Below are 56,940 nucleotides of genomic sequence, written 5' to 3'. Positions count from 1 at the left end.
AGCTTCCTCGATATGAGTTCGATTAATCTCTCCGAGAGAATTAACCATCATGTTGTGCTTATTCATTATTTTAATTGTTTAATTGTTTTTTACCTAAAATGCCCGAAGCTTTTGGCTGTCGGGCTGGGTTTCCTTTAATTATCTTGGAGGATTATCCATCGGAGGCTCACCAGGATTAACAGGATGGCAAACTGGATATTTCCCGCAATAACAAATCCCTGTGTTGTGAGGATAAGTGTTCGCACCACCTGGATATCCGCCAATTCCTCCATCCCCGGGATCTTCAACAGCCAAAACATTTGGCTTAGCCGGCGCTTTCAGATCCTTCTGGATCTCTGTTTTAGCTTTAACTTTTTCATCCAGTTTTACTTCTTCTTTTTTGCAGCTCGCACCTAGTGCAACCACAAAGACCATAAGGCCTATTAATAATTGTCTCATACTGCCTTAAGCCTCCACCCATTTACGGATGTAGGCAAGACTATTTTTTGAATAATTTTCTTTAGATTTTATAGCTGATCGAATCCTTAGTTCATAGGATTGAAATCACGAATTGACTTCTTACTGTTAAAGTCGCGAATTAGCTCGTCTACTTTGATTCCGAATGTATCAGCCATCTTAATCAAGATATCATAAGGGGCGTAAGCTCGGCCGGATTCGTAGGCAGCGATATTCTTTTGGTTAGATCCTATTTTTTCAGCTAATGCAGCCTGAGAGATTCTTTCGTTCTCTCTGAACCATTTCAGATTGGTGCTGAATGGTGATTTTGGTTTTAAACCGATTTCGACATTGGTTTTCATATTAATGGATTTAAATTGTTTTATTCTTTTGGAATACTATTTTGAGTTTTTTGCTCCGACATATCTTCAAAAATTACTGTAGATCTTATTTCATGCTTATGCTCAATTGGATTGTCTGCATCGCCGCTATGTTGTACCCTCTCTTTATACTTAGCTCCCTTAGCACCTTTAAGCAGGAAAATCAAAAGCGTATCGGAATATTCCCTTACCGTTCCAACTTTTACACCGCCCTGGTAGATCGGTTTAAGTGTTCCTTTGAAAGCTCGGCGCCTGGCTTCATCTTCTATGGCTTCAATCCCGATCTCGGCAGCCTCATCCCACGCTTTTGCGAACCCCGGCTCTTCTGATCGCCACCTGTACATGGTTTTACGATCAAGCTTAGACTTACGAGCTGCCTCGGTAATATTACCATATAAAGCAACATTTTCGAGGAAATCCGCCTGCTTTTGTTCATGGGTCCGGTTATCAGCTTTTTTAAGTCGTGGCATAGTCTTGTAAACTAAGTAAACAAATGTATGCAAAAATAATTAATTAAAAATTTTTATTGCAGATTTTATTAAATCAATTGTTTCGGAGGTGATGAGCTGATCAGGTGTTCGCCTGATGAGTGTCCAACCTTGCAAGGAAGCGGCGTTATACTTCTCCATATCGTTTTGATATCCCTTGCCTCGTGTGTGCCTTCCTCCTGTCCAAATTCCACCCTCACATTCTATTGCAATTTTTTTTTCCTCATTGGCATAATCAAATCTCCATTTTCGCTTTTTGTCAAATCGATACTCCATTACGATTTCGAAATTGAGCTGCAGCTTTACGAAATGGCAAAAGGCATCTTTCTGATCAGAATGGATTTTGGCAGGTCCCCGTTGTGACTTTTTTGTCTTTACGTCTGCAAGTCCAAGGGCGGAAGCTTGAGCAGGCGTGTAGAATACACCATCCTTTTCAATCCATCCCCGTTCGGTGATTGACTTGATCAGCTCTTTTGCTTGTTGTGGTTTCATTATTTCCTGCGATCTGGTGCATCCTTTCCGAATTTGATAATATTGAACATTTCGCGCATTCTGGACCTGATCCTGTAGCCGTAATCATCATCAATTTCTTTACTGTTGAGATTAGTTGTGATATGAAAGTCTCCAATCTTACGGCCGTCATAGATTTTGTAAATAATGTCCTGCATTACGTTTACCTGGTTGCCGAAGTTTCTTTTTGATTCTTCGGTGCCGAGATCATCAAAACATCTACCGGCATGAGATATTCCAAAATTCTTTTCTGGATAAACCTGTTGAAGTTGTGAATACTCGAACAGGGCATCAGATCCGTTTTTGCTGTAACTATCGGCAATGTTTCGGCAGTTTGTCACGGTAAACGGCCTAAATGTATTAACCTGGAACATTCTCATGAGCGAGGTCTTTCCACAACCAATTGGGCCGAAAAGAAGTAATCCCTTATTAAGCGAAAAATCATCTTGCATTTCGAACGATTGATCACCTGAAAAATAAAGGCATAATGTGTCAAATATTTCCTCGTTATGCTCATCAATAATAAAATCCGGGTTATTCATCAAAACCATTTTTTTTAATTCATCAAAATTCCATTTAGGATAAACAGGTTTTTGCAATAGTCGCTTGCTGTATTCTTCTGTTTTTAACCGGGCTTCTTTTGCACGCTTGGCATCGTGTATTGCTTTTGCCAGTTCCTCTTCGGTCAATTCAATGTGATCATAATTGGCCGAAATCTTTATCTCCGTTTTGATCGCCTTTGCTATTTCCTCCACTATTTTTGTTTCCATTTCCGTTATTTTTTTGATTGTTAAATTCTTCTTTTTTGTTTATCCATCCGGAAGCTGCGGACTTCCATTTTTGCATTTTGTTTTTGCCGACGTACCAGTTTTTGGAGGTATAGAAATCGACGAATTTTTTCGCTTCTTTTTGGCATTCGGTTTCGGTCCAAAAAGTCTCATTAATTTTTGATGAAAAGTATTCTTCTACCTCAGATTGTGAGGGCGGTGAAAATCTTTGATTTTTACTCTCTCTCTCTTCTTTACTATACTCTACTTTACTTTCTTTTTCTTTACTCTTCTTTACTTTAGGTATAACTAGCGCTTTTTTCTCGGTTTCTTGCGTCAATCTAGCGCTAGATTGACCGTTTTTGCCAGATATTTCACTCAATACATCGCTGTATTGAAAAATTAGATTGACTCTATTTCTGTAAGCATCCTTAACAGATTCTGTAAAATCTTCGCTCCAAATAACCTGATATTCTTCGTATAAATGCTTATCGAAAACTTCAAGTTTAACCAGATCTGAAATTATATTTTTAGCAATTTCATCACTTACTTTTAAAGCAGAAACCAGGTACATAAAAGTCATTTCATTAGCTATTTTTATGTAGTGGTTTTTAGCTTTCCCGAGCTCTTCCATTAATCTGTAGTAAGCACAGTAGCCATCATTTCCGTACTTAGTTTCTATCACATGCAGAGCTGCAGAATGATTGCATTTGTGCGGAAAATAGTCAACATCTTTTCTTTGTTCTCTAGCCATGCTATTCCTCCATTTTCATATTAATAGTTATTTTAATTTGGTTTTCTTTGGGTATTACGCCCAGGTAATGCTTTAATATATGACCTTCTACAGCGAGTGCGCTAACGTTGAACTTTTGGCCAATCTCTTTATAAGACTGGCCGTTCGCATACATCCGGCACATCTCTGATAATTCATAAGGTGTGAACCTGAATGAATGGTGAAGTGATCTATACCCGTTTTTCATCATGCTGTTTTCCTAGATTCTTTGTACTGTATCATAGATTGAATATTATCCTTCATTTGAAAAGTAATCCATTCAGGAGGCACCGCATTTCCAATTAATTGTATGGCATGCTTCTGTGAAAGTTTTAGTTCCGGATGGCTAAAGTAATCACGCGGAAATGTGCTACATTCAGCTAATTCCTCGGCTTTTAGAAACCTTACTTTAATGTCGAAATTATCCAGGATCGTAACTAGCTGATGTTTTAACTTACTCATGATGGTTGATATTGGTTGATCCAATGATTGATTATTTGTGCCCGGATTTCCATTGCTATTAAAGTAAGTTGTCAAAAATTGCATTTTTTCAACTCTTACCAATTGATGTACATCCCTGCAAGGAATGGTATTAATTGGTTCATCAAGACTATTGGATTGAATACTGCCTCCATAATACTGAACTACAAATGTATCCTCAACCTCGACTAACTGCTTGCTTTGCCTTGTTGTTTGAACTCCTAGCGGCTCATCAATGGACTGAATTTTATCGGAGTAACAATGATCCATGATGAACTGTAATTTTTCCAATGTTACCAGCTGTTTAATTTGCCAGGTTAGTTGAGTTTTCAACGGGCTATCTATGTTTTGGTACCCATCAGTATGGCAATGGTCCTGTAGAAACTGAGCGCCGTCAACAGTAACTAATTGATGCCTGTTGCTGGTGTCCACAGTTCTTAAAGGTTCGTCAAGACTATATGAACGCTCTGATTTTAAACCAGCATGATACTTACATAAGAACTGATATAATTCCGGATTTTGCTTTTTTATTCCGCCGGCAATACGCTTTTGACTGTTCGATACCAATGGTTTTCTCAAATGTTTCGGCAGTTTTTTATTGAACTTGCGTCCGAAAATACTCACGCCAGTATCTTCTAAATCAATAAACTCACGACAAGCTTTCCATTTCTTTTTTCCGTCCGTGCCATGCTCATTATGCGTACTTTCCGGAAAATTTATTTCGATACCTGGACGATAGAAAAAAGCAAAGTATCTCTTACGTCTAGTGGGTAATCCATCATCTGCAGCATTACGGATTGACTCTTTATATTCGTAGCCCAAATCCATGATAGCTTTTTTCCATCTTTCAAACTCAACACCCTCAGTGCCTTTTATTACTTTTCCATCTTCATCCAATACGGCCCACTTCTTGAAAGCCGGTACATTCTCAATGTGAATAACCAAAGGATTTAAGTGCGGTAAGTATCTGAAAAACTCCCATCCCATAGCGTAAGAGGCTTTATCCTTTATTTCATCAGTGTTAGCCTCAGTATGCGCATCACATTCTAATGAAGCCTGTACCAAGTGAACCGGCTCCATTTCTTTTTCATCTTGCATGTACACATCCGACCAATAAACAGTAGTTCCTTTGTTATGGAATGACGAGGTTTTTATGGCTATTGCATCATGGTTGAGTAGCCAAACTATTTTTATCCATTCCTTGAATGGTTCAAGCCCTTTAGATATTCCACCGCCTCCAGCAAAGAAAATTCCAGCTTTTAATTTTTCATTTTCGGCATCTACAAAACTTCCAAAATTAATATTGTATTGATTTTTGTTGATTCTCATCAGTACACCCCCGTTTCAAATAATGATCCCTGTTCACTTTGTTGTGATATAAATAATGATTGTTGTCTTTGGTACCGGGACAATCTATCTTGTGTTGCCATGAAATATTCTTTATCCAGCTCACAAGCAGTGAGATCATAACCATAATCATGGCATGCTATAGCGATAGATCCAGAACCTAAATGAGTGTCTAGAATTTTAAATCCGGGTTTTGCATAATTGGTAAGCAGCCATTTATGCAGCTCAATAGGTCTTTGATTTGGATGAATACATTTAATTCCAGTCTCCAAACCTTTCCTAGCTCCTGACCATTGAATTTGCACACGCCTCATTGGTATCTTAAAAGAAGTCCATGCCAGTTCACATTCTGACGTATTCATTTTCGAAACGTCTGATCCTTTATCCCAGACAATCCAGCTATTCGTTACCGGCAGGAGTTTTACAAAATAATTCCCGCCAAAAATTATTTGGTTTTTCGATACACGAAAAAGTTCACGAAAGAATTTAGGCTTTGGAGGCCTCTTATTCCATTCTTTTTTCCCATAATGGTATGTGTGCTTTTGTTTCATCCAAAAACTTCCAATGCCATAGGGTGGATCTACTATTGCAAGATCAAAATGCTTATCCGGATAACGAGCCATAAGACTCATATTATCTTCATTCGTTATGTTGATCATTTTTTTACTGATGAATTATTACTTGTTTGGATCTGACATGGAAGCGTCCAGTATGTTCACTTTCCAGAACCACTAAAGGACCGTTAGCATTAGCAATGACTTTACATACATCTCCTGCTTTTGCATAGATCAAAGGCAGTCCGTTTTTAACTACTACATTACTCACAATATCTTCCAATAATATAGCCTCGCCCTTAGATGGAATTTTTATAGCCTGTTTAATTGGTTGTAAATTTTCCTTTTTTACTGGCTTGGCCTCGTTTTTGGCTTTGTGCGTTGGCGGATTGTAATCCGGCAATTGGCTGAATAAATCCATGTTACTTATTTAAAATATTGATTAACGATTGGACTGTTGTAGTTTCGAACTCATCAACTGCACCACTTACAGTATTGGCGATTTCTCGTTTTTTCTGAATGAGATCGTATATATCTTCATCGATAGTATCTTCACCCAGGAAATAAGTACACATCACATTGTTTTTTTGGCCAATACGAAAACATCTATCTTCGGCCTGATCCATAATCGCTGAGTGCCAACCTTGCTCAATGAAAGCTACGTTTGAAGCGGCCGTAAGCGTTACACCTACACCTGCAGCTTTCAGGTTGCAAACAATTAGCATCATTCCCGGATCAGTTTGGAAGCGGTCAATAGCTGCCTGCTTCTGTGTCGTATCATCTTGGCCGGTAATTCGTACTGAGTGGGGAAATTCCTTTTGAACTGCTTCAATGATTTCTGTAAGGCTCGCAAACACGACCAATTTTTGTCCGCTTGCAAGCGTATCATGAATGAAATCGAATACATCCTTCAGCTTTCCACGGGCTGATATATTTTTAAGCACACCGATTTGCATTAGTATCTCAGCGTTCATGCTTTTTTCAATTTCGTGCGTGGTAGCATTTCGGTATTTAGCCAGGTAACTTGCTACGTTCGACTTGGCGTGATCGTATTCCTTGCGAGCTTCTTTTGATAATTGGCAAATTACTTTTTGTCGCATTTTGTCCGGCAGATCCTGAATGATATTCTTATCGGTTTTATTACGGCGATAGAAGCAATGTTTATTCAGATTGTAATTTAGCTCTTGTAAGTTCGATGCCTCACGGGGACCACTGCAGTAATGCTTCATAAAGAATTGATAACCGCCAAGTGTTTTCATGTGGTTCATGATGCCAAGCAATGCAACCAGATCCTGCGGCTTGTTAATCACCGGGGTTCCGGTTAAAAGCAAGATGTTTTCTTTGTCAGTGGTTAATCCCTTTACAATTTTGGTTGTTAAAGTGGCTAAGCTTTTTAACCTATGTGCCTCATCCGCAACAATCGATTTAAAGAAAGATTTATATTTCTCTTTAAAATGGATATGGTTAATTCTTAATGGTTTCTTTCTTCCCGTTTCTTCATTGATACCTGGGTCATCGATATGGTCTACAAAGTATTTTTTAAGGCTTTCATAATTTACTATAAACACCTGGGCCATACCTGCACGGTAATACTCCATAAAAGTATTTTTAATGCTATCAACCAATACCAAAGCTTTTGCACCGGAAACAGTAGCGAATTCACGCTGCCAGTTAATTTTTACCGATGATGGGCATATAACCAACGCCGGGTAAACAACTTCACCCATCTGGTGTAATCCGGCCAAAGCGGCAATAGCTTGGGAAGTTTTACCCATTCCCATATCATCACCACTAATTACCCGGCGTTTTTCCATCATGTACGCTACACCTCCTTCCTGAAAGTGAAACAACGGCCGTTTTAGGGTGATTGGTTGTTTAAGCTCAGGAAGATCCGGTATAATAAACTGTTTAGTGTTTACAACTTCCGCCTGACGGTCGAAATCGAGGCCGAACTTTTTCGCGAAGTCAGTAACCAGATCTTTATGAGATAAGGGCACTTTCCAGTATTTATTATTCCAATCCCATGAACGGTTAGGTAATGCTTTAACGGCGGCCAATACTTTAGGAATAGGCTTAAATTGCAAGGCAAAATGATCCGGCATTGTTTTTACTTCTCCTATATACATTTTGCCTCCATTTCTCTTAGCAGACTATTTGCTTTTCTGAATTTTCCTTTGTAGGATGCTACAGCTTTTTTTAACGTTTCGATTTCCTTAGCCCGGTCGCTAGCAAGTTGATTAAGGAATTTATTTTGGCGTTCCAATTCAATCCTATCTTTTGCCATTAACTCCATTGAATCGGCAATCCTAAGCAAGCATCCTACCTGAACCTCTTCATGTGTTACAAACTGATCGGCATTCTTTTTTACCGATATAGATTTTCGACTCTTCTCCCTGAGATCAACAATATGCACGCTCATCTGCAGCTCCTTTCTTTTTACTCACGATTTTTTTCGACATAATGGTTTTTATATTGGATGGTTAGTTAAAGAAGTCGGGGTATTTCACGTTCCCCCGACTATTGATAAAAGTGTTCTATGAGCCACGAATTCATTTTAAAAGAACGATTGCAGTAGTGATCTGACTTAGTATACCATGCCGGATTCGAACCGACACACACCGATTTTATTCGGTTGCTCTACCAATTGGAGCTAATGGCATTACCTGTGAATTGCCGGAAAGCTAACCGGCTACCATGTCGCTTTTTTAATCTAATTCATTCGCATCGGCCTGATCGAACATATCAAGTTGATTAGATGGTGCTATCTTACCATCTAAATACCTTAAAGCTTCATCACACAAATGCATTACCGCATGAGAAAACTCATCTTTCCATTGGTAATTACCATCGAATGAAATCGGGGCAGTTTCAATCTTCAATGTTCCGAATTGAGTGGAGCTCGTACCTTTCATGGAGCATGTTGCGCTTGAACTATCGTAATTAATCTTCACACCTTCCAGTTTGAAAAGCATTAAGAAATCAACATCATCATCAAGTGCCGGAAGATCTGCTTCACGACCGCCTAATTGATTAGCAAGGATTGCATAGTGAGCCCGCAGGATTTCCATGGCATGTAATAAATCTGGATGAGGCAACGACTTTACGTCAGATTTATCATCAGAATGGATCTCGATATCTTCGCGCTCATCTTCTGTGATATCTTCGCGCTCGTCAGGAATAGATATTGTTTTTTCGAACCTAACATCTACGCCTCCATGGCTTTTCAGCATTACACTTGTAATCCTGCGTGTGATGGCGACTTGTACGCCTGTGTCTACTGTTAATGTATTCATGTAAAAAATTATTAAGGTAAAAGATCATCTTCAAAATCAACATCGTTGACATTTCCCGAATTCAACTGAAGTATTTTATCATTAAAAGTTTTGATGTTCCATCTTTCGATTGGCTGGGTTTGAAGCATTTCAGCTTTAGCCTTAACTACTTCCTCTGTAACAGGGTTTATTGCGTAAATAGCTGCAGCCCCATAAAACTTTGTAAAAGGTCCGTTCTTGCTTGTTTCGGGAACGTCCACTCTTAGCATATTGGTTCCGGCAATATTTTGTTCAGTGCATTTGCCAGCAATTTGTGAGTGGCCGAATAGCTCTACTATACACCACAGGTTTAATTTTTCGTTTTCTGTATTCATTTTTATTTATGGGTTAAGTATATCAGGGCTATGATTATGATAGCCGCCAATACTGATTCAATTACTTCTTTAGTGTTATCGTCCATGTTTAAAAGTTTACAAATTCAGGATCTGATTCATAGTCAGCGCCTTTTGGAAGCTGATTCAATCTGTTTAAAGATTGCTGGTCGGGTGTAGGAATTATTAAAGGAGCATCTATTTTTTGCGAAGTAAATTGTCCTACGATATTCCTGGATATATAACTCCCAACACTTTCCGCATTGATTAATCCAATCGCCGCATCATTAGTGATTTCTTTATAGAAATAGCATGAACCACTTTTGAATTGCACAAATAATTCTTTCGTGTCCTTATTCACGCCATAAAATGACACATTACTTGATGGCTTAGATTCGATGGTGAAACCATCAAGTAAAATACTTACGCAGTATTGTTTTTCGTTTAGTGTTACTGTTTTCATTGTTTATGGTTTATAATTATTGGGGCATGTGCCCATTAAACGGTTAACTTGGTTCTCTGCCTTAGCATCTTCGTATTGATCTTCTGTCAGATTTTTAGTAAGCTCTTCTTCAAAAGCTTTAACACTCTTTTTAAGTGCAATGAAAATCGGTTCGTCGGCCAGTTCATCATTAACATATTCCCGGCAAAAAGACAGAATAGACAATGCATCATAAGGCGAAAGCTCTATTTTTACTTTTTCCATCGCTTACTTAATTGGTGCGATTATTAAAATGATTATGGCTACTGCGATTGCCAAATAAATTGCTTTGGCGTAATCTGATGTTAATAGTTTTTTCATTATGCTGTTGGTTTAATGTCCATTATGTTCGTCTTGTGGGCAGTCGTACAATTCATAACCAAGACGATCGATAAGCCTTTTTGCACGATCAGATACTTCTTTATCTATTTTGTCACCGCCCTCATTTAGGTAGATACTTAGTGCTACGGTAATCAGGCTAACATCTTTGTAATGAAGCTCTGTATTAATCTTTTCATTTATATTAAATCCCATTATGCTGTTAGTTTAAGACCGTCAAAAAGCATCCAGTATTTGAAAGCCAGTTCTTGGTATTGGGCTTTACCCAATTCATATAACTGCCTGGCTTCGGTGTTTAATGGAGCTTTCCGATCAAGGAAAATTTTAAAAACTTGTTTATTTACTTTGCTGATCCCGATTAACACATCCTTGTCAATTCCCTCTAAATCCATATACCAGGCACGGGATCTGAAATAATCGAAAAGGTGACATGCAGCATAGAACTGTTTTAAGGTTTGGGCGGTGGTACTTTTGATATCGCCGCCCATCTTAAAACCTCTTGCTAACAGGTCCCACTTGCAACGAACGCCAGCGCTCAACTGAAACTGAAAACCGTTATACTCGATATCGAAATTGTAGTTCATCGTTATGGCTTGATAATCCGAAGCATCATTAAGCATTTTGCAAAACGGATCTTTTAAAAAGGCTTTTTTCATTGCAGCTGCGGTATCAAACTCTTCCTGGGTAAACTGGTAATCGCAATACTGAACACGTAGCCTGTAGAAGTCTACCTTTTCGATTTCAGTTATCATGTTATCAAGCAAAGTACCGTTGGCGTAAGCCCTTTCTTTATTCCCGATTTCTTCTCGGGGATAAAGCAGGTTTTTAAGTGCTGACAGATCAGAGTTTGAAATTTCAGGACGTCCGAAGTATGGATCTTGTGGCATGATTATTTAGTTACGACTGCTTTTAAATCCTCGATATATTGTACGTAAGGGTTATCAATGAACAGCGATCCACCTTTAATGCTGGCCTTTTTCTCAGCAAAAGCTTTTAGCTGCTTCATCGTTTTCTTTTCTATATCAGCAGAAGACAAACCTTTTCCCTCATGCTCGAACCAGAATAAGAAGATAGCACCCCAACCCTGAGCATCAGAAACCTCTATCCCATAAGATTCTTTAACTTTTGATTGGGTATCTGCTAATTGAGCAAGCTCTGCCTCTTTATTAAAAGCTGCAGCGGCTTCTTCCATTTTCTTTTGATCTTCGATACGCTTCTCATCTGCAGCTTTCTGAGTGGCGAGATCTGCTGCCAATTGATCATCTTCACGTTGTTGGCGTTCAGCTGCTTCTTTTTCCAAGCGTTCTTTTTCGGCGGCACTCGATTTGGCAATAGCTTTTAATTCGTTTATGCGAGATGGAATTTTATCTAACGCGTCTGATTTCGCTACCTCCATGTTTTCGGTAAAGTTGGCCGATAGTTCGTTGTATAGCGCATCACGTTCCTCGGTGATTAATGCGTCCAATTCCTCTTTTGATAAATGAACAGCGAAGAGAGTTGGAACCAGTTCATTAAACTTATCTACCGGATAATTTACCTTTACATTGTTGATGGTAGTTTTGATATCATCAACGTTTTCAAGCGTAAGGGCGTTAAATTTATCTGATACAAATTTTTTAAAACTGAATAACTTTGTATTGTATATATCCCGGATCTGTTTAGATATTTCGGCGCGCATAGCAATAACTTCCTTTTCTTTTTGCTGTTTAGCCAATATCTCGGCTTCTTTCTGTCTTTGGATAGCTGCTTTCTCTTTTGCCCACTGATTACGTAATTCCTGAGCTTTAGAAAAGTAAGATGTAGGCTTAGCCGGATCGATTTCGGCCTCCATTCCAGTAAATACTTTCGCCATTTTAGTCATAAGCTGAGTGATAGGCGATCTTCTACTGTTCATCAATGCCAATGCGTCTTTTGCTTTCACCTGCCAGTCGTTAATTTCTTTATCGAGTTCATCACTCATGCCAGATGCAGCGGTATCAATTAGCATTTGGCCTTTGGCAAGGCATCTTTCAAGTAAGCTTTGATTTTTAGCTAAAACATCACTGGCAGTAGCCATGATGTTAGTAATCTCTTCGACTTTGATCAGTTCTTGTGTTGGTTGATTTAATGTTTCTGTTGACATGGTTTTTATATTTAATTGTTAAAATTGGAATGGTTAAGGCAGCCGGTCGCGTAGACTAAATAAAACCGCTTTATCCGGCCGCCTGGGTTTATAATTGGGTTAATTAAAAAGTTGGCTCTTCTGGGTCGTTTGATTGGTTTATTGTTACAGTTAAAGGGGCGCTTTCCGACTTTGCCTCATTCAATGCCGCATCAAAGTCATCTTGTTCCTGTTCTGGCAATTCTTCATGTGAAACATCCTCGGTAAATTCAGATGTATCGAAGCCCTGACGGATTGCGGATTCTACAGACGGGACGAAGTTTTCAGGTAGGGTTTGATTTGTAATCACCCTAGGGAAAAGCTTAAAGGCATGCTTAAGGATTTTGCCTTCAAAGAATTTTTTATCAATCTGGCCTCCCTCTGGCTTAACAAGGCGTGCACTCTGGCCAGAACCTTGCCACTCATAACCATACAGTACATTGGTTTTGCCTTTGTTCTTTTTGGTAGACGCCTTTTCCCATGAGGAAACATCTTGCATATCGAATGTTTTGAATTCTCTGGTTCCATCTGGATACTCTAGCAGAATAAAACCGCCAACTATTCTTGATTCAGGAGTTCTTTTGCCTTTGGTCCATTCAACCATGGTTCTGCCATCTTTTACCGATTCGGTATAGGTATCGCAGTCATAAACCACAATTGGACTTCCGGCATGCTTAACCTGCCCCGTTTCTACCCTGATCTTTTTCTCTCCATAAGGTGACGGTTGAGCTATAGCCTCTTTAATCCATACTGGGTTGTCTTTGGTTCCGATATTCCTGTTGCCAGGTATCAGATAAACATCTGGCTGACTGCCGCCTTCAAAACTCAACTTCCAGCCACCGACCTGCATAAGAGCCACAAAAAGCGACATCGGTGTACAGGCTGCCAGCTCTTCGCTTTCGTTGACCCTCTTGGTAAAGTTGTCAATCTCACGCTCATAGTAGGCTACCGCATGATCGTTGCTTGTTCTATAAACAGCCATGAACTTATTTACAAAGTGCTGGCCGATGTTTTTGTCTTGTAGGACTTCTAAAGGAGTTAACCCCTTAATGTAATCTGTTGTTACTGCGATTTGATTTGACATGGTTTTTATATTTATGATTATTTAAAAATTATTGCTCCTATGATTGCCCCGGCGAACATGATCGCGTAAACAACCCTATCGATGATTACCCAATTCACGCTAAAAAATGCAAACCGGTAATTATTGCAGCAAGCAAGGCCGCTACAGTGAGATTTCTAACCAAAGCCGACTTCTCTTCTTTTATTTCCTCCTTGTGTTGTTTAGTTAAATGGTTAAGGAGAAGTCTATCATAAACCTCTTGCTTATGATTTTGCGATATCGTATTTCCAATCTTTTCCATTTTTTGATTAATTAAGGTTCCAATTAAAAGATTCATATTCAGCTTTAGCTTGTTCAGCTTCTTGCCTTTGTTGCTCACTGTAGTAAGCTTGTTGATCAGCTTCATACTGATCTTTTAATTCCTTTTCTAAAAGCTCATCTTTCAGAAAATTTTCAAAATCAGCGTTTTTATTAGCTTCTTTTTGATAATAGTTTTGTACTTTTGACATGGTTTTTATATTTACTTGATATAAGTGGATGTAAATTATAAGCCTCGGCCTTCGACATCCGAGGCTTTTTTGGTTTTTATATTTCAAGTTTTTCGCGCATCCGCTTCACAAAACCTTCTTCAGTCAGACCGTAGGACTCCAAGGCCTTTTTGTACTTAATCCATTGAATCCGGATATCTTTTATATATGCCAGTTCGAGCGGATTAGCCTTTACTTCCTTTGGTTTAGGTGCGCTATTGATATAAGCTATCTTCATGAGATAATCTATTTATGACACCACACACGGAATTTTCCCTTGATCTCATTTCCTAAATCATCGATGGCTTTACCAGTTTGAAACTCCTTGCCATTCGCTTCTTTATGAAAATGCTGGCTGATTGCAGCCTTTACAGAATTCGCAAATTCATTATCTATCAAAGCACTTTCACCAGCTTCCATAACTCCCAGTTCTGCTTTCCAATTATGTTTTATTGGTGCGGGGATTCCTTTTTCAATTTGGATTGTTGACATATTTAATGTTACTTTGGTTATTATTATTATTCAAATGTAAAACATTTATGAAACAAATGCAAAATATATTTTCACATTTTTTATTAACATTTATTTCACATTTATAAATACCAATGAAACCTTATACGGAACGCTTCTTAGAAATTGCAAATTATTTAGTTGAAAGAAAGGTAGTTAACTCATTCAATGCACTGGCATTGGACCTCGGAATGAAATCTTCTCAAATGAGCGGAATTAAAAATGGAAACCTAGATTTTCCAATGAAATATTTAGATGTATTGGAAGAAAAATACAATGTAAATAAAGAATATGTGCAAGGTTTATCAAAAGAGATGTGGAATATTTATAAAGGAAATGTAAAAAAACATGAAACAAATGCAAAACATTTAGCCGAAATACACTACCCAATTGAAGGCCAAGAAGAAAACCCTTATATAGAATTACCAAACGGCCAATACTTAATGGTGATTCCGCTCGTACAGGAATATGCCTATGCGGGGTATTTGGCTGGATATAAAGATCCAGAATACATTGAACAATTACCTAAGCACACATTAATCGTTCACAAAAAGCACTCAGGCCGATACTTATCAATCGAAGCATTTGGCGATAGCATGGATGATGGATCTAAAGAAAGTATTGAAGATGGTGACATCATAACCGGCCGGGACTTACCCATGCACCATTGGACTAACAGATTCCATATTAATCAGTATAAGTACTGGATCATAGTGCACAAAACAGATGGCATATTAGTAAAAAGAATTTTGAAGCATGACTTCGAAAATGGTATTATTCTTTGCCAATCTTTAAATCCTGATAAAGACCGGTACCCAGATTTCGAAATTAATCTTAATGATGTTAAGCAAATGTTGAACGTAGTTAATATTTCTAAACCGGTAAGATAATGATACAGCATAACCAGGAAACAAAAAACGCTATTAAGGCTATTGACGTAATTAAACGGCTGGGCATCGCTGATTCGGATGCTGACATTGCAAAGTCGATAAACTACAGTAAGCAAAGCCTTAACAACGCAAGAAATGCCCTAAGAAACTTACCGTTAAAATATTTAGATATTTTGATTTCAAATTACCATCTGAATCCAAACTTCATTTATAAAAATAATTTACCCGTTTTCGATTCTAAGGGACCTTTCGATAAATACAACAACCTGGCAGATCCAAGCAATCAGGATGTAATGGATATCTTGGACAGGATTGAGAAAAACCAGGTTAAAATGATGGAATTACTTTTAAAATTAGTTCAGAAATAGGGCTATTTCGGGTCCAAATCGGGGGCAAAAATTATTAAAAATGAAAAAAAACATTGTCAAAACAGCATTTAAACCAAATAATATTGACCAGGCGGAGATAAATAAGACTCCCTCGCTCTCCGCAGGAAGGGACTCCTTCAAAAACACCAGAGGGTTGCTCCAAAAAGAGCAGCCATTTTTCTTTGAATATCAGCAACTTATGAGCAAACTCTAAGTTGATCGAAGGTGTTCTAAAACTACCTTCCTTAAAGGTGAATCCTTGTTTGAACACCTGGCTAAAAATAGCGTGTTTCTGTCCCAAACTGGAATCTTGAAAAATTTTAGGCATATTAAGCAGAAACTCTTCCTTCGGCTTAGTGTGCATTCGGCGTTTGCTCAGTCCAAGCATTTCCTGCACCCCGTAATATTGTGCTTCACTGACGATGCCTTCGTGAATGCCTTTTATCAGTTTCTCCGGCATATTCACACCAGGACTGACGCGAACTAATCCCGCGTACAATGGATTGATTAGAATGCGGCGAACGGCCGAATTTCCACTATGCGGAAATCCTAGTTCTCTAACTTCTTTGGAGATCAGAAATTTTGGAACTCCCGAGAGAAAATCTCTGTAGATTTTTTCTATAATAGGTTGTTTGACTGGATCAATCTTTATGATCATTTTGCCTCCCTGCTCCTTATGATTGATATAGCTGTAAGGAGCTAGATTAATGTATCGTCCGGATTCCTGTGCATGACGGGGACTTACTTTTGCCCGTTTTCGGATAGTCAGCAATTCCTGGTTAGCAATTAAGTATTTAAAGGCCCTCAATAAGAAAACTGAAGGATCCTGCGTATCGATATCCAATGGTTCACTTGTAGCTATAACCTTTAATCCGTACCGCTTCTCAAGTGATTCGATCTTTTGGAAAGCCTCGGGTAAGTTCCGGCTAAAACGATCATGGCCAAATTGCCAAAAACTAAAATTCCGATTTGAATAATGGATTGAGTTTATGATAATCATTCTTAAAAAAACATGTTTTAAGAAGATATATAAAGGGCCATACCCAAAACAGCTTCAAGCCTGCTCGATTACTACACGAAATCGAAACTTATTAAGGTACAGTTATCGAAAAGTGCTATATTTATTTATGACTCGTAGAATATTAACGCTATTGCTTCTTATCTGCTTAACTCGTCCAGTTTCCGCTCAGCGTACATCCTGTGACTGTTCTGCTAACCTCAACGAAACCATCCGAAAAACGGAGCTTAATTATGCAGGCTTTCCTGCTAAAGTAAATTCAAAAACCAAAAAGGCCTATTCCCTTTTGGTACACGCACTCAAGATCAAATCCAGCCAGCAACAAAATGCGGAGGATTGTTTCTACCTGATTAAACAATACGTCAGGTTTTTCAAAGACAAACACTTTTCCCTGAGTTACTATCCGAAAGAGGAAACAAAACGGGAACTCATGGACGTAGACAGGATCCTGAACACGGTTCAAGCCGGAAATGGAGATCCTCTTGAGGGCATCTGGATCAATTCCGACAGCTCGCTTCGACTTGTCATTAAAAAGTTTCCAAACCTTCAGTATAAGGCCATTGTGATCCAGTCGAAAGATTCCGGAAACGTCAAAGGTCAGGTATATTTTTCTTTAAAGCCGCATCACAAAGTTTTTCTGCTCGAGCAATATAATGTATTTGGCAGCACAGATATGTATGCACAACGAAGGGGCGGCTTGCTGCAATTGTGGGGTTTTGCACTCTTCGGAAAAATTTCAGGTACGGGCATGACTCCCGATGAGCGAAAAGAACTGGATACCTGGAAAAACAACAACAACGGGCTGGATTTCCGGCAGCTGGACCAGGAAACAAGCTATATCAAAATCCCCACTTTTTTTAATAATGACAGCCGGATTGAAAAGCTGGTGGCCGCCAATGACAAAACCATCAGGGCCAGCAGGTACCTGATCATCGACCTGCGTGGCAACGGGGGAGGCAATTCTGGCTGGAGCTTCTTATTGCCTTATGTAATGACGGGTCCAATCGACCAGGACAGCCCGAAATTGAGGATCTCTGCAGACAACATTAAACTAAAACGCGCGGAACTCGAACCTCTTGTTAAAAATCCCATGCCGAAAGAGATGCAGAAGTACTTCCCTGACAGTTATGTGAGTAAACTAAAAAGTATTTATGAGGAATTGGCTCATACCAAGGCCACTTTCATTGAGATCCCAGGCGTTCGCATCCCATTGGATTCGGTGTTGCGTAAGCCGGAAAGGGTTGCATTGATCACTGATGGACTCTGCGGAAGCTCAACCGAATTCTTCTTTAATTTGATGAAGCAGAGTGGAAAAACGAAAAGATATGGCGGCAACACGGTGGGAATGATGGATTACGAAGGACCGACAAGCCGGACGATGCTTCCCTGCGAACAGCTGGTTTTGATGATTCCTGTATCAAAAATGAGCTGGGCGGATACTCATCCTATTGATCAGACAGGGTTTAGCCCGGACGTAAAGATCAGTCTGCCGGCAGCGGAATGGCTGAATTATGTCAAACAGGATTTAAAAACAAACATCCGGCAGTAATAAGGTTTAAATTGAATAATCAAATATAATCCAATTTCTAAAACAAATCATTATTACTCCTTGCAAGGTTACAATGAATCGCGTTGATCAAATTATTTCGGCTTGTAAATGTCTCGGATGATCCTTAAAATTTCCGATAAGTGTTGCAATGGACTCCCTCCTTCCCCGCAGTAAGTACAAAAGCGCGTGTTTTTAGAACACGCGCTTTTATTTTTATACAATGCTGATATCCAAATATTTACAAAACAACAAATGAAGCCAATTTGATGGGTATTAACGATTTATACTAAAAATCATACTATTTTTTTTAAAAATAGACCATAAAACCCCGAGAGCACTAGGGGATTCGAACACCCTCAATTTACATCCTCAGAGGCCAAAAGTGCAAATTTCACTAAAAAAACAATTATTTCCTGGCCCTCTATCCTTGACAAATCATTACCATGCATAATTCATGCTTCAGGATCTTGTCGACCATATCACTAGTCATTTGTTCTGGAAGGTTATTTGGGAATATATTATTTGGCTCTGCCGACTTGTTAACCACCTTTAAACCAAGGACTAATCTAGCTGCATTGTTCAAAATATCATCAATCCCAAACTCTTTTTGCAGAACCGGCCGAGCCTGTAATAGCATAGTAAGGAGCTCTCGTTTTTTGATAGAATTGTACCGATTCCATATCATGCCTAGTAGAGTTAGCTGTAGGATTTTCTTCCCATTCCGTTAATCCGTCCTGATTAGAATAAAGTCGTCATTTCCTATTTCATCAAACTTAATAACTACCCCATCCATCAAATCAATATATAAGTAGATACTTTCTAAAATATCCTCTTATATATAAGTCCCTATTTGAACACCTAATTCAAAATAGCGTACTTCTGTCCCAAACCAAGATCCTAAAAAATTTTAGACATGTTGAGACAGATAAATATTTCCCTAAAAAACGGATTGACATGACAATCCTGTTTAATTTCTAAGTGTTGATCAGGGAAAATCCGCATGGCACCTGTTGTAAACAAAATATGTTAGGTTTCCAGTTTAAAAACTCCTAAGTTTACTATACTAAAGTAAGTGTTTTTAGGATGTTCGGCACTTATTTCGGTATTGCAACCAGATGGAAAAATTATATACCAAGGAAACATTAAGAGCTATGATCCAACCCGTAACAGATGCTGTTTATGTGCTGAATGGCAAATGGAAATTAGCTATTCTCATCTGTTTAACATTTGAAAATATGCGTTTCAGGCAGTTGACAAATGAAATCCCTCAGATTACCGACCGTATGTTATCCAAAGAGTTAAAAGAATTGGAAACGAATCTATTGATCAGACGGACGGTATCGCCAGCTGCCCCGAAAAGATTTGAATATTCGATTACCGATCATGGAAAATCTTTGCATAATGTGGTTATCGAGCTGCATAAATGGGGATTAAAACACAGGGAAGAGATTTCTCAAAGGTAAAAACCAAGCCGTTATGAGCAACAATAAATCAGACTTATTCTATGCTGAGCTTGAGCAGTCCAGCCTCCCACTTGCAGAACTGTTTTCGTCAGATTCGCCCTTTAGTACGGTGCCAAACGACTGGGATATTATTTTAACAGATATCAAAAATTCAACCGCAGCGGTTTCAGAAGGCAAGCATCAAACGGTAAATCTGATAGCTACCTGTACCATTGTCATAGTGCTTAACATTGCTTTTGGCAAAGAAATGGATATACCGTTTTTCTTTGGGGGTGATGGGGCGACTTTCATTGTCCCATCCTCGATAAGTGGAGATATCATGGGTGCATTAGGAAGCTTTAGGGCCAGCACGAAAGCAAATTTTAATCTTGATCTTAGGATTGGGGCCATTTCTGTAGGGGATATTTATGCCGCCGGATTTAAGCTGCAGATTGCCAAACACAGCAGGTCCTCTGTTTTTTCAATGCCGGTTATCCTGGGGAACGGATTAAGCTATGCTGAAGAGCAGTTAAAGGGTACCGCCTGTAATCCATTTAAAGCTTCATCCACTACGGTGGAAGCTGACTTAACTGGGATGGAATGCCGTTGGGACCAGATCCCTGTACCGATAGACCAAGAGGAAGTGCTCACCTTACTGGTTATCGGAAAAACCGAAAACCAGGGCACGATCTTAAGTAAGGTAATTGCAGGAATTGATGCCATTTATGACAGTGATAAGCAGCGCCGTCCCATTTCAACAAAAAAACTTAAACTTAAATCAACTTACAACAGGCTTCGGAGTGAACTGCTTGCGAAATACAATAAAGGCCGGCTTTTCCTTTATCTTGTAAACGGGATTTCCGGTCTGCTGGCCTATTTTTATTTCATGACCAGTTCAGGTAAGCGGTATTTAAGTGATCTGGTGGAAATGTCAGATAACCTGGTGCTTGATGGGCGGATTAATACGGTCATTTCAGGCACAAGGGCCCAAAGGATCCAACTTATAGAAGCCCTGGACAAACTGGAATCTGAGGGTGAGATTGTCTTTGGCGCCCATATCAGTACTTCATCCATTATGTCCTGTTATGTCAGGGATATGAAAAACGCACACATTCATTTTGTTGATGGTTCCCAGGGTGGATATACAATGGCCGCCAGAGAGATAAAAACAAAAAATCAAAAAGCCCACCAGATATGATCTGATGGGCTTCAAGACAGCATGCTACTGCGTCCCAAGAAGATGCATCCGACCATGTGCCGTGAAAAAGCACAATTGTTTTAGAATTTTTGTTGGTTGCTTTTTGGGCCTGAGCAGTAAAACCTAGTACACTCATTGCCATCATTATAATTGCTTTTTTCATCTTGTTTAATACCTAATTATTTAGAACAAAACAAACATCGGGGGATGCCGCGGCAATAAGTTTAACCCGGGTTAATATCGAAAGTTCCCTGAAAAAATATTTCAGAGACTTTCGATTTGTACCTTGAAGATTCTGATGCTTACTCGAGATATCATTTTTCAAGCACATAGATTTTCTTTTCCCCATAATCCCAGACCGTTTTATACTGATCTAAAAACCGGTACCCAAAACAGATATAGCTGGCTTCGCTGATCTGCATTCCCTTACGGAACGGAGCCGTTTGCTCGAGGGTATAGGGAGTAATGCCTTTTACACTTACTTTAAGTTTTCCGTCCAAAACTATATCACTAACGTTAACTATCGGATCATCATAAGCGTCGTTTCCTGCAGGGATAACCAGGCATTTCGTTTTCAGCACCGTTGCGGCCTGATCATCCAGTTGAAGCAGGCCATATTGACCTGTATCAAACGAACCAAGTAGATCAAATTTACCGATCTTGACGCGGACCATGGGGTGATTTGGCAGCCTTCTGGTTTCGAAATTGAGCACTGCCAATACTTTTTCACCATTTAAAAAATCCTTTGATTTTTGCCGTTCCGGAGTGTTTTTATAAAACGTGAGTTTCCTTTTTAGATAATCGAGTTTAAATAGGTAGCCCTCATAAAACTTGTGGCCGATATACCCGATACAGTCAGGGGTGATGTTGTTCTGTAGGAAATCAAAATTTCCACTGGTGATATTCAAAAGGTTATGGTAAGTCAGTCCATTCTTAAACTTAACTTGTGTTATGGTATCATTGATGCTTTTCATAAAGGACTGCCCGCTGCCGACCTGCCCCCTGTTCACCGCTTTCTTTCCAGGTAGTTTTACCGCATTGTCGTTGATTTCAATGGCTGAATTAAGACCTGTATCAAACATGAACTTTCCCTTGATCCCATTGACCTCTACCGATATAAAAGGGTAAGCATTAACCAGGGTCAGAGGAAAGACGATGCTATCTCCGTGAAGCTCGGCTTTGTTTTGGAAGACCTGCTGGGCAGGCTGTTGCGCTACGGCATGTATGACGGCTGTACTAAGCAAAAAAAGTAAAAATGTTTTTTTCATCTTGGTTTGTTCAGGATTTAAACAATCAAAAGAAATCTATGTGCGTTTGCCACATAGATTTCTTTTAGATCTTTATTGGACTATAATTGAATTACTTCTTTTGTTCAGCGGCCAAAAAAGCATTGGTTGCATTCACAAAGTCCTGGCTATACTGAAAGAGTGCACCATGGCCTGAATCACTCCATAGAATGAGTTTTGAATTGATCAGGTATTGTGATAGGGTGAACGAATTGACAGAGGGCACGATTAAATCGTTTGTGCCGTTTACGATCAGAACAGATTGTTTTATATTGCGCAATTGCTGGTACTCCGGATCTTTCTCATGTCCGTAGGTAATGATGGCTGTTGCCTGCGCATTTACAGTTGCTCCAGATGTTGGCGTATCGCGGTTCTCTTTCCTTAATTGCAACCTTTCCAGAAACTGCTCCCCAGCCTCAATACCGTTATCTGTTTTGGTGAAAAATATATTTCTCAGCACCTTGGCCGGACCATCCGACATGCCTGCGGTGACCACGTTTACAATTTCGGTTATCCCTTCACTGCCCTTAGGCCCAGTGCCCGCCAAAATTACTTTATCTACCAGTTCCGGATATCTTTCTGCCAGGTTTTGGGCAATAAAACCGCCCAGTGAGAAGCCAAGCAGATGTACTTTTTCCATACCCAATGCATTGATAAAATCATAGGCATCATTTGCCATTTCCGCTACTGTAGCAGGAGTTTCGCCTTCGCTGCTACCAACACCTTTGTTATCAAATAAAATGACCGGATGTGTTTTTGCCAATTCATTGGTAAGGGCAGGATCCCAGTTGTCTAAAGTACCGGTAAAGTGTTGTAAAAATACAATTGGTATACCCTCTGGCTGTCCAAATGAGCGGTAAGCGAATTTGATCCCTTTAACATCGATAAAGGTAGTAGGGACTGTTTCATGAGTAAGCATGGTGTTACTCTTATTTAGATTTTGTGACATTTTTTTGTGTGTTTATGATATAAAGAATTTATGATTTGATATTTAAGGGGGCTATTATCTGCTTTCTGCAATTAAGATATCGGCCAATTTATCCGGCATTGAAATGAATGGGGTATGGCTGCTTTCAAGCGTGTATACCTTTGCCACTTTGCCCATCTTTACCATATATTGCTGCGCGGGATAGCTGATCGCGTTATCATTAGCAGTATGGATATATACCTTTCTGATGCTTCCGAAATTTTTATCGGTCAAGTGTACAGGTGTGGCAAGCGGGGCTAACGGTTCGGCTTTAATATGGGCAGCGAGGTATAGCTGAACCTGTGCAGGCGCATCTGCGGCAAAAATGTCTGCTACGGCATCATTTGCGATTATTGCTGCACCGTGTTCCTGGTCAATGGTTAAGGATTTACCGATATGGGAGGCAGGATCCTGTTTTGCCAGAGATAAAAGGCTGTCGCCGTTATGTGGCAAGGCTGCTGCAAGGAAGATCAGTTCTTTAACCTGGGCTGGAATTTCTTCCGCTACCTGGCTGATCACAAGGCCAGCGAAACTGTGTCCTACCAAAATTACATTGGTGTGGGTTCCGATGGCTGCCTTTACCTGGTCAACATAGGTTCTGAAAGTAATGCCTGCAAATGAGGTGCTGTCTTTCCCGTGACCTGCAAGATTAACATTGATCACTTCTTCGCCTTTGGCTTTTAACAAAGGGGTTACAGCATCCCAGGAAGATGCATCCGACCACGCACCGTGAACAAGTACAATCGCTTTAGAATTTTTGTTGGATACTTTTTGGGCCTGAGCAGTAAAACCTAGTACACTCATTGCCATCATTAATATTGTTGTTTTCATCTTGTTTAATGCCTAATTGTTTAGGACAATACAAACATCGGGAGATGCCGCAGCAATAAGTTTAACCCAGGTTAATATCGAAAAATGATGTAAAATTTTGAAAAGGTACTTTGTTGCTTTAATGTTTGCAGCTGTTAATCAACAATAATGTTACCCCATCACTATACCGTATGTTAGTATTCTATGCATTTAAAATCTATAATTTTAGGGCATGTCAGAGCATACAACAGAAATAGATTTATTACGTACGGTTTTGGGATCTACCGGTATGAAGCCGGAAGCATTTGAATTGTCCCTGCCCCACTGGAAAGTGAAACAATATAAAAAGGGGGAGTTTTATAACGAATATAAAAATGTCTGCAAGCACCTGGGTTTTGTGATCAATGGCGTGTTCAGGATCTACCGGGTAAACAGCGAGACGGGCGAGGAAAAGAACATGCTGTTTTTTACCGATCGCCAGTTTGTGGCATCCTATAAAAGTTTTATGAGCCAGACCGCCTGCGAATATTATACCGAGGCCATGGTAGATTCGCTTATCCTGTATATCCATATCGATCACCTCAATGAGCTTTACGGGCAATCGCACCAGTGGGAACGCTTTGGAAGGATCGTCGCCGAAACGGCTTTTCATGCGGTGATGACCAATACAGAAGGGTTTTTATTTAAGACCCCCGAGGACCGTTACCGGGAAATGATGGAAAAACACCCAAATATTTTCAATTCGGTACCCGGTTACCATATTGCCTCATATCTGGGGATCCAGGGGCCTTCACTAAGCCGCATCCGTAAAAGGATGGTTGGGAAGTAAGTCTCATTAACTTATCTCGCTCCCAGGTTTCTGGCCTGCAAAAATTCTCCTAAAAATTTTTAGGGGGATTTTCGATTTTAACCTGGGTTAAACTTATCCAGATGTTATATCCGGATGTTTGTGATGTCCTAAACAATTAGGCATCTCAGATCATGAAAAAAAATATATTAACCTTACTTGCTGTAGCTACTGCTACAATTATGTTTTCGTCTTGCTCAAAAAATACCGATGACATGAAACCCGTTCCCGCTCCAAAAAATTATGTACTGGTACACGGCGCATGGCAGGCCCCTTATGTGTGGGACGCTGTAAAAACAAGCCTGATCAATGAAGGCAATAATGTGACCGTTGTAGAACTTCCGGGCCACGGCAGCGACAATATTGTTCCTTCAACAATTACTTTAAATCTTTACAGGGACAAAGTGGCTGATGCTTTATCAAAAATAAACGGCAAAGTTATCCTGGTAGGCCATAGCCTGGGTGGTATGATCATTTCGGTCGTTGCCGAGCAAAATCCTTCGAAGATCGAAAAGCTTGTTTATCTTGCTGCTTACTTACCGACTTCCGGACAATCACTGTTTGACCTGGCCGGTACCGACGCAGGATCAAGCCTTGGTGGTTCAGTTAACGGACAAAAAATACTTACGCAAAACGATGCTAACGGAACCCTCGAGATAGCACAGGATCAAATTGTGAGCATCTTTATCCAGGATGGTTCCCCTCAGGTTCAAAACCTTGTTTTAAAAAATTATCGTCCCGAACCAGCCATTCCATTTATTACACCGGTGACACTGACTGCTGCCAATTTTGGTTCTGTCGAAAAAGTTTATATCAAAACCTTACAGGATCACGTGGTTTCACCAGGTCTGCAAGACAAAATGATCGCATCCGGCAACGTAAAAAAAGTATATCAATTAAACACCAGCCACTCTGCATTCTTAGCAAAACCAGATTCTGTGGCGATATTGTTAACGAAAATAGGAAAATAATAACGCCGGAATTTGATAATATATCAATGAAACCGTCTCATAAGTTAATTATGGGGCGGTTTTTTTGAATTAACGCTCACTAAAGATACCTAGTAGAGGCTTTCAGGAATTCTCTACTAGGTAATATTACGTTCCAAATCATGTAAATCCAGATTAAATAACACTAGAGGCTTTAAATCCGCTACCTGTTCAGTTTATAAATTTTCGTCACCCCCCATTCTCTTCTTATTCTCATATATTTCCCTGATTATTCTAAAAAGTTCCTGTAGATGTTGCAGTGGACTCCCTTCATCCCCGCCGAAAAAACGAAGCCCGACGATTGTCTGGTTTTTTGTTTTACAGGCTTTTCACCAAGATGCAGCCTTAAATGGAAAACCGAAAAAAAGATGAGCGTGGAGAATGCTTCGTTTTAGTGAAGCCTCCCCTTTAAGGATCACTGGAACGCAGGTAATGCTTCGCTCTCCGCCAGGCAAAAACGTCAGCAGTTTGGTGGTATTTTAAAAATCAGCAAATCATTTTTGATTGAGGAGGGGAAAATCTGCGTTAAACCTCGAAAATCGAACTAAGTTAGAATCCCAACTATCTGCTAACAAGAAAATGCCGCTAATTTTAGTGGCATTTCCTGTAAAAAGTGATCATTATGCCACTATTGTGGCATTGGTGATTTTGAAAACGAAAACTATGGCTTTTATGCCGGTTAAATGCACAAAGTTCGAAGGCTTCAGATTAGTTCCATTTGTACAGCCATTTTAACCAAAGATGCAATGTTACGTGCCTGAAATTTAGAAAGTAGGTTTTTCCGGTGTGTATCAACTGTGGTTACACTTACAAAAATTTTGGCCGCAATTTCGTTATTGGTTAGGCCTTCGGCGATAAATTCCAGCACTTCCTTTTCTCTCCGGGTAAGGATGATCGTTTTATTTTCCTGCTTACGGAGTAACTGAAGGGCATCACTACTCATATAGGACCTTCCCATGCTCACTGTAAATATAGCCGTTAACAGTTCGTTTTTGGTGGCATTCTTAAGTACATAACCTGAAGCTCCATTTTCAATTATTTTTTTAATAAAACTTTGCTGATTAAAGGTGCTTAAACCAAGAATATGAATAGCCGGGTACTTTTCTTTTATGCTTTTGCAAAGCGCTATTCCGCTTTCATTACCTAAATTAATATCCATTAATATAACCTCGGGTTGATGATGCTTTAAAAAAGCCAGGCAGGATTCTGTAGAAGTGGCATGTCCCAGCCACTCAATACGCTTTTCGCCCTGCAGCAACGAACGTACCCCTTCAATAACCAGGTAATGATCATCAACAATCAAAACACTTACAACATTCATATCTTAAATTCAATTAACACCGATGTACCTTTACCTGGCTCGCTTTTAACATCTATTTTTCCTTTTAAAAAATCAACCCTATTTTTAATATTGGCCCAGCCAATTCCGTTTGTTTCGGTTAATAGGTCTGGTTTAAATCCTTTGCCATCATCCTCTACAGTTACCGTTATAATTCTATCGCTTTGGGCTAATTGCACAATAGCAGTGTTAGCCGAGGCATGTTTCATGGCGTTATTTAGCAATTCTTGCACTATCCTGAAAATGGTTATTGCGGTTGTATTATCAAGGTTAGCGGTTTCCATTCCAATGGATTGATAATCGACCTGCAATGCACCGGTAAGATTTATATCTGCACAAAAATCCTTTAAAGCAGTATCCAAACCAAATTTTACCAGGGCTTCCGGCATCATGTTATGGGCCACTCTGCGCATCTCTTTGATGGAACTGTCCAGCATATCCATACTTCTATTAAATGCCATTGCATTTTCTGGTGTCATTACTAAATTTCCCTGCATATGTCCAAATGAGTGTTTTAAGCCTGAGAGCATACCGCCCAGGCCATCGTGTAAATCTTTAGCCAAACGTGTTCTTTCTTGCTCCTCTCCTTTTAATACCGCTTCTGCTGCAGTAAGCTGCTTTTCAGTTTCCAGTTCGTTAATTCGTTGCTGCTGTATTTTTTGGCGGTGTTTATAGTTGCGGTACACCAATGCCAAAATGAGGGTCAACAAAAGCGCACCGCCAATCAGTATATAATTTAAGATGTTTTTTTGTTTGATGGCCGCCTGTTGCAACCTGATTTGACTGTCCTTTTTTACAGTTTCGTATTTTTTTTCGAGATCTGCTGCAGATTTAGCCACTTCTTCATTCAAACCGGTTCTTTCAAGTGAATCGGCCTTGCGTTGTGCATTTGATGAAGTGATAAAGTCGCCCAGCGTGGCGGAAATGTAGGAGAGCAGGCGGTAACTGTTCTGCATCTCATGCCTGATGGAATCGGCCTTGGCAATAGAAAGGGCCTGGTTCACATAAGCAAGGGCTTTCCTATTGTTCTTGGTATAGTAATGGGCAGCAGCAAGGTTGTAATATGCCGTGGCTAGAAGCTGACGGCTATTCACTTCCCTGGCAAGCGCAAGCGAATGTGCAGCCATTTCCCGCATTTTATCATACTTACCTAAAGAGGAATAAAAATTAGTAATGTATTTATAGATGTTTGCTTCGGCAAAGCGGTCGTTAATCTGCTTTGAAGAACTCAGTGCTTTATCGTAAAAATAAATTGCACTGTCGGGTACTCCAAGTATTTCATATTCCTGGGCAATGCCTGCATACAGTCTGTTCACATAGCCAACAGTAACATTGTATTGCTTCCTAAGACGCAGTCCGGTTAATCCGGCATCTAGAGATTTTCGGTGTTGCCCAAGATCGGCATAGGCATTGCTGATACTAATGTATAAACCTACCATTTTTGCCGTATCCTTTACTTTTTCGGCTTTTGCCTGCGCCTGCAAAACATAGTCTAATTCCTCCTGGTATTTACCAAGATACTGATAACAGATGGCCATCATATTGAGCATCGCTATTTCAAATCCCGGTTGTTTTAGATGCTGTGCAATCATTAAACCCTTCCGGCTCTCTTCCAACGCTTTGTTGTGTGCCCCTTGTGTAAACGATACCACAGCCATACGTTCATGATACAGATAGCGGCCACGTTCATACGATAATTTTTCTGAGAGGCTACCCAAGAGTTTCAAAAAATGCCTGGCCGAATCAAGGTTATTTTTCTCATAGTATTTGGCCAAATGGTAATAGGTTTTAGCACAGTTTGTGTCTTGCTTATGAACACGAAGTAATTTTAGCAAACTATCCTTTTCGTTTGTTTGTGCATTTGAATTAAAGGCATAAAAAAGGCATATCAATGCAATAAGTGTTTTTAGGTACATGGCTTTAGTTATGAGTACAAATAAACCTAATTGTTAGCCCGATAATGCTCCCCTTTTTACAGGATTTTTATTAAAGCTACAAAATATCTTCCGCCAGAAAAATAACCCCGTCAAGTCCAGCCCGTACGTTTTATAAAAATCCTCTTTTTAAGGGATAAGAAAACCTGATACTGCGGTCTAAATTAGCCTTGAACAAAAAAGGAATCCAAAACAAAAAAAACTGAAACATGAAAACTAAAAATTTAATACTATCGGTACTACTGATTGCAGTTGGTACTACAGTGCAGGCACAATTCTTTAAAAAACTGAAAGAGAAAGTGAACGCAACGATGGACAGGAAAATAAATAATACCGTTGATAAGGCCATCCACAAAACAACGGATAAAGTGGTAGACAGTACTGCCAGTAAAATTGAAAAGGCAGCAAAAGATATAGGCAAAGGGAAAAAAGATAAAAAGAGTAAGCAGGACAAATCTGTTCCGGAAACTGAAAAACCAATTGTACAGGACAGTACAGCCAGAAAAGAACCTTGATAGCGCCATAATTTATCCCATAAATCAATTGAAAATGAAAACGATATTTTTAAAAACAGCAAGCTTTGTATTAGCAGTATTGTTGATGTGTAACGCATGCAAAAAAAGTAAAAATGAACCGGAAGACAATGGCCCCTATAATCCTCCAACAACATTTAAATACCATACCACCAATTTCAACGATGGCTGGACGAGCACGATAGAAACTGACTGGGTAAAGGTAACAAAGGGCAATATGAAAGTACTTTTACACTACCCCAAAGCGGGAACCGTAATTCAAGCCGATCCGGCACCGGCAGTTGCCGCCGCATGGAATATTTTGGTTGCCCCCCGTTACAGTAATATCAGGAATTACAAATCAGACTATATCTCCAATTTTGAAAGACCTGAGTTCGGCATGGCCACCCTTAGGGACAATGCCACGCAAAATGATGTTTTTGTATTGCTGTACAGGAAAGCAGCGGGATGGATAGAATGCATATCACCGGATAAACAAACCTTTATCAATGAATTTGGTTTCGATCCTGAAAACATACCTAATGATTATTCGGCCGCCCTTACCCTTTCAGATCAGGTGCAAAATATGTTGAGTTATAACCGCTTTGCGGTTGCAGCCGAAGATCTCAACAATACCGGAAAATGGTCTGACAAGTTCAGCAGCAACACATTTTATTACAGTTATTACACCGGATCCTTAGTGGGTACGAGCACCTATACTTCAGTGCAGTTTTTTGTTTTTGGTAAAAACCAATCCTACAGTTGGGAATTATATGCCGCCAACAGTGGTGGCGGACAAACAACATTTGCACAGGCAAAGAGCAAAGGTAGTTTTAAATCCATTAACGAGTGGCAAATCCAATGCTCAGACATAGAAGGCAGGCCCAGAACCTACGACGTCTATTTTTCGGCCCTCAAAAACGGCAGAGTGTTATTTATGAACGATGCGCAATCGCCGGGCAATGGTGTTTTTACCGGGTTTGGCTATGACCAATAAACCCTAATAAATAAATGAATTACGCGTATGAAAAATTGTAGAATAGCCAGCTACCTGGTGTTTACCGCCATTTTATTGCTTCCTGCATTATTGTCTGCACAAAAAAAGCCGGGCAAAGAAAAGCCCCCTACCAAAAAGGAAATGGAGCAGGCTATGAATGACGCACGGGGCATGATGGACGAGATGATGAAAGAGATGAGCCCTGAAGATAAAAAGATGATGGACAGCCTGGGCCTTAAAATGCCTGATATGAAAAAGGCCTCCAAAAACCTTGAGGGTATTTCTGACAAAAAACTGGCCCAGGCCTGGGAAGATGATAACCGTATTGTACCTAAAAAAGATGCAGCCCGGATAGCGGCAATTCCCCCTCCGGTAAGCGATGCAGGCCTTGCAAAATATGTATCAGGCCTACAGGCGAAAGCAGCAGCTCGTATCAAACCAGAAAGCAAAGCAGCTGCCGAGAAAATTTATACTTATATACAAACTAAAAAATTTAACAGCAATCAGGCTGGCGGCATAGCCATGAGCCTTTGGTTATATGGAAAGCCGGAGGCTGCACTCTTTTTACTGGGAAAAATTTGTGCTGCCGACCCGAGCAATACAGATAATACCAGCAACTATGCCGCTATGCTTACCATGCAGGGAGGACAACACCTGGCCATTCCTTTACTCAATAACCTGAACCGTAAATTTAGATGGAACTCCACACTGCTGAACAACCTGGGCCAGGCGTGGTTTGGCCTGGGTGATATAGATAAAGCTGATAAATATCTTGACAGCACCCTTGCTTTGTATCCTTTTCATCCCCAGGCCAATTTAACCAAGGCGGCTATTGAAGAAAGCAAAGGCAACATCAAAAAAGCAGAAGAGGCCATAAAGAAATCCATCAAACATGCCTATAGCCCGGAAAAAGAAAACATGCTGAAAAAATTGGGCTATAAACTTACAGATGCTAACCTTTACATTCCTTTTGTAAGAAAGGGAGACCTCCTGGAACTCGGAAAAATACGCCGGCCGGATTATCCTTATTCTGTAAAAGAAGCAATAAAATTATATCCCATATGGGAGGGGTTTAGGGCAGACTGCCAAGAACTTATTCAAAAGCTGGAAAAACACCTGCCCGACGCAACTAAAGGGTATATGGAGCAGGCGAAGAAAACGGTAGCCAGTATAATGAAAGATGTTCAAAATGGCAATATCAGATCTCAAAACCTGCTGCCGCTTTATGCCAGGAAAGCATCGCTTGCTGCAAGCCGAACTACCGAGTACTATGAAGAAAGGCTGCGGGCGTATTTTGTACCCAAAGGAATTGATCAGTTGAACGGCCTTCTTGATATCAGGAAAAAACATAAGAACCCGCCGCCTGAAGCGCCCTGCATGGTACATCAGAATTCGAAAAGTGACCTGATCAAAAAGCTCAACACATTCAGGAAACCTTACGATGATGAATTTCTCGATGAATACCGTCGTTATCTTAATGATATGGGGCATTGGGCTGTATTTACCAGCACCGACCCAAATATGCTAAAGGCGATTTCCATACAGTTCCAGATAGCCTATATCAGAAAAGCCGTTGAACTGGGACCAGAATTTGAATCCGTAACAGACAAGACCACCTTATGCGAGGAGGGGGAAGAGGACAACAAGCCTTATGGGAAGTTAAAGGATTTTGACTTCACCAATGCCTGCAAATACAAAAGCACCATCACATTTGGGAATGGCGCAATGGAAATAAACTGTACGCACACGACCTGGAAATTTAATTCAGAATTTGTTGACTATTCCAGGACATTAGGCCCTAACGATGTATATGAGCGCAGCAGTGTGGTATTAAAGCCCAAAATAAGTGGCAGCGGCAATGCAGGTCCCTTAAAAGCCGGGGCTTCTTTTGGGGCCGACATTACCTTAAACTACGATACCAAAGGGCTGAAAGACTGGAATGCTCTCGTAAAAGCAGAGGCACAGCTGGGTGTGGGTGGCAGCGTAGGGCCGGTTGCCGCCGAAGTTACGGCCGGTGTTGCGGTTGAAGTGGAAATAGACAATACCGGGAAGACGGATGTGAATTACATCACAAAAGCAGGTGCCAAAGCCGGCATCGAAGCGCCCAAGATCGAAGGGTCTAAGTCAGATGAATTAGATGAAACCATCAATGCCGGAATCGACAAAGTAAACGATGCAATAGGAGGCCTAAAAGGTACTTCGGTTGAAATAGGAATTGAAAACCGTACCAACCTCATTAGCGGTAACAGCCTGCGCAGCGGAACCGGGGTATTATCGGGAATAAAATTTTAATACACTTCTTAAAAGAAATAATAAGATGAAGAAGGCAATAATCGTTTTTTTCCTGCTTTTAACTGGCTACGCCAAAGGGCAGCAGGTTGACAGCCGTGGTATATACATCAATAAAAGTGAAATTGAGAATCTTGAAATCGGGTGGCTGTATCCTTTGAAAAACGTACCGGCAAAACCTCTTAACCTAAACGGTTGGAACTACCCGTCGAATCAAGCCGATATTTGTCAAAAAATTGGCTTTTGGATTCAACAAACCTATACGCCCACAGGCTTGTTGGGCGAGTTAAAGCAGAGCCTGCGTACCCCCGAGGCTTCCAAGTACAAAGGCACCAAATATTACGACTACAATGAGGCCGAAAAAGACAACCGTTTTGCGCTACCCAATTCCTACGGGGCTTCGGCCAAATTTCATAAGTGCCTGTCTAAAACAAGCACACATAAGTTTTTTCCAACGCCAGGCAACCATTGTTATACCCCTCTAGACATCATGGCAAATAACGTAGAACTGATTACCAAACAAATCATTGCGCTATCTACCCCTACCGATTATTACTGTACCATGCCAGAATATAGCCTTGGGCAAGGCAAAGAATTTGCAGACAATTGGCAGGAAAAAATGCCTGTTTACAGAAATTTTACCGGCAGCCCCAACCTGCAGCCTTACAGGCACTATTTCTATCCGGTGGCCGGCTTTTTAAGTTATGTAATCATAATGACCAAAAACAAGCAGCCGCTACCCTTTGAGCAGGTGACCGTAGGCGAATTTTTACGGCAATTGGAAAGCCAGTTTCCCAAGCTGCACCAATTTGCAGTAAACCAAAAACTGATTTATGAAAACTACCTGGAAAATGCAAAAAAAGGCATGCAGGTACTAAAAGAACAATTAAAGCAACAGGAAAATAGATATGTATATTTTAGTACCATAGAGAGACAAATAGATATCATTGATCTAGCCAACATTGGCAGCAACGGTAAATTGCCCAACTGGATACAGACCGAAAAAACTACTCCGAATCTTGACCGCTGGGGTAAGGTGGTTGCTACTGCCACCAACTTCCCTTTGCTACGCTTAAAAAAAGGCGTAAAAGAAACCTGCGCCACCGGTGGCCCGCAATGGATTGTATTTAGTTTGGGCAATCCAATTGACCACAGTTATGGCGGCAGTGTGCAGTTGATGGATAATTTTGTAAGCCGGTTTAATTACAACTATGTCTATAATTATTTCTTTGGAAATGAAAAAGTAATTGAGCCATACCTCCCATTACAATTAGAAGATGCAACACAAATAAGGGATAAAAAAGCAGCAACAACAGTTTCTGCCACAGCAAAACAAAAAGCTGGCGATAAATCCATCATTTTCTTTGATGATTTCTCTGCCACGGCAGAAGCCGCCACACCTAAAAACTGGGATACGGAACGGTCATCGTCTGGGGAAAGACCAACCATTGCCACAATAGACGGTACAGCAGGCAATTGGCTAAAGTTAAAGAAAAATGCTTCGCCTAAAGATGTTTCGCTACCCATAGGTGGCGATGTAGAAATAAGCTACGATTTATTGGTCCAAAAAGGCGATGTGCCCTGGGGAACACCTGGCATTGAAACCGAGTTTAGATTTTCCAGTAAAGACGGCGATAAAAGATATGCGGTAAATGTTTCGCCCGGCGATATGAACAGGAAAGATGCTGCAGGCTGGATAATGCTGACCCTGGGCGGTTCTGATTGTAAAATCGGAAGTTATCATTCTATTGCAGCATTTACGGGAAGTAACCCGGTGAATAAGGTAAGCATTACCATCCGCAAAAAAGGAGAAGGCATCGCCATTTTTAGCAACCACGCAAAAGTGTACGAATGTGCTTCGGCTTTTATGCCGGGTGCTGTACTGAAGAAGCTCAATTTTTATGTAAATGAAAAGAACGTGTATTATTTGACGAATATTCAGATAAAAAAAATATAGCAGTGAAAAAGCACCATAACAACTTGGCTTACCCAAACCAATGATTGTTTGACGAGCTCGGCTCGCAATTGAAAACAATAAAAACATATTCAAAATGAAAAAGTATAAAATCGTGACAGCAGCATTATTGATGGTAGCAGGCGCTACTGCATTTCATGTAGCAGACGACATTCTCGCCAAGCTAAATTTACAACAGCAAGATGCACAACAGGCTATCCTTAAAAATCTGGTTGGCCAGCTTTATTTAGAACCGATCAATGAACGGACGGTTTTTGGTCATACAGACGATGTAGAAGCACAAATGCGTGCATTCCGCACACCTCGAATTGCTAAAGCCAACATCGCTGCAATGATGAGCGGCAATAAAGCCGAAGCTGCCAAAGAACTGTGCAACTATGTAAAAAACTACCTGCACAGCAAAACATTTATAGTCCAATACCATAAAGCCAGAGATGCCGCAAAACCGACCAGCGAACCTGTTCGGATGGACGCTGCCGCAGTGGTGTCGATGCAAAAGAATGTAAAGGACCAGGAAAAAAATCTAGCCGACCTGAGAAAAAATAAAATGGTACCGGCAGCAATGACTGAAAAAATGGAACAATTCATTGCCGAACATAAAAGAACCCTGGCCAATAACGAAGACCCAACGCCCAATAAGACCAAATGGATGAAAATGTACCCTGAAGACCCTTCTGTCATCATCAAAACACGGTTGCAAGAGTATCTTTCGCTTGCTGCCACTGTTGATTTTAATGCAAAATTGAACGGGCCCAATAAATCTGGTAATATGGAGTTTGTAAATCCTGCGTACGAAAAGAAAAGCCTGAAATGGAAAGCTATATTTCGTGCAGGAAAAGAGGTAAACGACGTAACAATGGCATTTGTAAGCCAATGGCTTAAAGAAGGGATAAAGCTGAACAGCATGGTCATGGTCACCCCATCTGCTTCAAAAAGCGAAGGCAGCAGTAACAGCTCTACCTCATCAAATGACGAAAAACCGCAAAAAGGTCTTTTTAATAAAATAAAGTCGGTGATAAAACAAGGCCAGGAGTAATGCGAAGCACTTTTGAGGGCCCGCTAAACAAACCGGAAAAATGGAACGCCAAGGCCCGGCATAATAACAGGAAAGACCGGGCCAATTGGGTTAAAAAATAAAACAGGATGAAAAGGATATGCTATTTTCTGTTGCTGCTGGCCACCACAGGGGTAGCAAAGGCGCAAGAACAAACCTTCGATGTAGCTACATTTAAAGCCCCTGCCGGCTGGAAAATGGAGACCGGGGATAATTTTTTTGCTTACAGCCGTATTGACGGTGGCAGTTGGGCGCAGATCATTATTTACAAAAGCTCGGCCAGCAAAGGCAGTGTTGAAGCCGATGCTGCCAGCGAATGGAATACATTGCTTGCTTCACAGCATGCCATGGATCAGGAGGAAAGTACAAAGCCAGAGTCGGGCGATGGCTGGGATGTCATGAGCAAAAGTGGCGTTTATCAATTTAACGGAACCAATGTAGCAACCATACTCACCACTTACTCAAACCGACAAAATTGCTTCAGCGTAGTACTAAAAGCAACCGCGAAACCTTACCTGAAAATGTACCAGGATTTTATTGCAACGCTAATTGCACAGGCACCTGTTAAAAGCACACCAAAAGCCCATGATCTGGGACCAGACAATATACAACACAAATCAGACTTTAAATTTACAACCACCAACTGGGACGACAGCTGGGTAAGTAAGGTAAAGGAAAACTGGGTGGAAGTAAGCAAGTCTGGCATAAAAGTGCTGATTCATTACCCCAACCAACTGGTGGATGCCTACAGCTCCGAGAAGTTACAGGGCGACCATAGGGCATGGACCAAACTCATTGAGCCCAGATACAACAGCATCAACAATGTACAGGAACGAGGCATACAAGACTACCAATCTGTTACTTTTTTTACTGCGGATGCCACAGAAAAAGCTAGCGGAAAAAAAGTATACCTGGTACTCTTTAAAAAGCATTACGATAAAGGAAATGGCCGTTATTTGGAAGTGGTGGCTGATAGCAAAGCTGTTTTTGAGAAAGAATTTGGCAACAACTACATCAACAAATCCAGCTGGGAATACCTAGACCAGGTAAAATCATGGGACAAACTGGCCAATATGCAAAACCGCAATAAATTTTCTGTCGCAGCCAGCGATCTTATTGGCAAATGGAGTGCATCTGATTATGCCTCGCTTTCTTACTATTATGTAAGTAGTGGCGGCTTTGCTGGCGCTACGGCCACTTCCATTTCAGATGAATTTACTTTCCTGCCGGGTAATACCTATCAAAGCGATCACGCAGGCGCATCGGGTGTGGCAGGCAATCAAAAATTTTCCAGGCAAGTGTACAACGGCAATAGCCTAATTACCGAATGGAGCATTACATTAACCAATCGTTTTCAAGGACAACCTGAAAAATATAACAGTTATTTTGAGGCCATAAAAGGCGGGCGGATATTGGTGCTTACCGATAGGAACAATTCTGTGAAATGTTTAGTAAAGCAACCAGCTAATTAACAATTTCAATGAAAAATCACAGCATAACTACTACAATACTCTTTATCGTATTTCTTTTAGCAAACAACACTTTTGCACAACAAAAGGGTAGCTTAACCATTAAGATTATTGGTATTACCCCACACGAAAAATTTGTATTTAAAGACATTAAGAACAAACCATTAACATTTACCAGATCTGCAACCCAATATTTGGGTGTTTTCGATTATGGTACCCCATACAAATTTGTACAGGTTAGCGGTTTAAGACAGGCTAAGCTAAAAAATAGTGAAGGCAACATAAACAGCAGCGAAGCTATGGTAGAAATAGACTGCACCCCTGCAGAAAAAAAGTTAGAATTGGTAAGCCGCAGTTCCGATTCGAAAGCCTTTGGTACATTTTATGGTAGTGTTTCAGCATCCGTAGGTGGTATAAAAGGGCCGGGTATAAACCAGGGCCAGTATGTTGCCTATATGACATCCTGGAATGTTGATCCTAAACATGGTGGAAAGAACAGACAGATCATTTGGTTTAACCGTGGAAATGGCCGGACAACATTAGTGAGCAAAGGTTTAGATGGTTTAGGAGGAAACAATGACAGCTACGAAGCTGTTGTAGATGTTAGTGGTTATAATGTAGCCTTCGAGAGTCATGCCAATAACCTTGTTAAGGGCGATATAAACAATGTAAGTGACATATTTATCTGGAATCTGGTAAGCGATACGGTCCGTTGCCTCACTTGCGACGGTAATTACGCATCTTCATCGCCATCGGTGTCTAAAAATGGCGATTTTGTTGCTTTTCAATCTAAGGCCAATAACCTTACTGCAGGTGTAGATGGCAAAAATGTTACCAATGTTTACCTGAAAAACGTACGCACCGGCGAAACGCTATTGATCAGCAAAGAGCCGCTAACCGGCAAAGGTTTAGGTGGTGCACACCCCTCTATTTCTGAAGATGGTTCTCGTATTGCATTCGTTTCCAACTCAGACAAATTGGTTGCCGGAGACAACAATCGTTTATGGGATATTTTTATTTGGGAAAAAGACAAACCTGTGCTGAAACGGATTTCGTTCACTGCATCAGGTGCCGAACGAAATCAGGGGAACGAAAGCAGCGGACGTATTGTAAAACCAAACATTTCGGGGAATGGCAAATTTGTAACATTTGCAACAACAGCAAGTAATATGTTTGAAAAAGAGACTTCCTCTACCCTGCAACAGGTCTATGTAGCCGAAATTGAAACAGGAAAAATTATCAGGGCGAGTGAAACCAGTGCCGGTATTGCGGGCAACAAAGACAGTCCAATTGCCCAGGGCGATAAAATAGCCATTTCATACGACGGGAAGTTGGTGGCATTTCCCACTGCCGCTACAAATCTGGGCGGGAACATCATTTTGAAAAATATAGAAACCGGTAAAATTCAAGCTTATGGCACTCCCGGAAATGGAGGTGTGGGCACCGTTGCCATTTCTCGAAATGGCAACACCATCGTGTTTCCTTCAAGCGAAAAATTAGATAAAAAATACAACAGCACAGGGATTTTTGCAATATCCAACTAAGGTTAAAATAACACCTTATGAATCAGGTTTTCCGGTCTTTCAAGTGTATAATAACAAAACCTGTATAAAATATTCTAGCACCTGAAATTCAGCACATCTTTGATTTATTGTTAAAAGGCTTTGTCTGGCGAAAAGAACAAAGCCTTCAAATTCAGGAAAAGTTAAATAAACTTTAAACCAGGCTTACTTAAACTTTAGATTTAACGATACGATATTGGAAACCAGGCTTGTTGACCGGGAGTAATGGCCATACCTTAACTCAAGCATGTTTAGCCTCTGCCAACCAAAAACTCCTTTAGGTGGCGCAAACCTGATCCCTGCTCCATAAAAGTCACTGGTGAGTGTGGAAAGGTCATAATCACTTGTGAAATATTGTTCAGATGGCAGGTGCTGCCCGTAAGGTGCAAAATATTTAGTTCCTGTTTGATTATTATAACGGTAGAACGGGCTTACAGAAAAGAACGAATTGATCTTAACAGGAATTTCGAGTTCTGCAGTATGCGCCTTTATTCCCCAGTTATCCATGTAATAGCGGTAAAATGTACGAATTACAAAACGGTCGTCTAAAAAATAGTTCATCCGCAAACCTATCGGTAATTTATATCGTTTGTCGGGAAGGGTTTCAGCACGCAAAGAACCATCCGTAAAATAATCACGTTGATATTTGGTAGCCAGTAAACCTTTTTGGTAAGATGGCTCCAAAATCAGAGAAGCCTGGAATTTCTGATTGATGACCTGCGCGAGGGAGAATGATGCACTGAATGAATTCCTTGGAGCAGTATCATATTGCTCCTCTTTTCTCCCACCGGTATTACCCGTTCGCAGTTCGATCGGTAAGATTACTGTCCACTGGTCTAAAAAGGCCTGAAGTTTAAAGTCAAACTGCGTATTTTTATCTTTTGATAACCGTGTAAGGTTAAAAGCTGCACCTAAAGACTGGTAATCGAACTCCGTTGAATACGATCCCGTAAAGCCAAAAGAATTCCCGGTTTCTTCATTGGAGTGGGTCCAGTTTAGCGAAGGATAAATACGCGTATCGGCAGACGAAGCTGAAGAAATAGTGCTGGGATCGATCTTATCAGAAGAAGCTGAAGTATAGTGATCTACACCGAGTTCGAAAAGAAAGGTGTTCTTTTTACCCCTTTTATTAAATTTGGATACCTGAAGATCAATGGTATTGGCAAAATCGCTCAGTTTCTCCGTGCCAATACCACCTGTAACCGCCGAATTATTTCCATTTTGATGGTAGTAGGCCGAAACCAGGTTAATCTCATCAATTTTTAGCTTTCGCGACTGATATCTGCTACTATCTACCCGGGCAGGCTCAGGTTTAGTTTGTGCATAGGTGCTTAAAATACCGAAGTACATAAAAAGCACATGAAGATATATTTTTTTCATTTTCTAATCCTCGTGTTAATTACAGCCACAACCTCCACCACTTTTGCCCCCATTGGCGCCTGAAGCACCCTCGCGGTAAAGCTGAAAACTCTGTTCGAATTTTTGGGCTTTACGGGCCGAAAGAATCATGTCGGCATCGTTGAGCTTACTTTTCTGATAAGGCTTAACACTGCTGCAGGCGCTTAACATGCCTATTACTGAAAATGCAGCGATTGCCGTCAGGACAAATGTTTTTGAACTTTTCATATTTATATCACATTAATATTATCAGAGGTAAAAATCTTATCATGATCATCGATTACGATACAGGCTACTTGTTTAATTTGGTTAATCAGCTCGAGTCCAACCTTCACCCCCATTACCACAACCGGTGTGGCCAGCGCATCTGCCAACTCAGCACTCGGGCAGATAATACTCACACTCTTCACACCACTTACCGGCAATCCTGTTTTAGGGTCGATGGTATGCGAATAGCGTTTTCCACCGATAGTAACATATTTTTCATAACTCCCAGAAGTGGCGATCGCCATATTACTGATCTTAAGCGAAGAAAATGGCCTGTTGGTCTGTTCCGGATCGGCTATACCTACCGTCCACGGATAGCCGTTAGGCTGCGTACCCCAGGTAACCAGGTCGCCGGCAGCATTCACGATTCCGCTGTTTATGCCCATCTGCTGCAGCAGGAGTTTAGCTTTATCTGCGGCATAACCTTTTCCAATCCCGCCAAATCCAATCCTCATGCCTTTATTTTTGAGAAAAACAGTCGAACACGCTTTATCTAATACCACATTCCGGTAATCAATAAGTCCAACTGAAGCCAATGCCATCGCTTCATCAGGTAAACTGGTCATGTTTTGATCGAAATTCCAAAGTCGCTTATCTATCGATCCGTAGGTGATATCAAAAGCACCATCTGTAATTTCTGAGATTTTGATAGACCGCTCAATAAGCCCTATCACTTCAGCATCAACCTTTACAGCCTTTAAACCTGCATTCTCATTAATCAGACTGGTCTGACTGTTGTCGCTGAAAGTGGTTAGCAGGTATTCTATTCTCCTAACCTCGGCTATTGCAGCATCTATCGCGATATTACCTTCTTCTATATTTTCGGCAATTACCGTAAACTCAAAGCGGTTTCCCATGAGTTTAAGCACCCTGTTTACAGAAACTGGTTTAGCCATCATGAAATTATTTTTTTAGTTTATCGATTTCAGCAACAAAAGCTTGTGCACTCTCATTTGGGAAACCATCCCAGCTTTTAAGTACCTTTCCATTTTCGTCTACCAGAACAGTAAAAGGGAACTTGCCATCCTTATTGTATAATTCGGCCAATGATTCATTTAGTTTAATTTGCTCTTTTGGAAGCTGGTTTTTCTTCAGTCTCGGAAAATCTGCTCTTACAAGTAACAGATGGGCAGCGGCGTATTGTTCAAAGTCTTCAGATTCCAAAATCTCCCTGCGCAGACGGATACACGGACCACACCAATCAGAGCCGGAGAAATTAATCAGGATCTGTTTGTGGGTAATCTTTGCTTGTTTTTGTGCCTCTGAAAAATTCCCCATCCATATTGCCGGAACGGCGAAAAGCCCTAAAAGGGCAACAAATAGTAATTTCATAACTAAGAATAAATTTTTAAAGTAGTACCTGTAAGCTGTTTATTATAAACTGTTGATGAAGGAGAAGCAAGTTCGCTCAATACTGCTCCATTCCTGGAAAAACCCACCCCACGTGCTGAGCTCATTACGGTACTGTAAACGAAATCCCTTCTATCCATTTTTTTATAGTTAATATGATCAATTCAATAAATACTCAACCAAAACACTGGTAAACAATCATTTAATACCAACCAGGTTCAGGTTAAAAAATCATAAGTAAAAATTCTATCTATAAAAAGGCTTTAAGATTCCGAATCCTCCGGTTATCTTTTTATCCGGGAATACAGATAAAAAACAACCATTGGTAACAAAGCTATGCGCAAAGTCTGAAGACATTCTGAAGTTTTGAGATGAAATCTGTTAAATATTGTTAATCACGAATTAAAGATTAAGTGTAAACCGGGTTCGATATTTTCTGATCGAAATTTTTTGAATGAACAAGAGTTCCATCAATAGATATGATTTAAAAAAAATTCCATGTCTTTTCATGATATTGCTTTACCCGGCATCTTTTTTGTTACAAAGAATGCTATGAAAAGGAATGATGTAATCAGTGCGCTCTTAGGTATGTTGATTATGGCCATCACTTATTGGCTGCTGTTTTATAAATTCTCTACTCCTAAAGAACATAAAGAAGTGAGAATATCTTCCTCAGCACCACCGTTAAAAAACTTAGAATAATCACCCCCTACTACGCTTTATCTTAAAAAAATCCTGAGTTTTAGTTTGGGATGGAATGGGCTGAATAAAAAAAAACTATAAATTCTATAGTTTTTATAGTCTTTGTAAAAATTATTTTTATATTTGCTCGAACATGTTGAATAACATTAAAGCTTAAAAAAATATGATGCCCAATCTATTTATTTTTTCTATGCAAGTGTATCCTTCCTGTTGTTGTTAATGCAACAGCGCTCATCAAACTATTTTCTATAAAAACAATTACTGGCCCAAGGCTGACTGCAGAAGTGTAGCCTTTTTTAAACAACCTTACAAAATGAGCTAACGTCTATCCTAAAAAACAAAACCGACAGGGAAGCCCTGCCGGATATGATTTGATCACCAGCGTAACGCCAATCACTTCTGGTCATCAAGTTTTACTAACAATTCGAATTATTAAATAAAACCGTATAAATATATGGAAAAATCTGTCCATAGAAAAAAAATGGCCGTCAGGCTGATGACATTTCTTGCAATTGTCATACTTACCAAAAATGCCAGGGCGCAGCAGGAAAACACCCCGGTTATCAACTCCACCTTAATAGGATCAGTAAAAGATTCGGTAACCAAACAGCCCATAGGCAACGTGGTATTGTCTATAAAAGGAACTACACATGCCGTAACCAGCGCACCTGACGGAAGCTTTTCATTCCGTACCGGTCAAAAATTCCCTTATACCCTCAGGGTAAGTTTTATTGGTTATCAAACCAAAGAGATCGTGGTAGATGGAAGCCCGATTACCATTTTACTGGCAGAAAAAGCAGGTAGCCTGAATGATGTTGTGGTGATGGGCTATGGCAGCCAGAAAAAAAGCGATGTTACCGGATCAGTTGCCTCGGTTTCTAAAAACCTGTTGGCACAACCCACAGCAAGTTTTGACAACATGCTGCAGGGCGGCGTTTCGGGTATCGGCGTCACACAAAACTCCGGGCAACCCGGCGGCACAGCAACGGTGCGGATCAGGGGCGGTAATTCCATCTCCTTTGGAAATGCACCACTTTACGTTATTGATGGTTTTATTGTATACAACAATAACGACAATGTTAACATTGGTTCTATTGGTACCAGTTCAAATGCTCTCTCTACAATTAATCCAAGCGATATCGAATCGGTAGAAGTGTTAAAAGACGCCTCGGCAACGGCCATTTATGGTTCGAGGGGGGCCAATGGTGTAATTATCATCACCACAAAAAAAGGGAAGAAAGGTGTAAATAATGTAAATTATAGTGCCTATTATGGTACGCAACGGGTAGCCAGAAAGCTGAATTTATTAAATGGCAGCCAGTGGGCAGCATTAATAAATGATATTAACACGAGCGATGGTGTACCCAAAACCTATACCGATGCACAGATCGCAGCTTTTGGCGCCGGATCAGACTGGCAAGGATCGGCATTAAGCAGCGCACCCATTTTTAATCAGGAACTTTCTGTTTCAGGAGGAGATGAAAAATCGAGGTATTTAATTTCGGGCAATTATTTTAAGCAGGATGGTGTAATCACCAATTCGGGTTATGAAAGGTATTCGGCCAGGATAAACTATGAAAAAGACATTTCTGAAAAATTTAAGGTTACTGCCAATTTTTTCGGGAGCAGATCAATAGAAAACAAGCTGGCAGGAAGCGCTTATAACAGCATTAATTTTAGCAATGCCTATGCAAGCCTAATCCTTACGGCTCCTATTGCCCGGATCAAAAATGACGATGGCAGTTACAACACCAGTAATCCTTTAAATGCCACACCAACCAACCCGCTGCAGGATATAGCGACCACTACAAACCAAAATACCCTCAACCGCATTTTGGGCAACGCCGCCGCAGAATATAAGATTTTAAAAGAGCTGACGTTAAAAGTAACTGCCGGGGTAGATCTCCTGAATACAAATCAGCAGTATTACGCCCCCTCCTTCACAGCCTCGCCGGCAGGGGCATCAACCGGGTACGCCACCAAAGGCTATGCAGCACTCGGCTCGGGCAATACACTGAGCTGGCTAAACGAAAATACCTTAACCTATAACCACACCTTTGCCGAAAAACATTTTTTAAATGCGCTGGTAGGCTACAGCACACAATACGAAAACGGTAAATCTTTTACCACGTCTGCCCAGCAGTTCCCCAATGATTTAACTACTTTCGATAATTTATCGTATGCGGGCATTGCTAACCTGCCCGGCTCTGCTGCACACAGTTCGAGCCTGAATTCGGTTTTGGCACGTATCAATTATTCTTACCTGCATCGGTACAATATTACCCTATCAGAAAGGGCCGATGGGTCTTCAAAGCTTGGCAAAGAAAACAAGTGGGGCTTCTTTTCTTCTGTCGGAGTTTCGTGGAATGTAAACGACGAAGAATTTTTCAGGCCATTTCAAAATGTAGTGAACAGCTTTAAAATCCGGTTAAGTGCAGGGCAAACAGGAAATTCGGAAATCCCGCCATACAGTTCGCTTTCGTCGTTATCGCCAAGCAATTATTACCTGGGCAGCAAGCTCGTTACCGGAATATCGCCTATCCAGATTGCGAACCCCGATTTAAAATGGGAAACCACCACCCAGTATAACGCAGGCCTGGATTTGGGATTTTTAAACAACCGCATTTCGGTTACTTTCGATGTTTACAGCAAAAAAACCACTGATTTATTGCTGAATGTGCCATTGCCATTATATACGGGTTATGCCAGCGCTTTAAAAAATATCGGCAGTGTATCCAATCGCGGTATTGAACTCTCTTTGAACACGGAAAATATTAAAACACCAGATTTTAACTGGAAGAGTACAATCATTTTTAGTGCGAACCGGAATAAAGTGCTCAATTTGGGCGAAAATGTAAAAAGTTTCTTCCCGGTGGCACCAACCGGACAGGTATCGCCTGTAATTGTCCAGGTGGGTTTACCTGTGGGTACATTTTGGGGTTATCATACCAACGGACTTTTAACCAGTGCCGATCTTAGTAATGGCACCCCGTTGTTGGGCGGTGTGCCGCAACAGGTGGGCGACACGAAATATGTAGATAGCAACCAGGACGGGATTATAACCACGGCCGATAAACATAGCCTTGGCAGTGCACAACCAAAGTTTACGGGCAGTTTTAGCAATACTTTTAATTATAAGGGTTTAGACCTGTCGATATTCTTTCAGGGTTCTTATGGGAACAAAGTATTTAATTTATTGCAGCAGAGCTTAGAACGGCCAACGCTCACCCAAAATGCTTCGGCTACCCTGTTAGACCGCTGGACACCCCAAAACCAAGGTGCAGTTGTTCCCCGCGTAACCAATTCGCCGGTACCCCAGGTAACCGACCGCCTGATAGAAGATGCCTCGTACCTGAAGCTTAAAAACGTTTCACTGGGCTACACTTTTAAAACCGGATGGGCAAATAAAATCAGGCTGAAAAATTTAAGGTTTTACATTTCTGCCCAAAACCTGTTCACCATTACAAATTATACCGGCCTCGATCCGGAAGTGAATTTTTACGATAACGACAACACGAAACAGGGAATCGACTTTGGGACTTACCCCGCCACAAGAACCTTTTTGGCTGGTTTATCCATCACCCTATAACGAGCATATACAGATGAAAAGAACAATCACTCAACCTATAATCTGGTTATTAGCAATCATCACAATAACATCAGCGGCCTGCAAAAAACTCGAAGAAAACCCAAGTTCGATCATTGTAAGTTCGCAGTTTTTCAAAACCCAATCTGATGCCATCTCCTCGGTTAATGCGGTGTATAGCTCCTTGAACAGCGATCCGAACGGCGATTTCCCTTTGTATGGCCGTCAGCTCAATTTATTGGTCGAAAATGCAAGTGATAACCAGATTTTTAGCCCGAGCAATACCAATCCAGATGTAAGGGCACTAGGCGTATCAACCTATATCCCATCTAATAGCAGAATACTAAAAGTTTGGCAACAGCTGTACTATGGCATTAATAAGGCAAATATTGCCATTGATAATATCCCTAATGTTGCAGCCGATACCGTTTTAAAAAACAGGCTGGTTCGGGAAGCCAGGTTTGTACGGGCCCTGCTTTACTTTAACCTTGTGAGGTTATACGGCGATGTGCCACTGATCCTGCACGAGCCTAAAAGCGTAAACATTGAAGATTTATTGATCAAGAGAACCGCTGTTGCCACCGTATACCAGCAAATAATAGCCGATTTAACAGAAGCCACCAATTTGCCTAAAAACTACAGCACAAGCGATTTAGGCAGGGCCACATCTGGCGCAGCCCATTCGTTGCTGGCAAAGGTATATGTTACACAAAAACTATGGCCCAGCGCACTTGCCCAGCTCAACACCGTAATTAATGGTGGCTATGGTTATGCCCTATTTCAAAATTACAGGGATGTTTTTCAAAAAGCCACAAAAAATGGCATAGAACATATCTTTTCTGTACAGTTCGAAAGCAATCTCGGTGCAAAAAATGTTGTACAAAACCTTAGTCAGAGTTTTACCTCATTTAATACCGGGACCTTCCCGATTGATGTACCGGCCAATAAAAGTGTTTATGCGCTTTTTTCTGCCGCTGATACCAGGCGCGAAACCACCTTTTACGATTCGGTTTATAACGCGGCAACCGGCAAGTATGTGGTTTTTAAAAATGCCTACACCCCCTATTTTAACAAATTTGTTGATTATACGCTGACCCCTTTAAATACCCAGGCCCAGAGCGGGATAAACTATCCGGTAATCAGGTATGCTGATATATTGCTGCTTTATGCAGAAGTAGTAAACAACCTTAACGGACCAACTGCCGAAGCATACAGTGCCATTAACAAAGTAAGGGCAAGGGCAAAAATTGCAGATTTAACACCTGGTTTATCTGCAGATGCCTTTAGAGACTCTGTTTTCCTGGAGCGCAGAAAAGAATTTATACAGGAAGGACACAGATGGTTCGACCTGGTACGGCAGGGCGGGAATGTTTATGTGGATGCGCTCAAAAAAATACCTGAAAAATCGGCTGTGTCCTTAAAAAATATCTTGTTCCCTATTCCACAGACCGAAATAGAACTGAATACGCTGCTTACCCAAAATCCGGGATATAATTAATTATTCATTTATAAAACTCAAGAAAAAAATGACAGCATCAGACTTTAACATCTTAGGTAAAAAGATATTGGTGGGCATCATTGTAACGCTGATCCCCTTTATCATCATTGTGGGTGGCCTTTACCTTACCCAGCGTTTGCTGGGCGATAAGCCATCACCACAGGTTATTCACAAAAACTAAATCATGAACCATGAAACTGGAAGAAAAAACCCGACAAAAAATCATTAGAAATGCGGCATTAAGCCTATTCATCTATGTTTTACCCATTGTCTTAATGTTCGTAACCTTTTACATTACCGGCGAGAGGCCCTGGCTAAAACAACAGCACAAAGCTGAAAAAACTAAATCTGTAAACCCTAAAAATTCATCAAGCAATGGAACCAGTGATTAATTTTATCAAAAGCGTAATCGAAAACCTGAATGGTTTCGGTTTCCCCTTTTTAGTATTCTTTATCGGCGTACTCGAATTCTCTTTTGGATTGTATAAAGGCAAATGGCCGAAAAACGAACGTTTTGTTGATATAGCCTGTTTTACCCTGCCAAGATTGGTCATCAGGCCTATAGTGGCGTATTATGGTTTAAAGTTTTTACCGGCCGTGCTGCCTGGCTTAAAAAACACCTTTGAGTGGGTACCTTTCTTTTGGGGCTGCATTATTATAGCCATTGCAGATGACCTTACCCAGTATTGGTACCACAGGCTACACCATGAAATTCCATGGTTATGGCGTTTTCACCGTACGCACCATTCCGCACCCTATATGGGAATGGCAATGGCCAGCAGGCAAAATGCCATTTATACCTTGTTTTTTTCGCAAACCTACCTCACTACAGCATTGGTGTATTTAGGGCTGGGTATACCTGCCATCGTGGTAAGAGGAATTAAAAGTACCATTACCACCCTGGCGCACTCGAGTATTCCCTGGGATAAACCTTTTTATAAATACAAAATCCTGCACCCGCTGGCCTGGGTATTGGAAAGAACAATCTCTACGCCGGCTACCCATCACGCACATCACGCAGCAACTACAGATGATGGCGTAGGTTACTATAAAGGTAACTTTGGCAACATGTTTTTCTTATGGGACATTATTTTTGGCACCGCTTTAATTAGCAGAAAATACCCTAAAGCCTATGGTATCTCGCATTATGAAGGCGACCAATGGTATGCGCAGCTATTATGGCCAATATTTAAATCGAAAGTGGCTGGTAGCGAACTGGCAAAAGACGGACCGGTTGTGAGGTTAGATGAACCAATTGCCGCACCGCCCATCCATCATAAATCAGATGAAGATTTAGACGAAGAGGAATATTATTACCGCCCGAACGCAACGCTCGTTAAAAATTAGTACCAAAGAGGCTGTATCATATTTGTAATTTCCTGTCTGACTTGTGACGTTGAGCTTGTGCTGGGCATGACGAAGTATTGAAACAACTTTTTAAGATATTAAAAAATGTCCTTCGACAAGCTCAGGATGACATTGCTTATGATACAGCCTCTTAATTTTAGCTTATATTTTGCCCTAACTTCTGCAAAAATAAATTCAGATCATCTTCTTTGCCCAGCCCCAGTTTTTGTTTAATCCGGTAACGGCTCATGCGCACACTTTTAGGTTCGATGCCCAAACGGATAGAAACTTCTTTATTGGTTAAACCCATCAACATGTAGGAGCAGTATTTTAAATCGAGCCGGGTAAGTGTTTGGTTCGCTTTCTCCTGCAGGCGTTCAAAAAAAGCAGGATTAGCGTCAACAAAATCTACCTTATACTCCTCGAACTCTTTATCCATCCTTTTCTGCTGATTTACAATCCGTTTAATCTGTTCATCAAGCGAAAGATGGCTCTCGTTGTTTACCTTGTCAGAGATGAGCTCGAGCAGTTCATTCTTTTCTTCAATCTGCAAATTACCGGCTAACACCTCTTTTTCCAGGCGTTCCTGCCGCTCTTTAAGTAAAGCCTGCTCGGCCTTCAACTGTAAAGCCTCGGCTTCTTTTAATTGCGCTTTCAGCTCTGCAGCGTCCTTTTGCTGGTCAATTAATTCCTGTTTCCTTACCGAGGCTTTGAGCTTATAGTTGTAGGAGATTAATAGAAAGAGTAAGGCCACTATCCCTGTAAGCCCCGAAATGATGTAAAAAACATTTAATTTTTTGGTATAGGCACTCTGCTGATGGAGATAGGCAATTTCCTGTTCTTTTTTTTCAGACTGATATTGTGCCTCGATCCTGACGGTATTATTTATTTTTTCTTCGTCGAATGCTTTTTTATAATTCGCCACATATTCTTTGAAATAATTCAGCGCTGCTGCCTTATCTCCTTTTTTCTCGGCTATATTGGCCAGTGCCTGAAATATTCTCGACTTTGTAAGGGGCATTTTAACCACCCCATCTTCAATTTTGCTCAAACCTGCCAATAATATCTTTTCGGCCTGAACATAATTACCATCTCTCAGGTAATATTCACTTTTTAATCCATAACAGTTTAATAAGATCTCCTGCAAATTTGTTTTGGTGGCAATTTCGATAGCCTCATCCACATATTTTTCGGCACTATCGCGATAGCTGGCCGGGAAGTACTGAAAATAGGTATTTGCGGTATTTAGGGCTACGGCCGCCGTATTGCTGTACACCAGCAAACGTCCTTCCTGTTTTTTGGAGAACCAAAGCGATTTTTTATAAACCTTTAAAGTCGAATCCAGTAGATTACGTTTGGTGGTATCCAGTTTAAAGCGGTCAAAAAAAGTTTGTCCTATAGTAAAATAAGCATTATTCAATGCATCTGCCTGCTGGCTTTTAACTGCAGTCAGGTAGCACAGATCGGCATACTGCTGTTGTTTCGATGGGTTATTTCCATATCCATAAAAACTGGCCAGGTAATGATAGATCGTACTCTCATATTCATAGGCATTTTCTCCCTTAAAAAAATCGAGTGCTTTAAACATTTTGGCAATAGATTTATCGTTTTCATCGTTAACGAGGTCTAACCAGCCATTTCTGAACCAAACAAAACCTAAGGTAACCCTATCTTTCGTTTTCCTGGCATAGTACATGGCACTATCAAGGCTTTGATAGGCTTTTTTCATGTCCTTTTTCCAAACATACAAATGTACAAGTGTTGCATAGACCATTGCTTTACTTTTGCCATCCTTTAGACCGGCACTAACCTGGAGGGCCTGATCGGCCAATTGGAAAGATAGTGGAAGTTTTTTTTCAAAATTGGCCTTTGCCAGTTTACACAATAGCGTTACACGTTGCTCTTGGCTTGTACCTTTTTGTACAAGTAAACGGTTTAACGAATCGGTATAAATTTTTTGGGCTTCTGCACTTTTTAAAAAAAAGAAAAGACAAACCGTGAGGCTTACTAAGTTTTTCAGTGGTAGCTGCATATTCAAAAATAGGAAAGAAACACTTTTACAAAAGCAGAATTACAATAAATAAATGGAATTAAGCCCTTTAAAGGCCTCTTGTAGTCTACTTGTAGACGTTAGTGGAGAATCGGGTAGTCGCTGTGTAGCCTTCCTTTTCTTGGTCGAGGATACAACTGCCCATAACTTTGATTTATTCAATTCACCAAAAAATTTAAGCACATGAAACAGAAAACAATGGCCATTGTAGCCTACATTACCTTAATTGGTTGGATCATTTCTTACCTGGAATTTAAAAAATCAGCAGAAAAAAGCAGGCTGGTGAATTACCACCTCGGACAATCGCTTGGACTGATCATCACCTCTATTGTGTTAAGCATTGTGAGCAGTATTATTTTAGCGGTTATCCCCTCTTTAGGCGCTATCTTTTATCTTATTTTATTCATTCCGTTTGTATTGTTATTACTTGGCATCATAGCGGCCAACAACGAACTGGAGAAACCTGTTCCACTTATCGGAAAAATATTTGAAGGGAAGTTCAATTTCGCTTCTTAACCTTAAAAACATGCTTATGAAAACTAAATGGTATAATAAGGTCCTGATCGTATTTTTGTTGCTCTGCAGCTTTAATGCCCTTGCACAAAATGAGACACAGGCAGAAATTGAATTAAAATTAACAGACAACGCCACCAATATGGTTCATAGTTACAAGCTTTATGGGGCCAGTTATTCATTAACCAATCCTTTTTATCAGCGCGACGGCAAATTGATTAACCATGGCAATTGCAGTATTAATATTGAACTCGGCCAGGACCCTGACGAATTGCTATTGAAATGGATGGCTGGGCTACTTAAAAATACATCGGGCGTAATTACGATGGTAACCCTGAACAAGGTACAAGAACCCCGTAAAATGACATTTACAGACGGACGGCTTGCAGCTTCGTCAGAAAGCTTTTTTATTACGGGAAACGGTACTTCGCCACAGATGAGCTTTTACGTAAAAACGCTGACTGTTGATGGTACCACTGTATTTTCAGAATAGAAACTGCGTATCAGCATGCTCTATAACCTGTTATTATTGAAATAAATGGCAAAATATTTGAACAAAGCATGCGTGCTTAAAGTGTAAAAATGATGATGAACCCCGAAATTTATAAACAACAATTTACCACGGATGATACCCCAGGCTGGCAGGCAATAGATGATGAGCTGGAAAAAATATATGGTGATAATGAAGTCCGTCATTACGGGCCGCTGTGCGGGCTTCATTATGCGGCCGGCGGAACAGACCCGATAGATGGTGCCAGTATTTACGACAGCAGCCATCAAACGTTTCACCGGCACATCATTAGCTACGGCATGAGCGAACTGTATTATAATGAAGAAAAAGCCGGCGGCGAATTTAGCAAGTGGGGATTTGAGTTCACCTTTAGGCTGGCGCCATTTAAAGACGACCAAAACGATCCTATCTGGGCCATAGAGGTAATGAACAACCTCGCCCGGTATGTATTTTCGAGCGGTAAATGGTTTGAGGAGAATCATTTTATCCCCGCTAACGGACCCATACGGTTAAATACAGATACCAAAATAACAGGCTTTGTTTTTGCCTTGGATCCGGAGTTGGGAAAAATAGAAAGCCCTCATGGCGAAGTAAGTTTCCTTCAATTGGTAGGCATTACAGATGCAGAAGTAGAACATCTGAAAAAAAACCCGACAATGGGTGCTGTAAAAGAGTTGATTGAAAATCTGAAAAAGGATAACCCACTCTTAATCACAGATCTGGACAGAAAATAATTTAGAAATCCTGCGCAAACCGTTATGATACAAAGAAACATCCTTTTCGTCACGCTGATTTTGATTGTTTCCTCTTGCCAATCTAAAAAGGCAGTCGATTTAAAAACTGTCCTGGAGCAAAAGGAACAGCATGTTTTCAATATAATGCTGGGTAAAAACGGTCCTAATGAGCGGAAACTGAAGTGCCTAATTGATGGTGATTTTGAAGGTGCTCAGCAGGCAATAACCGAAGAGGAAAGGGCGTTCGATAAAATCATCAATGAAATAAATGCACTGGAAACAGGGGATATTAAATGGGGCAACCAACTAAAATCGGCAACAAGTAACTATTATAAGGCGATTAAAGAATTCGAAATTTTTGACCGCTTAATTATTGTCCAGCAACAGATTAGTCAAAATAAAACAAATACTGAAAAAATACGAGATGCCGCAATACGCCAACAAGGGCAACTATCAAGGAACAAGCTGAAAATGCGCAAAATAATCAATAAACAAGAACAGCTATTGGCCACAGTACAAAAACGGTTCAATTTGCTTAACCATTTACATTAGCCTGTTTTTCACCCTAATAACACTTAGAAAACCTAAAGCTTTAAACCATATTCTGCAAAAATAAATTCAAATCCTCTTCTTTGTTGAGTCCTAGTTTTTGTTTCACCCGGTAACGGCTCATGCGCACACTTTTGGCTTCGATATGCATTAACTGCGCAATTTTTTTGGTATCCATTTTTAGGTGCAGGTAAGCGCACAATTTGAGGTCGAGCGAGGTGAGTTTTTGCTGCGCCCTTTGATTTAACTGAGAAAAAAATTCGGGGTGTACCTGCTGGATCTGAAATTTAGCTTCTTCGAAATCATGATCCAAAAGCAGTTCTTCGTTCCAGATTTTATTGATATTGAGCTGGTGGTTATAGCTAAGCTTTTCTTTGATCTGAAAAAGCATTTCTTTTTTATGTTCCAATTGCAACTGATTGGCCATTACTTCTTTCTGCAATTGTTGCTGTTGGCTCTCCAGCAGCAGCTGTTCTGCCTTTAACCTCGCCTGTTCTTCTTTTTCGAATTTCATCTGCAGTTCGGCATCCTGCTTTTCCAGATGCAGCTGTTTTTCGCGCTGCAACGAGTACCGTAACCTAAAGTGGTAAGAACGGAACATAAATATAAGCCCGAGTACCGAGGCGATTGCGATACCAATATAAAGGTACTTTTGCTGCCGGGCATATTTTTCACGCTGTTTTAACAGTTTTACCTCATTGTTTTTTTTTTCGGCCTCATACTGTACTTCCAGTTTCTGGGCATTTAAAGTTTTCTTCTCTGCAAAAAGTCTACTGTTGTATTCTGTTGCTTTTTTCTGGAATTCGAGGGCCTTTTCATAATTTCCCTGTTGCTCGTAAAAGTTCGACAGGGCATTTACCACGTTAATTAAAGTGTAGTAGTAGGGTACTTTTTGATTTTTCATGAGGCTATAGGCTTCCTGTAAATAAGCTTCTGCCATTACAAAATTTTTGTCTCTCTTGGCATATTCACTTAAAATACCCAAACCACTGGCCCTTAGTTCTTCTCCGTTTAATGCCCCTTTCATTACTTCGTTAGCCATACTGGCATAGCGGATGGCATTGTCTTTTGCCCGCCCGTCGGTATCGGAGAAATACCTCAGGTAATAATCGGCACTGTTGATACAGGCAATACCATAGGTTTTTCGGGCAACGTATTTCGGGTATTGAAGGTAAAGGCTTTGGGCCTTGTTCAGATAATAGATAATGCTATCGCGGAATACTTCTTTTTTTGTACCGGCATAATTATAATCGGCAGCAACCGATAAGGCGATGTAACCATTGCTCTGCAGGTTATAGTCTGTAGTTTTTAATGCATTTTCTACAGCCAGGCGCGCATATTTATTTATATTTTTTACATCGTCCCAACGGGTGTTCAATGCATATAACTGGTAATATATTTTTGCAATAATATAAGCATCGTACTTTTTCTCTAATGCTTTAAGGCCAAGCTGGCAGTATTTGGTTACCTGTTCATTATTATCGATGGCATTATAAAACAAGGCCTGTGCAAAATAGGCATAGGCCAGGGCTATGGGCTGCCGCGACCGTTGCGCAACAGTTAGCGCAGTATCAGCGGTCTTTTTTAATAATGCGAACTGATTGGTATTGGCATAAACGTTAACCAATACGGTGTATGCCTTTGTGGCTTCTTCATCATTTTTGAATTTTAAGGCCAGGCCTATACTGCTCTTAGCTCTGGTAACCGCAGCTTGGTAATCGCCTCCAATTCTGCTCCGCTCCGCCAACTGGGTAAGAAGGGCAGGTTTATCTTTTTCGCTAAGATTGCCTAGTGCTGCACTATCTAACATTGTTTGCGCATTGGCCATAAAAGAACCCAAAAACATTACCACTAAGAATATTACGCTTTTCAGAACCAGGTATTTCATATTGTAAAATTAACATAAAGATTGAAGCCAGGGTAGTGTTGTAGACGAAAAACAAAAATGAACAAAAACCATAAAATACTGAAAAACAACAAGTTATTAACATATGTAGATGTATTGTAGACGTTTTTAAAAAGTGTCGTAGATGCTCTGTAGGCGGTAAAAACTTTAAAAACCTGATGATTACCCTCAATTTTGATTCAAATAATTTTTCAATCTAAAAAACAGAAATCATGGACAACAAGACCCTTTCAATCGTTTCGTACATCACCCTCATTGGTTGGTTGGTAGCGTATTTTACCGGAAAAGATAGAGCCGATGCTTTGCTTAAATATCATTTAAGACAATCGTTAGGCCTTGCTATTGTAAGTATCATATTCAATATAGCTTTTACGATCATTGCCAGTATAGTACCTGGTTTATCCTTTTTAGGATTTGTAGGTTATGCATTTATCATTCTGTGGATTATAGGGATCATTAATGCCGCCAATGGTGCATTGAAACCCATTCCGCTTATTGGCAAATGGTTTGAAGACAAATCTTCGGTTGTTGGTAAATATTAATAAAGAAGTTTATGCGCCTCAACATCAAAAAAGTCATGCTTATGGTGATGGTTTTTACCATCACCGCATGCGAATTTTCAGTCAATACGCCTGAAGAATATTTCGACCAGGCCGCACTAAATACCAATGATATATCGCGCTTTGGTGCATACTATTTTGAAGGTTACCAGAAATACCTCAAAAATGTATCGGGCCCGGGCAAAGTAACCGGTTGCGAAGAATACCTAAAAAATTCAATTGACAGAGCCGAAAAGACCTTGGAAAAGGTAAAAAAACTGCGCCCAACTCCATCGGCTAAACCCATGGTAGATGCTTCTGTAACCTTTTACAACTATGTTTTAACAAGTTACAAAAACGAGCACCTTAAAATAGCCAGAATGATCGATAAGCATGAGCCGGAGCAAGAGATTAACAAGGCCTTAACAGAACTGGATACCAAGCAGTATGATGCGTTTATAGAGAAATACAATGCGCTTTGGAAACTTGCAGAAATATATGCGAAGGATAATAAGATTGAAGTAAAAAAAATGCCTTTTTAGCCAATTAATCCGTCATAAAAAGAAAAACCGGTGTGGAGCGATAGATACATTTATTACAACATTAAAAGTGACCTGCAGCACAGACAGAAGGCAGAAACCGGAAGTGTAATGAAGATACTGCTACAGAGCGGGAATTTTGTGCAGAAAGATCATCAAAGCTTAAGTAACGCTGATCATTTCCCCTGGGTGAGCATCACACTGGTGGAGGCAAAAAGAGGAGGCTTTTCTTCATCTAAAAGGCAAACAGACTTTATTAATTTGATTGATATTGTTTGCAGCAGCGGAAAAAATACAGATCAGCAGCTATACCTTAAAACTTTTTTAGCAATAGCCGAAAAATTACAGTGGAATTTATACCTGGAAGCCGATGATGAAGGAAATGAAAACGTAATCATTGAACGTATGCACTAATTCCATCATCCGGTAGTTCTTTCATTTAGGTCATCAAACACCCCAATTAAAATTGCCCGGGAAAAACACCATGAAAACTTGGATAAATGGTTTAAAAAGGACTTTG

64 protein-coding genes and 1 tRNA gene (1 of these 65 cut by a window edge) are annotated in these 56,940 nt (G+C 40.4%); 27 read left to right on the top strand and 38 right to left on the bottom strand.

The annotated features are described in order from the left end of the window. The 25 genes from GGQ60_RS08160 to GGQ60_RS08040 form a co-directional block, all read right to left on the bottom strand. A protein-coding gene (locus GGQ60_RS08160; protein WP_183762181.1) for a hypothetical protein crosses the window boundary here: on the bottom strand, positions 1-66 show its beginning. 267 nt of this gene lie to the left of the window's left edge; the window shows 66 of its 333 coding nt (coding positions 1-66); it begins with the start codon at positions 64-66; its stop codon lies off the left edge, out of view. Positions 67-138: 72 nt separating this feature from the next. Continuing rightward, complete coding sequence (locus GGQ60_RS08155; protein ID WP_183762178.1) at positions 139-438, bottom strand: hypothetical protein; 300 nt, start codon at positions 436-438, stop codon at positions 139-141. Positions 439-524: 86 nt separating this feature from the next. Beyond that, on the bottom strand, positions 525-797 hold the full coding sequence (locus GGQ60_RS08150) for a helix-turn-helix domain-containing protein (protein ID WP_183762175.1): 273 nt from the start codon (positions 795-797) through the stop codon (positions 525-527). Between the two features lie 20 nt (positions 798-817). Then, positions 818-1,285, bottom strand: a complete 468-nt coding sequence (locus tag GGQ60_RS08145) for a terminase (protein WP_183762172.1) — start codon at positions 1,283-1,285, stop codon at positions 818-820. Between the two features lie 39 nt (positions 1,286-1,324). Further along, positions 1,325-1,795, bottom strand: coding sequence for a PDDEXK family nuclease (locus GGQ60_RS08140; RefSeq protein WP_183762169.1), 471 nt, complete (start codon positions 1,793-1,795; stop codon positions 1,325-1,327). Continuing rightward, positions 1,795-2,583, bottom strand: a complete 789-nt coding sequence (locus GGQ60_RS08135; RefSeq protein WP_183762166.1) for a P-loop NTPase family protein — start codon at positions 2,581-2,583, stop codon at positions 1,795-1,797. Before GGQ60_RS08135 ends, GGQ60_RS08140 begins: the two co-directional genes overlap by 1 nt. After that, positions 2,513-3,334 (bottom strand): DUF4373 domain-containing protein, encoded by an 822-nt coding sequence (locus tag GGQ60_RS08130; protein ID WP_183762163.1) that lies wholly within the window; start codon positions 3,332-3,334, stop codon positions 2,513-2,515. Before GGQ60_RS08130 ends, GGQ60_RS08135 begins: the two co-directional genes overlap by 71 nt. A 225-nt stretch (positions 3,335-3,559) precedes the next feature. Next, the gene (locus GGQ60_RS08125; RefSeq protein ID WP_183762161.1) at positions 3,560-5,161 is read right to left on the bottom strand and encodes a DNA cytosine methyltransferase; all 1,602 of its coding nucleotides are present in this window, start codon (positions 5,159-5,161) and stop codon (positions 3,560-3,562) included. Continuing rightward, a complete protein-coding gene (locus GGQ60_RS08120) occupies positions 5,161-5,838 on the bottom strand; it encodes a DNA methyltransferase (protein ID WP_183762159.1) in 678 nt (225 codons plus the stop codon). Before GGQ60_RS08120 ends, GGQ60_RS08125 begins: the two co-directional genes overlap by 1 nt. 4 nt (positions 5,839-5,842) lie before the next feature. After that, the gene (locus GGQ60_RS08115) at positions 5,843-6,154 is read right to left on the bottom strand and encodes a hypothetical protein (RefSeq protein ID WP_183762157.1); all 312 of its coding nucleotides are present in this window, start codon (positions 6,152-6,154) and stop codon (positions 5,843-5,845) included. Position 6,155: 1 nt separating this feature from the next. Continuing rightward, complete coding sequence (locus GGQ60_RS08110) at positions 6,156-7,859, bottom strand: DEAD/DEAH box helicase (protein ID WP_183762155.1); 1,704 nt, start codon at positions 7,857-7,859, stop codon at positions 6,156-6,158. Then, positions 7,850-8,152 carry a hypothetical protein gene (locus GGQ60_RS08105; RefSeq protein ID WP_183762153.1) on the bottom strand — a complete coding sequence of 101 codons (303 nt, stop codon included), beginning with the start codon at positions 8,150-8,152 and terminating at the stop codon, positions 7,850-7,852. Before GGQ60_RS08105 ends, GGQ60_RS08110 begins: the two co-directional genes overlap by 10 nt. Before the next feature lie 169 nt (positions 8,153-8,321). Beyond that, a tRNA-Leu gene (locus GGQ60_RS08100) sits at positions 8,322-8,393 on the bottom strand. 45 nt (positions 8,394-8,438) lie between these two features. Then, positions 8,439-9,026, bottom strand: coding sequence for a hypothetical protein (locus GGQ60_RS08095; protein WP_183762151.1), 588 nt, complete (start codon positions 9,024-9,026; stop codon positions 8,439-8,441). An 11-nt stretch (positions 9,027-9,037) separates the two neighbouring features. After that, positions 9,038-9,379 (bottom strand): hypothetical protein, encoded by a 342-nt coding sequence (locus tag GGQ60_RS08090; protein WP_183762148.1) that lies wholly within the window; start codon positions 9,377-9,379, stop codon positions 9,038-9,040. An 88-nt stretch (positions 9,380-9,467) separates the two neighbouring features. After that, positions 9,468-9,839 carry a KTSC domain-containing protein gene (locus GGQ60_RS08085; protein WP_183762144.1) on the bottom strand — a complete coding sequence of 124 codons (372 nt, stop codon included), beginning with the start codon at positions 9,837-9,839 and terminating at the stop codon, positions 9,468-9,470. A gap of 3 nt (positions 9,840-9,842) precedes the next feature. Further along, the gene (locus tag GGQ60_RS08080) at positions 9,843-10,082 is read right to left on the bottom strand and encodes a hypothetical protein (protein ID WP_183762141.1); all 240 of its coding nucleotides are present in this window, start codon (positions 10,080-10,082) and stop codon (positions 9,843-9,845) included. A gap of 108 nt (positions 10,083-10,190) precedes the next feature. After that, positions 10,191-10,391, bottom strand: a complete 201-nt coding sequence (locus GGQ60_RS08075; protein ID WP_183762138.1) for a hypothetical protein — start codon at positions 10,389-10,391, stop codon at positions 10,191-10,193. Beyond that, entirely contained in the window at positions 10,391-11,083 is a 693-nt protein-coding gene (locus tag GGQ60_RS08070) for a hypothetical protein (RefSeq protein ID WP_183762136.1), read from the bottom strand. The genes GGQ60_RS08075 and GGQ60_RS08070 overlap by 1 nt, the downstream gene beginning before the upstream one ends. Positions 11,084-11,085: 2 nt before the next feature. After that, positions 11,086-12,318: a hypothetical protein gene (locus tag GGQ60_RS08065; RefSeq protein WP_183762132.1), complete on the bottom strand. Its 1,233-nt coding sequence runs from the start codon at positions 12,316-12,318 to the stop codon at positions 11,086-11,088. A gap of 103 nt (positions 12,319-12,421) precedes the next feature. After that, positions 12,422-13,420 (bottom strand): recombinase RecT, encoded by a 999-nt coding sequence (locus tag GGQ60_RS08060; protein ID WP_183762129.1) that lies wholly within the window; start codon positions 13,418-13,420, stop codon positions 12,422-12,424. A gap of 94 nt (positions 13,421-13,514) precedes the next feature. Next, positions 13,515-13,700, bottom strand: coding sequence for a hypothetical protein (locus GGQ60_RS08055; protein WP_183762126.1), 186 nt, complete (start codon positions 13,698-13,700; stop codon positions 13,515-13,517). 7 nt (positions 13,701-13,707) lie between these two features. Next, a complete protein-coding gene (locus tag GGQ60_RS08050; protein WP_183762123.1) occupies positions 13,708-13,908 on the bottom strand; it encodes a hypothetical protein in 201 nt (66 codons plus the stop codon). Positions 13,909-13,984: 76 nt separating this feature from the next. Next, positions 13,985-14,164, bottom strand: a complete 180-nt coding sequence (locus tag GGQ60_RS08045; RefSeq protein ID WP_183762120.1) for a hypothetical protein — start codon at positions 14,162-14,164, stop codon at positions 13,985-13,987. 8 nt (positions 14,165-14,172) lie between these two features. Next, positions 14,173-14,418, bottom strand: coding sequence for a hypothetical protein (locus GGQ60_RS08040; protein ID WP_183762117.1), 246 nt, complete (start codon positions 14,416-14,418; stop codon positions 14,173-14,175). Positions 14,419-14,531: 113 nt separating this feature from the next. Between GGQ60_RS08040 and GGQ60_RS08035 the strand changes: the two genes are divergently transcribed. After that, entirely contained in the window at positions 14,532-15,326 is a 795-nt protein-coding gene (locus GGQ60_RS08035; protein ID WP_183762114.1) for a hypothetical protein, read from the top strand. Next, the gene (locus tag GGQ60_RS08030; protein WP_183762111.1) at positions 15,326-15,694 is read left to right on the top strand and encodes a hypothetical protein; all 369 of its coding nucleotides are present in this window, start codon (positions 15,326-15,328) and stop codon (positions 15,692-15,694) included. The genes GGQ60_RS08035 and GGQ60_RS08030 overlap by 1 nt, the downstream gene beginning before the upstream one ends. Positions 15,695-15,728: 34 nt before the next feature. Here the strand turns inward: GGQ60_RS08030 and GGQ60_RS08025 are convergent, their stop codons facing one another. Continuing rightward, a complete protein-coding gene (locus tag GGQ60_RS08025; protein ID WP_183762108.1) occupies positions 15,729-16,694 on the bottom strand; it encodes a recombinase family protein in 966 nt (321 codons plus the stop codon). On the opposite strand from GGQ60_RS08025, the gene GGQ60_RS08020 reads away from it, so the two are divergent. From GGQ60_RS08020 to GGQ60_RS08010, 3 genes are all read left to right on the top strand, one after another. Next, on the top strand, positions 16,684-18,261 hold the full coding sequence (locus GGQ60_RS08020) for a S41 family peptidase (RefSeq protein ID WP_183762105.1): 1,578 nt from the start codon (positions 16,684-16,686) through the stop codon (positions 18,259-18,261). The genes GGQ60_RS08025 and GGQ60_RS08020 overlap by 11 nt on opposite strands. A gap of 1,115 nt (positions 18,262-19,376) precedes the next feature. Further along, a complete protein-coding gene (locus GGQ60_RS08015) occupies positions 19,377-19,724 on the top strand; it encodes a winged helix-turn-helix transcriptional regulator (protein WP_183762102.1) in 348 nt (115 codons plus the stop codon). A gap of 13 nt (positions 19,725-19,737) precedes the next feature. Next, on the top strand, positions 19,738-20,901 hold the full coding sequence (locus GGQ60_RS08010) for a DUF3095 family protein (RefSeq protein ID WP_183762099.1): 1,164 nt from the start codon (positions 19,738-19,740) through the stop codon (positions 20,899-20,901). Positions 20,902-21,215: 314 nt separating this feature from the next. On the opposite strand, the gene GGQ60_RS08005 is transcribed toward GGQ60_RS08010, so the two are convergent. The 3 genes from GGQ60_RS08005 to GGQ60_RS07995 form a co-directional block, all read right to left on the bottom strand. Then, entirely contained in the window at positions 21,216-22,169 is a 954-nt protein-coding gene (locus GGQ60_RS08005; RefSeq protein ID WP_183762096.1) for a hypothetical protein, read from the bottom strand. A gap of 91 nt (positions 22,170-22,260) precedes the next feature. Then, positions 22,261-23,136, bottom strand: coding sequence for an alpha/beta fold hydrolase (locus GGQ60_RS08000; RefSeq protein WP_183762093.1), 876 nt, complete (start codon positions 23,134-23,136; stop codon positions 22,261-22,263). Positions 23,137-23,190: 54 nt separating this feature from the next. Then, positions 23,191-23,985, bottom strand: coding sequence for an alpha/beta fold hydrolase (locus tag GGQ60_RS07995; RefSeq protein WP_183762090.1), 795 nt, complete (start codon positions 23,983-23,985; stop codon positions 23,191-23,193). A 211-nt stretch (positions 23,986-24,196) separates the two neighbouring features. Between GGQ60_RS07995 and GGQ60_RS07990 the strand changes: the two genes are divergently transcribed. After that, a complete protein-coding gene (locus GGQ60_RS07990; protein ID WP_183762087.1) occupies positions 24,197-24,793 on the top strand; it encodes a Crp/Fnr family transcriptional regulator in 597 nt (198 codons plus the stop codon). A 152-nt stretch (positions 24,794-24,945) separates the two neighbouring features. After that, complete coding sequence (locus GGQ60_RS07985) at positions 24,946-25,782, top strand: alpha/beta fold hydrolase (RefSeq protein WP_183762084.1); 837 nt, start codon at positions 24,946-24,948, stop codon at positions 25,780-25,782. A gap of 721 nt (positions 25,783-26,503) precedes the next feature. Here GGQ60_RS07985 and GGQ60_RS07980 read toward each other — a convergent pair. After that, positions 26,504-27,121, bottom strand: coding sequence for a response regulator (locus GGQ60_RS07980; protein ID WP_183762082.1), 618 nt, complete (start codon positions 27,119-27,121; stop codon positions 26,504-26,506). Continuing rightward, positions 27,118-29,055: an ATP-binding protein gene (locus GGQ60_RS07975; RefSeq protein ID WP_183762079.1), complete on the bottom strand. Its 1,938-nt coding sequence runs from the start codon at positions 29,053-29,055 to the stop codon at positions 27,118-27,120. Before GGQ60_RS07975 ends, GGQ60_RS07980 begins: the two co-directional genes overlap by 4 nt. Positions 29,056-29,282: 227 nt before the next feature. On the opposite strand from GGQ60_RS07975, the gene GGQ60_RS07970 reads away from it, so the two are divergent. From GGQ60_RS07970 to GGQ60_RS07940, 7 genes are all read left to right on the top strand, one after another. After that, entirely contained in the window at positions 29,283-29,588 is a 306-nt protein-coding gene (locus GGQ60_RS07970) for a hypothetical protein (protein WP_183762076.1), read from the top strand. A 34-nt stretch (positions 29,589-29,622) separates the two neighbouring features. After that, positions 29,623-30,582: a hypothetical protein gene (locus GGQ60_RS07965; protein WP_183762073.1), complete on the top strand. Its 960-nt coding sequence runs from the start codon at positions 29,623-29,625 to the stop codon at positions 30,580-30,582. Between the two features lie 27 nt (positions 30,583-30,609). After that, complete coding sequence (locus GGQ60_RS07960; protein WP_183762071.1) at positions 30,610-32,874, top strand: tetratricopeptide repeat protein; 2,265 nt, start codon at positions 30,610-30,612, stop codon at positions 32,872-32,874. Between the two features lie 25 nt (positions 32,875-32,899). Continuing rightward, positions 32,900-34,828 (top strand): hypothetical protein, encoded by a 1,929-nt coding sequence (locus GGQ60_RS07955; protein WP_183762068.1) that lies wholly within the window; start codon positions 32,900-32,902, stop codon positions 34,826-34,828. A 94-nt stretch (positions 34,829-34,922) separates the two neighbouring features. Next, on the top strand, positions 34,923-35,882 hold the full coding sequence (locus GGQ60_RS07950; RefSeq protein ID WP_183762065.1) for a hypothetical protein: 960 nt from the start codon (positions 34,923-34,925) through the stop codon (positions 35,880-35,882). A gap of 107 nt (positions 35,883-35,989) precedes the next feature. Continuing rightward, the gene (locus GGQ60_RS07945; RefSeq protein ID WP_183762062.1) at positions 35,990-37,372 is read left to right on the top strand and encodes a hypothetical protein; all 1,383 of its coding nucleotides are present in this window, start codon (positions 35,990-35,992) and stop codon (positions 37,370-37,372) included. 8 nt (positions 37,373-37,380) lie between these two features. Then, a complete protein-coding gene (locus GGQ60_RS07940) occupies positions 37,381-38,913 on the top strand; it encodes a TolB-like translocation protein (protein WP_183762059.1) in 1,533 nt (510 codons plus the stop codon). A gap of 183 nt (positions 38,914-39,096) precedes the next feature. Here the strand turns inward: GGQ60_RS07940 and GGQ60_RS07935 are convergent, their stop codons facing one another. From GGQ60_RS07935 to GGQ60_RS07915, 5 genes are read right to left on the bottom strand one after another with little or no spacing between them, the layout of a single operon-like run. Continuing rightward, the gene (locus GGQ60_RS07935) at positions 39,097-40,311 is read right to left on the bottom strand and encodes a DUF3570 domain-containing protein (RefSeq protein ID WP_183762056.1); all 1,215 of its coding nucleotides are present in this window, start codon (positions 40,309-40,311) and stop codon (positions 39,097-39,099) included. A 15-nt stretch (positions 40,312-40,326) separates the two neighbouring features. Then, entirely contained in the window at positions 40,327-40,557 is a 231-nt protein-coding gene (locus GGQ60_RS07930) for a DUF4266 domain-containing protein (protein WP_183762054.1), read from the bottom strand. A gap of 2 nt (positions 40,558-40,559) precedes the next feature. Then, positions 40,560-41,495 carry an FAD:protein FMN transferase gene (locus GGQ60_RS07925; protein WP_308421157.1) on the bottom strand — a complete coding sequence of 312 codons (936 nt, stop codon included), beginning with the start codon at positions 41,493-41,495 and terminating at the stop codon, positions 40,560-40,562. Between the two features lie 4 nt (positions 41,496-41,499). Further along, on the bottom strand, positions 41,500-41,928 hold the full coding sequence (locus GGQ60_RS07920) for a thioredoxin family protein (RefSeq protein ID WP_183762051.1): 429 nt from the start codon (positions 41,926-41,928) through the stop codon (positions 41,500-41,502). Between the two features lie 2 nt (positions 41,929-41,930). Beyond that, the gene (locus GGQ60_RS07915) at positions 41,931-42,086 is read right to left on the bottom strand and encodes a hypothetical protein (protein ID WP_183762048.1); all 156 of its coding nucleotides are present in this window, start codon (positions 42,084-42,086) and stop codon (positions 41,931-41,933) included. 412 nt (positions 42,087-42,498) lie between these two features. Between GGQ60_RS07915 and GGQ60_RS07910 the strand changes: the two genes are divergently transcribed. The 6 genes from GGQ60_RS07910 (at position 42,499) to GGQ60_RS07885 (ending at position 49,079) form a co-directional block, all read left to right on the top strand. Next, positions 42,499-42,648: a hypothetical protein gene (locus GGQ60_RS07910; protein ID WP_183762045.1), complete on the top strand. Its 150-nt coding sequence runs from the start codon at positions 42,499-42,501 to the stop codon at positions 42,646-42,648. A 454-nt stretch (positions 42,649-43,102) separates the two neighbouring features. Then, positions 43,103-46,237, top strand: coding sequence for a SusC/RagA family TonB-linked outer membrane protein (locus GGQ60_RS07905; protein ID WP_183762042.1), 3,135 nt, complete (start codon positions 43,103-43,105; stop codon positions 46,235-46,237). 13 nt (positions 46,238-46,250) lie between these two features. Further along, positions 46,251-47,732 (top strand): RagB/SusD family nutrient uptake outer membrane protein, encoded by a 1,482-nt coding sequence (locus tag GGQ60_RS07900; RefSeq protein WP_183762039.1) that lies wholly within the window; start codon positions 46,251-46,253, stop codon positions 47,730-47,732. Between the two features lie 28 nt (positions 47,733-47,760). Then, entirely contained in the window at positions 47,761-47,913 is a 153-nt protein-coding gene (locus GGQ60_RS07895; RefSeq protein ID WP_183762036.1) for a hypothetical protein, read from the top strand. Between the two features lie 10 nt (positions 47,914-47,923). Continuing rightward, entirely contained in the window at positions 47,924-48,124 is a 201-nt protein-coding gene (locus tag GGQ60_RS07890; RefSeq protein WP_183762032.1) for a hypothetical protein, read from the top strand. Then, entirely contained in the window at positions 48,108-49,079 is a 972-nt protein-coding gene (locus tag GGQ60_RS07885) for a sterol desaturase family protein (RefSeq protein WP_221235914.1), read from the top strand. The genes GGQ60_RS07890 and GGQ60_RS07885 overlap by 17 nt, the downstream gene beginning before the upstream one ends. Positions 49,080-49,236: 157 nt before the next feature. Here GGQ60_RS07885 and GGQ60_RS07880 read toward each other — a convergent pair whose 3' ends face one another. Beyond that, a complete protein-coding gene (locus GGQ60_RS07880) occupies positions 49,237-51,111 on the bottom strand; it encodes a helix-turn-helix transcriptional regulator (protein WP_183762029.1) in 1,875 nt (624 codons plus the stop codon). Positions 51,112-51,312: 201 nt separating this feature from the next. On the opposite strand from GGQ60_RS07880, the gene GGQ60_RS07875 reads away from it, so the two are divergent. The 4 genes from GGQ60_RS07875 to GGQ60_RS07860 all read left to right on the top strand — a co-directional run bounded on the left by GGQ60_RS07875 (position 51,313) and on the right by GGQ60_RS07860 (position 53,439). Then, positions 51,313-51,645, top strand: coding sequence for a magnetosome magnetite crystal formation protein family (locus GGQ60_RS07875; protein ID WP_183762026.1), 333 nt, complete (start codon positions 51,313-51,315; stop codon positions 51,643-51,645). A gap of 16 nt (positions 51,646-51,661) precedes the next feature. Further along, positions 51,662-52,135, top strand: a complete 474-nt coding sequence (gene tssD / locus GGQ60_RS07870) for a type VI secretion system tube protein TssD (protein WP_183762023.1) — start codon at positions 51,662-51,664, stop codon at positions 52,133-52,135. A gap of 89 nt (positions 52,136-52,224) precedes the next feature. Continuing rightward, positions 52,225-52,887, top strand: coding sequence for a suppressor of fused domain protein (locus GGQ60_RS07865; RefSeq protein ID WP_229685039.1), 663 nt, complete (start codon positions 52,225-52,227; stop codon positions 52,885-52,887). Between the two features lie 24 nt (positions 52,888-52,911). Further along, on the top strand, positions 52,912-53,439 hold the full coding sequence (locus tag GGQ60_RS07860; RefSeq protein WP_183762019.1) for a hypothetical protein: 528 nt from the start codon (positions 52,912-52,914) through the stop codon (positions 53,437-53,439). Positions 53,440-53,479: 40 nt separating this feature from the next. Here the strand turns inward: GGQ60_RS07860 and GGQ60_RS07855 are convergent, their stop codons facing one another. Beyond that, positions 53,480-55,324: a helix-turn-helix transcriptional regulator gene (locus tag GGQ60_RS07855; protein ID WP_183762017.1), complete on the bottom strand. Its 1,845-nt coding sequence runs from the start codon at positions 55,322-55,324 to the stop codon at positions 53,480-53,482. 230 nt (positions 55,325-55,554) lie between these two features. Between GGQ60_RS07855 and GGQ60_RS07850 the strand changes: the two genes are divergently transcribed. The 3 genes from GGQ60_RS07850 to GGQ60_RS07840 all read left to right on the top strand — a co-directional run bounded on the left by GGQ60_RS07850 (position 55,555) and on the right by GGQ60_RS07840 (position 56,834). Next, positions 55,555-55,884 carry a magnetosome magnetite crystal formation protein family gene (locus tag GGQ60_RS07850; RefSeq protein WP_183762014.1) on the top strand — a complete coding sequence of 110 codons (330 nt, stop codon included), beginning with the start codon at positions 55,555-55,557 and terminating at the stop codon, positions 55,882-55,884. 11 nt (positions 55,885-55,895) lie between these two features. Then, on the top strand, positions 55,896-56,423 hold the full coding sequence (locus GGQ60_RS07845; RefSeq protein ID WP_183762012.1) for a hypothetical protein: 528 nt from the start codon (positions 55,896-55,898) through the stop codon (positions 56,421-56,423). A gap of 108 nt (positions 56,424-56,531) precedes the next feature. Further along, complete coding sequence (locus GGQ60_RS07840; RefSeq protein ID WP_188834838.1) at positions 56,532-56,834, top strand: hypothetical protein; 303 nt, start codon at positions 56,532-56,534, stop codon at positions 56,832-56,834. The last annotated feature ends 106 nt before the right edge of the window (positions 56,835-56,940 follow it).

The organism is Pedobacter zeae (assembly GCF_014196715.1).
In the GTDB taxonomy this organism is placed as follows: domain Bacteria; phylum Bacteroidota; class Bacteroidia; order Sphingobacteriales; family Sphingobacteriaceae; genus Pedobacter; species Pedobacter zeae.
Note: the sequence above shows the minus strand (reverse complement) of the source record. Positions and strands in the feature narration are given on the sequence as shown.

Bases quoted from the DNA above. Each gene is read 5' to 3' on its own strand.
- tssD (WP_183762023.1), top strand. From the start codon at position 51,662: ATGAAAACTAAATGGTATAATAAGGTCCTGATCGTATTTTTGTTGCTC.
- GGQ60_RS07985 (WP_183762084.1), top strand. From the start codon at position 24,946: ATGAAAAAAAATATATTAACCTTACTTGCTGTAGCTACTGCTACAATT.
- GGQ60_RS07980 (WP_183762082.1), bottom strand. From the start codon at position 27,121: ATGAATGTTGTAAGTGTTTTGATTGTTGATGATCATTACCTGGTTATT.
- GGQ60_RS07855 (WP_183762017.1), bottom strand. From the start codon at position 55,324: ATGAAATACCTGGTTCTGAAAAGCGTAATATTCTTAGTGGTAATGTTT.
- GGQ60_RS08030 (WP_183762111.1), top strand. From the start codon at position 15,326: ATGATACAGCATAACCAGGAAACAAAAAACGCTATTAAGGCTATTGAC.
- GGQ60_RS07940 (WP_183762059.1), top strand. From the start codon at position 37,381: ATGAAAAATCACAGCATAACTACTACAATACTCTTTATCGTATTTCTT.
- GGQ60_RS07845 (WP_183762012.1), top strand. From the start codon at position 55,896: ATGCGCCTCAACATCAAAAAAGTCATGCTTATGGTGATGGTTTTTACC.
- GGQ60_RS07875 (WP_183762026.1), top strand. From the start codon at position 51,313: ATGAAACAGAAAACAATGGCCATTGTAGCCTACATTACCTTAATTGGT.
- GGQ60_RS07970 (WP_183762076.1), top strand. From the start codon at position 29,283: ATGAAAACTAAAAATTTAATACTATCGGTACTACTGATTGCAGTTGGT.
- GGQ60_RS08045 (WP_183762120.1), bottom strand. From the start codon at position 14,164: ATGAAGATAGCTTATATCAATAGCGCACCTAAACCAAAGGAAGTAAAG.
- GGQ60_RS07935 (WP_183762056.1), bottom strand. From the start codon at position 40,311: ATGAAAAAAATATATCTTCATGTGCTTTTTATGTACTTCGGTATTTTA.
- GGQ60_RS07890 (WP_183762032.1), top strand. From the start codon at position 47,924: ATGAAACTGGAAGAAAAAACCCGACAAAAAATCATTAGAAATGCGGCA.
- GGQ60_RS07840 (WP_188834838.1), top strand. From the start codon at position 56,532: ATGAAGATACTGCTACAGAGCGGGAATTTTGTGCAGAAAGATCATCAA.
- GGQ60_RS08080 (WP_183762141.1), bottom strand. From the start codon at position 10,082: ATGGAAAAAGTAAAAATAGAGCTTTCGCCTTATGATGCATTGTCTATT.
- GGQ60_RS08145 (WP_183762172.1), bottom strand. From the start codon at position 1,285: ATGCCACGACTTAAAAAAGCTGATAACCGGACCCATGAACAAAAGCAG.
- GGQ60_RS07895 (WP_183762036.1), top strand. From the start codon at position 47,761: ATGACAGCATCAGACTTTAACATCTTAGGTAAAAAGATATTGGTGGGC.
- GGQ60_RS07955 (WP_183762068.1), top strand. From the start codon at position 32,900: ATGAAGAAGGCAATAATCGTTTTTTTCCTGCTTTTAACTGGCTACGCC.
- GGQ60_RS08015 (WP_183762102.1), top strand. From the start codon at position 19,377: ATGGAAAAATTATATACCAAGGAAACATTAAGAGCTATGATCCAACCC.
- GGQ60_RS08005 (WP_183762096.1), bottom strand. From the start codon at position 22,169: ATGAAAAAAACATTTTTACTTTTTTTGCTTAGTACAGCCGTCATACAT.
- GGQ60_RS08150 (WP_183762175.1), bottom strand. From the start codon at position 797: ATGAAAACCAATGTCGAAATCGGTTTAAAACCAAAATCACCATTCAGC.
- GGQ60_RS07975 (WP_183762079.1), bottom strand. From the start codon at position 29,055: ATGTACCTAAAAACACTTATTGCATTGATATGCCTTTTTTATGCCTTT.
- GGQ60_RS08120 (WP_183762159.1), bottom strand. From the start codon at position 5,838: ATGATCAACATAACGAATGAAGATAATATGAGTCTTATGGCTCGTTAT.
- GGQ60_RS08050 (WP_183762123.1), bottom strand. From the start codon at position 13,908: ATGTCAAAAGTACAAAACTATTATCAAAAAGAAGCTAATAAAAACGCT.
- GGQ60_RS07880 (WP_183762029.1), bottom strand. From the start codon at position 51,111: ATGCAGCTACCACTGAAAAACTTAGTAAGCCTCACGGTTTGTCTTTTC.
- GGQ60_RS07915 (WP_183762048.1), bottom strand. From the start codon at position 42,086: ATGGATAGAAGGGATTTCGTTTACAGTACCGTAATGAGCTCAGCACGT.
- GGQ60_RS07990 (WP_183762087.1), top strand. From the start codon at position 24,197: ATGTCAGAGCATACAACAGAAATAGATTTATTACGTACGGTTTTGGGA.
- GGQ60_RS07995 (WP_183762090.1), bottom strand. From the start codon at position 23,985: ATGAAAACAACAATATTAATGATGGCAATGAGTGTACTAGGTTTTACT.
- GGQ60_RS07910 (WP_183762045.1), top strand. From the start codon at position 42,499: ATGAAAAGGAATGATGTAATCAGTGCGCTCTTAGGTATGTTGATTATG.
- GGQ60_RS07930 (WP_183762054.1), bottom strand. From the start codon at position 40,557: ATGAAAAGTTCAAAAACATTTGTCCTGACGGCAATCGCTGCATTTTCA.
- GGQ60_RS07920 (WP_183762051.1), bottom strand. From the start codon at position 41,928: ATGAAATTACTATTTGTTGCCCTTTTAGGGCTTTTCGCCGTTCCGGCA.
- GGQ60_RS08025 (WP_183762108.1), bottom strand. From the start codon at position 16,694: ATGATTATCATAAACTCAATCCATTATTCAAATCGGAATTTTAGTTTT.
- GGQ60_RS08020 (WP_183762105.1), top strand. From the start codon at position 16,684: ATGATAATCATTCTTAAAAAAACATGTTTTAAGAAGATATATAAAGGG.
- GGQ60_RS08155 (WP_183762178.1), bottom strand. From the start codon at position 438: ATGAGACAATTATTAATAGGCCTTATGGTCTTTGTGGTTGCACTAGGT.
- GGQ60_RS08085 (WP_183762144.1), bottom strand. From the start codon at position 9,839: ATGAAAACAGTAACACTAAACGAAAAACAATACTGCGTAAGTATTTTA.
- GGQ60_RS07850 (WP_183762014.1), top strand. From the start codon at position 55,555: ATGGACAACAAGACCCTTTCAATCGTTTCGTACATCACCCTCATTGGT.
- GGQ60_RS07945 (WP_183762062.1), top strand. From the start codon at position 35,990: ATGAAAAGGATATGCTATTTTCTGTTGCTGCTGGCCACCACAGGGGTA.
- GGQ60_RS07925 (WP_308421157.1), bottom strand. From the start codon at position 41,495: ATGATGGCTAAACCAGTTTCTGTAAACAGGGTGCTTAAACTCATGGGA.
- GGQ60_RS07965 (WP_183762073.1), top strand. From the start codon at position 29,623: ATGAAAACGATATTTTTAAAAACAGCAAGCTTTGTATTAGCAGTATTG.
- GGQ60_RS08135 (WP_183762166.1), bottom strand. From the start codon at position 2,583: ATGGAAACAAAAATAGTGGAGGAAATAGCAAAGGCGATCAAAACGGAG.
- GGQ60_RS08060 (WP_183762129.1), bottom strand. From the start codon at position 13,420: ATGTCAAATCAAATCGCAGTAACAACAGATTACATTAAGGGGTTAACT.
- GGQ60_RS08130 (WP_183762163.1), bottom strand. From the start codon at position 3,334: ATGGCTAGAGAACAAAGAAAAGATGTTGACTATTTTCCGCACAAATGC.
- GGQ60_RS08095 (WP_183762151.1), bottom strand. From the start codon at position 9,026: ATGAATACATTAACAGTAGACACAGGCGTACAAGTCGCCATCACACGC.
- GGQ60_RS08000 (WP_183762093.1), bottom strand. From the start codon at position 23,136: ATGTCACAAAATCTAAATAAGAGTAACACCATGCTTACTCATGAAACA.
- GGQ60_RS08075 (WP_183762138.1), bottom strand. From the start codon at position 10,391: ATGGGATTTAATATAAATGAAAAGATTAATACAGAGCTTCATTACAAA.
- GGQ60_RS08010 (WP_183762099.1), top strand. From the start codon at position 19,738: ATGAGCAACAATAAATCAGACTTATTCTATGCTGAGCTTGAGCAGTCC.
- GGQ60_RS08125 (WP_183762161.1), bottom strand. From the start codon at position 5,161: ATGAGAATCAACAAAAATCAATACAATATTAATTTTGGAAGTTTTGTA.
- GGQ60_RS08040 (WP_183762117.1), bottom strand. From the start codon at position 14,418: ATGTCAACAATCCAAATTGAAAAAGGAATCCCCGCACCAATAAAACAT.
- GGQ60_RS07900 (WP_183762039.1), top strand. From the start codon at position 46,251: ATGAAAAGAACAATCACTCAACCTATAATCTGGTTATTAGCAATCATC.
- GGQ60_RS07860 (WP_183762019.1), top strand. From the start codon at position 52,912: ATGATACAAAGAAACATCCTTTTCGTCACGCTGATTTTGATTGTTTCC.
- GGQ60_RS08105 (WP_183762153.1), bottom strand. From the start codon at position 8,152: ATGAGCGTGCATATTGTTGATCTCAGGGAGAAGAGTCGAAAATCTATA.
- GGQ60_RS08065 (WP_183762132.1), bottom strand. From the start codon at position 12,318: ATGTCAACAGAAACATTAAATCAACCAACACAAGAACTGATCAAAGTC.
- GGQ60_RS08140 (WP_183762169.1), bottom strand. From the start codon at position 1,795: ATGAAACCACAACAAGCAAAAGAGCTGATCAAGTCAATCACCGAACGG.
- GGQ60_RS08055 (WP_183762126.1), bottom strand. From the start codon at position 13,700: ATGGAAAAGATTGGAAATACGATATCGCAAAATCATAAGCAAGAGGTT.
- GGQ60_RS08070 (WP_183762136.1), bottom strand. From the start codon at position 11,083: ATGCCACAAGATCCATACTTCGGACGTCCTGAAATTTCAAACTCTGAT.
- GGQ60_RS08035 (WP_183762114.1), top strand. From the start codon at position 14,532: ATGAAACCTTATACGGAACGCTTCTTAGAAATTGCAAATTATTTAGTT.
- GGQ60_RS08115 (WP_183762157.1), bottom strand. From the start codon at position 6,154: ATGGATTTATTCAGCCAATTGCCGGATTACAATCCGCCAACGCACAAA.
- GGQ60_RS08110 (WP_183762155.1), bottom strand. From the start codon at position 7,859: ATGTATATAGGAGAAGTAAAAACAATGCCGGATCATTTTGCCTTGCAA.
- GGQ60_RS07905 (WP_183762042.1), top strand. From the start codon at position 43,103: ATGGAAAAATCTGTCCATAGAAAAAAAATGGCCGTCAGGCTGATGACA.
- GGQ60_RS07950 (WP_183762065.1), top strand. From the start codon at position 34,923: ATGAAAAAGTATAAAATCGTGACAGCAGCATTATTGATGGTAGCAGGC.
- GGQ60_RS07865 (WP_229685039.1), top strand. From the start codon at position 52,225: ATGATGATGAACCCCGAAATTTATAAACAACAATTTACCACGGATGAT.
- GGQ60_RS07960 (WP_183762071.1), top strand. From the start codon at position 30,610: ATGAAAAATTGTAGAATAGCCAGCTACCTGGTGTTTACCGCCATTTTA.
- GGQ60_RS08090 (WP_183762148.1), bottom strand. From the start codon at position 9,379: ATGAATACAGAAAACGAAAAATTAAACCTGTGGTGTATAGTAGAGCTA.
- GGQ60_RS07885 (WP_221235914.1), top strand. From the start codon at position 48,108: ATGGAACCAGTGATTAATTTTATCAAAAGCGTAATCGAAAACCTGAAT.